Source organism: Nocardia mikamii NBRC 108933, from assembly GCF_001613505.1.
Taxonomy (GTDB): Bacteria; Actinomycetota; Actinomycetes; order Mycobacteriales; family Mycobacteriaceae; genus Nocardia; species Nocardia mikamii.
Genome location: NZ_BDCM01000011.1, coordinates 1 through 56,658 on the forward strand (window position 1 = coordinate 1; position 56,658 = coordinate 56,658).

The window sequence follows — 56,658 nt, forward strand, 5'->3', positions numbered from 1 at the left end:
GACGCCGTCTGCGCCGGCCTACTGCAAGCCGGCGAATGAACACAGAACCCCATATGCCACCGGCACTCTTAACCCATGCGCCAGCTGGGCCTGCGGTTTACGACACCCATCGGCGTGATGCATCGATGTCAGGTACGCATGGGATCGTTGAGGGTCGGAAATCCAGTGAGGAGAAACTGGAACAACGACACGGTGAAACAAGGTCAGGCCCATACGGACGAGATCGCGCCCGGCTATGAGCAACTCGCGACAACTCTCGCCAACCTGATTGCCGATCTGCCCCGGATCCCGCTCAAGGACGACGATGCGGCTGAAGTCCGATCGAATGCCGAAACCGTTCTCGCCGAAGTGGTGAACGAAGAACCTGACCGCGGAGCCATCAAGCGCTACCTGACCATGATCAAGGGATTTCTCTCACCCGCCGCCGCTGAAATCTCCAAAGCCGCGACCGCCGAGAGCGCCGAACTCGCTCGCAAGTTCATTCATTCCTAGGGGGAATCAGCCTTCTGATCTCTAGCGCCGGGCACAGCCGGTGGCCGCTGTATGAGAACCCCAGAAACGAGTGTGGGAAGCAGCAAATAGCTGCTTCCCACACTCAGGCCAGTCGGCTGCTCTACCGCTGAGCTACAGCCCCACGTGGTGGAGCTAAGAGGACTCGAACCCCTGACCCCCACACTGGGGATCCAGTCTGTTCACAGGGGCGAACCGCCGCAACTGACTGTATGCGTGCCGGTGCCCACGTCATCCAATATTTCGTCCTGGGCATTCTCGTCGAGGCAGGCTACTGGCCTATCTCAGACCGCTCCTGCACGGACAGTGTGACGCGTTTTGCGCTGCTGGTCCACTACTGCTCCTCGACACGTACACATCACGCACTCGCCACTCGCTCCGCCCGCCCACCGCCGGGGATACGCCAGAAGGCTCGGCGCTAGGACATGACAGCCGGCCGAGGAGTGATGCGGAACCGATCGATGAATGCCCCCGGACGTCACGGCCCCTAGCCCTCGATTCGCTTCGAAATCGCACGGAGATGGCCGAAATGACGCCCACCTACAGGACGTCCACAGGACGTCGCAGGTCCACAAACAGCAACAAACAGCAACCGGCAACACTCATCAACAACCACGAACCCGCAGGTCGCGCCGCTTCGCCGGACAAAACCAACCGGTCATTAGTAGCATCGGCCTATGCGGTCGATCTGGAAAGGTTCCATCGCGTTCGGGCTGGTGAATGTCCCGGTGAAGGTTTATACCGCCACCGAGGACCATGACATCAGGTTCCATCAGGTCCACGCCAAGGATGGTGGGCGGATCAAATACGACCGGGTCTGCACGGTGTGCGGGCAGTCGGTGGCGTTCGCGGATATCGACAAGGCGTACGAGTCGCCCGAGGGTGACAAGGTGATTCTCACCGACGAGGACTTCGCGAAGCTGCCGGTGGCCGAGAAGCACGAGATTCCGGTGTTGCAGTTCGTACCCTCCGAGCAGATCGACCCGATCCTGTTCGACCGCAGCTACTACCTCGAACCTGATTCCACGACACCCAAGGCGTACGTGCTGTTGGCGAAGACGCTCGATCAGGTGGATCGGGTGGCGCTGGTGCATTTCACGTTGCGGCAGAAGACGCGGCTGGCGGCGCTGCGGGTGCGCGACGGGGTGCTGGTGTTACAGACGCTGCTGTGGCCGGACGAGGTGCGCGCGGCCGAATTCGAATCACTCGACGATGCCGCCGCACCGCGATCGCAGGAGGTCGCGATGGCGCAGACTCTGGTCGACAGCATGTCGGAGGATTTCGATCCCGATCAGTACACCGACGAATATCAGATCGAACTGAAGAAGCTGCTCGACGAGGCCATCGAATCCGGATCCGACCGTGTCACCCGCCACGAAGAGGCCGAACCGGCGCAGATGGATGCCGAGGTGGTCGATCTGGTGGCCGCGTTGCAGCGCAGCCTCGAAGCCACCGGCCGCGGTGGGGAATCGGGCAAGTCGAGCCGGGGTCGCGCCTCGAAATCCGCCGGCAAGTCGACCGCGAAGGCGACCACCAAGCGGGCCGCGTCGAAATCCACCGGTACCAAATCGGCGAGCAAGTCGACGGCGAAGAAGGCGGCACCCAAGGCCACCAAGCAGACCCGCAAGGGAGCCTAGGCCGCGATTCCGGCGTCGTCGCCGAATCAGGCAATCGTGAGATATCCGACTGTTCGGCGCGCTCATCGCGCGCGGGTCGGCCATACTTTGGCGGGGCCTGGCGGTTACCGTACGGTGCAATCACAGTTCGACCCGGTCGGGGCCCGGATCGTCCCCGTACCACCAGCTTCCGGAGGAACCACATATGACCAACCCGTCGGACCCGAACGGCCCGTACGGCCAGCCGGGGCAACCGGGCTACGGGTATCAGCCCGCCGGCCCGCAGCCGGGCTACGGCGCACCCCCGCCGGGTTACGGCGCGCCGCCGCCCGGGTACGCCGCTCCCCCACCGGGTTACGGTACACCGGCTCCGGGATATGGTGCGGCACAACCGAATTACGGTGCGCCGGGGGCGGGCTACCCGCCGGCCGGGCCCGGATACGGCTATCAGCAACCGGGATTCGGCCCGCCCGCACCCTACGCGCACTGGTTCGCGCGCGTCGGCGGGTATCTCATCGATGCGCTGATCGTGGGCGTCCCGCTGGCCATCTTGTACGGACTCGCGTTCGGGCTCGGCAGCAAGGACGTGGACTGCTCGTTCGACGACGACACCTACGGCTCCTCGTACTCCTACTCCACCAGTACGTGCACGAGCGGCGGCCTGACCGCCGTCGGCATCATCCTGGTGCTCCTGGCGATAGTGGTGGGGCTGGGCCTCGGGCTGTGGCTCATCTACCAGGAAGGCACCACCGGTCAGACGCCCGGTAAGAAGGTCGTCGGCATCCGCGTGATCAAGGAAGCCGACGGTCAGGTGCTCGGCTTCGGTATGGCCTTCGTGCGCAAGCTCTGCCACGTTCTCGACAACGCCCTGTGCGGCCTCGGCTATCTGTGGCCGCTGTGGGACGAGAAGAACCAGACCTTCGCCGACAAGATCGTCGGCACCATCGTGGTGCAGGCTCAGAAGTAGCGTCGCTGCCCAGCGCTGTCACGGCCCCGCGGTTCCCTCGACGGACGCGGGGCCGTTTCGTGTGGTGAGCGCCGACGTCGGACGGCCTCACACACCCTTGGGCGCGTGAGAGGACATGAATCCGAACAGATAGCCCGCTACTCGCCGCATCTGAATCTCCTCCGCTCCCTCGGTGATTCGATAGCGGCGGTGGTGGCGGTAGATGTGTTCGAACGGCTGGTGGCGCGAATAGCCGAGGCCGCCGTACACCTGCATCGCGCGATCGGCCGCCTCACAACACAATCGGTTGGCCCAGTAGTTGCACATCGACACCTGCTCGGAGGCGGCGAAGGTGCCGCGGCGATCCATGGTCCACGCCGTTTTGTGGATCAGCGTGCGCAGCATCTCGCACTGGGTGTGCAATTCGACCAGCGGGAACTGGATCGCCTGATTGTCGGCGAGCGCTTTTCCGAAGGGCTTGCGCTCCTTGGCATACGCCACGGCTCGGTCGATGCAGTATTGCGCCGCTCCGAGACTCGACGCCGCCTGGCGAATCCGGTTCTCGTTCAAGAAATGCTGGACGACCGCCAGCCCGCGGCCCTCGGGACCGAAGACGGCGTCGGCGCCGACGCGCACGTCGCGCAGGGTGACGCGCCCGTGATCGGTGGGCATGTTGAAGGTCCACAGATATTCCTCGACCGTGAATCCGCGGGTATCGGGCGGGACCAGGAATGCGGTGATGCCGTTGCCGTCGCCCGCTTCGCCCGCGGTGCGCGCGAAGATCAGATCGGCGTCGGCGGTGTGAATGCCGGTATTCCAGGTCTTCTCGCCGTTGATCACCCAGCCGTCGCCGTCACGCACCGCGCGAGTGTCCATATGGGTGGCGTCGGAACCGTGTTCGGGTTCGGTGATGCCGAAGGCGAAGAATTTCGTGCCCGCCGCCAGGCCCTCCACCCACTCCGCTTGCTGCTGCGGCGAACCGTATTCCAGCATCAGCAGCAGGCCCACATTGTTGGCGACCACGGCGTGTTCGTTCTGCAGATCGCAGTGCAGGCCCAGACCCCGGCGGGCGAGGTGTTCGCGAATGACGGCCATATCGAGATTGGTGCCGCCGCGGCCGCCGAATTCGGGCGGGAACGCGTAGCGGTAGTGCCCGGCGGCGTCGGCGCGGCGGCGGGTCTCGGCGAGCAGATTCTCCCAGTCGGCAGTAGGCAGCCCGCCGCGGTCCCAGTCGGTGCGTGCGTCTTCACGGCGGTGGTCGAAGAAGCGGATGTTGTCGTTCTCGCGTTCGAGCGGCACGATCTCGCGGTCGATGAAGCCATCCAGTTCGGCCAGATAGTCGCTGAGCTCGGAGGGTATGTCGAAATCCACTGCTGCTCCTACCGTTTCGGCCGGTCCGGCGATTCGGCCCTCACGATATCGCGCAGCATGTCTCCTCGGAGCGGGACGGACCCCGACATCGGTGATCGAGCGCGAAACAGCGGGAAAGACGACGGCGGCCGACCTGCCGTGCAGGTCGGCCGCCGTCGGTTCGAAACGGTCAGTGCGCGTTCGCGGTGCAACTGGTCAGGGCGATGGTCGCCGGGCGCGGGCTCGCACTCCCCAGGTCGGGGAACGGCGGCGCGCTCGGCCCCAGGAAATCCCTCGCCTGCTTCTCCGCCTCGATCTGAGTCGGACCCCAGCCCACCGCGATCCGGCCGTCCGCTCCCTGGGCGACAGCACCGCAGCCGTTGCTGAAATCCAAGATGACGCGGCAGTCACCGCGACCGCAGTGCGCCCGAGCCGCGGCATCCGCGCTGGGCGCGTCGGCGAAGTTGGTGGCCGCGGCCACCACGCCGCTGCTGTCGGAGTAGGCGATCGCACCGTGCAGGTCACCGTCGGCCTGAGCCGAACCGGCGGCGCCGGCCACCGCGAAACCCGCACCGGCCACCGCCGCGACGGCCGCCGAGCGGACACGCCGGGAAAACATAAGGGACATCCGTGAATCCACCCCGTTCAAGTCTGCGTACTGGACGCAGGCGATCCTGCTCCACAGCGACCCCGGATGTCCACTTCGCCCCCTACCCGGTGGCGAGAATCAGACCGTGAAGCCCAGGGCGCGCAGCTGCTCGCGGCCGTCGTCGGTGATCTTGTCCGGGCCCCACGGCGGCATCCAGACCCAGTTGATCTTCAGATCCTCCACCAAACCACTGCGCACCAGCGCGTTGCGCGACTGGTCCTCGATCACGTCGGTGAGCGGGCAGGCCGCGGAGGTGAGGGTCATGTCGAGAACGGCCACCTCCTCCTCGAGCCGCATCCCGTAGACCAGTCCCAGGTCGACGACGTTGATGCCGAGTTCGGGGTCGACGACGTCACGCATCGCCTCCTCCATGTCCTCGAGCAACGCCACCTGCTCCTGGGAGAGTTCGGCCTCGGTGTTCGGCTGTTCGGTTGCCGGCGTCTCAGTCATGACCTTCCCCATTTCCGGCGGACCCGTTGCCCATGGTCCGCTTGGTCTCTTCGGCCGAGGTTATCCGCACCACGGCATCCTTGAACGCCATCCAGCCCAGCAGGGCACATTTCACCCGGGCCGGATATTTCGACACACCGGCCAGCGCGATGCCGTCGCCGATCACGTCCTCGTCGCCTTCGACCGTGCCGCGGCTGGAGATCATCTCGCTGTAGGAGTCGACCACCTTCAGCGCCTGCTGCACGGGCTGGCCGATGACCTGATCGGTGAGGATCGAGGTGGCGGCCTGGCTGATCGAGCAGCCCTGCCCGTCGTAGGACACGTCGGCGACGTCGCCGTTGTCGTCGATGTGCACCCGCAGGGTCACCTCGTCACCGCAGGTGGGGTTGACGTGATGCACCTCGGCACCGAACGGCTCCCGCAGTCCGCGGTGGTGCGGATGCTTGTAGTGGTCCAGGATCACTTCCTGGTACATCTGTTCCATACGCATTGCGAAATCTCACGCCCCGTTCACTGGTCGCTCGCGCTCGCCGGATTCAACGGTCGGCCACCCCGAAGAATTTCTGTGCCTTACGGACCGCGGCCACCAGCGTCTCCACCTCGTCCAGCGTGTTGTAGACGGCGAAGGAAGCCCGGGCGGTGGCGGGTACACCGAGCCGGCGCATCAGCGGCCAGGCGCAATGGTGCCCGACGCGGATGGCGACACCCTCGTCGTCCAGGATCTGGCCCACGTCGTGCGGGTGGATCCCGTCGACCACGAACGACACCGCGCCACCACGGTCCACGTTCTCGGTCGGCCCCACGATGTGCACGCCGTCGATCGCGCCGAGCCCTTCCAGGGCGGCGCCGACCAGCGTATGTTCGTGCGCGGCAACGGCGTCCATCCCGATCGCGTCGAGATATCGCACGGCCGCGCCCAATCCGACCACCTGTGAGGTCATCGGCACCCCGGCCTCGAACCGCTGCGGCGGCGCCGCGTAGGTAGTCGCCTCCATGGTCACCGTCTCGATCATCGACCCACCGGTGATGAACGGCGGGGTCTCCTCGAGCAGGGCGTAGCGGCCGTAGAGCACACCGACACCGGACGGACCCAGCATCTTGTGCCCGGAGAACGCGGCGAAGTCGACGCCGAGCTCACGGAAGTTCACCGGCATGTGCGGGACGGACTGGCAGGCGTCGAGGACCACCAGCGCGCCGACCGCCTTGGCGCGGCGCACCATCTCGTGCACGTCGGCGACCGCCCCGGTCACATTCGACTGATGGGTGAACGCGACGACCTTGGTCGCGGGCGTCAGCTCCAGCGAATCCAGGTCGATGCGCCCGTCGTCGGTGATGCCGTACCACTTCAGGGTGGCGCCGGTGCGACGCGCGAGTTCCTGCCACGGAACGAGATTCGCGTGATGCTCCAGTTCGGTGATCACGATCTCGTCGCCCGGTCCCACGTGGTACGGGAAGCGTTCGTCGGAGAACGAATACGTCACCAGGTTCAGTGATTCGGTCGCGTTCTTGGTGAACACGATCTCGTTCGCCTCCACACCCACGAAGCGCGCGATATCGGCCCGAGCGCCCTCGTAGGCGTCGGTCGCCTCCTCGGCGAGCTGATGCGCGCCGCGGTGGACGGCGGCATTGGTGTGGGTGAGGAATTCGCGTTCGGCGTCCAGGACGGCCAGCGGTCGCTGCGAGGTGGCCCCGGAATCCAGGTACACCAACGGTTTTCCGTCACGCACCGTCCGGTTCAGGATCGGGAAATCGGCCCGGATCCTGGCGACGTCGAGTGTGCGTGTCACAGCGGTCATATCAGGCTCCCGCGGTCGCGGTCTGTGTGAAGCGGACGTAGCCGTTGGCGTCGAGCTCGTCGGCCAGCTCGGAGCCACCCTCGGCCACGATGCGGCCGCCCACGAACACGTGCACGAACTGCGGCTGGATGTAGCGCAGGATCCGGGTGTAGTGGGTGATCAGCAGGACGCCGCCGTTCTCGCGCTCCTTGTAGCGGTTGACGCCCTCGGAGACGATGCGCAGCGCGTCGACGTCCAGACCCGAGTCGGTCTCGTCGAGGATGGCGATCTTCGGCTTGAGCAGGCCCAGCTGCAGGATTTCGTGGCGCTTCTTCTCACCGCCGGAGAAACCTTCGTTGACGCTGCGGTCGGCGAAGGCGGCGTCGATCTCCAACTCGCCCATCGACTCCTTGACTTCCTTGACCCAGTGGCGCAGCTTCGGGGCCTCGCCGCGCACGGCGGTCGCGGCGGTGCGCAGGAAGTTCGACATGGACACACCCGGCACCTCGACCGGGTACTGCATGGCCAGGAACAGGCCGGCGCGGGCGCGCTCGTCGACGGACATGGCCAACACGTCCTCGCCGTCGAGGGTGATCGAGCCCTGGGTCACGGTGTACTTCGGGTGACCGGCGATGGCGTAGGACAGGGTGGACTTGCCGGAACCGTTCGGGCCCATGATGGCGTGGGTCTCGCCCGACTTCACGGTGAGGTTCACGCCCTTGAGGATCTTGATGGGTTCGCCGCTGTCGTCCGGATTGGCGACTTCGGCGTGCAGGTCCTTGATTTCGAGGGTGGTCATTGCATTCCTTCTGGGCTGGTGGAGGTTTCGGGCTGCCGGGACGCGACGGTGCTAGGCACCGATGGCGGCGAGTTCGGCCTCGATGGCCGACTCCAGCCGCTCCCGGATCTCGGCGACCGCGATCTTCTGGATGATCTCGTGGAAGAAACCACGCACCACCAGACGGCGGGCGGCATCCTCCGGAATTCCGCGAGCACGCAGATAGAACAGCTGCTCGTCGTCGAAACGCCCCGTGGCCGACGCGTGTCCGGCGCCGATGATCTCGCCGGTCTCGATCTCGAGGTTGGGCACCGAGTCGGCGCGCGCGCCGTCGGTGAGCACCAGATTGCGGTTGGCCTCGTAGGTGTCGGTGCCCTCGGCCTCGGCGCGGATCAGCACGTCGCCGACCCAGACGGTGCGCGCGTCGGGCTTGGCCGAGCTCGGATCGCCCTGCAGCGCACCCTTGTACAGCACATTGGACTTGCAGTGCGGCTGTGCGTGGTCGACCAGCAGGCGCTGTTCGAAATGCTGCCCGTCGTCGGCGAAGTACAGGCCGAGCAGCTCGGCGTCGCCGCCGGGAGCGTCGTAGCGCACGGTCGCGGACAGCCGGACCAGATCGCCGCCGAGGGTCACATCGGTGTGCCGCAGAACGGCATCGCGACCCAGCTTGGCGTGATGCGCGGTGACGTGCACGGCGTCGTCGGCCCAGTCCTGAACCGCGACCACGGTGAGCTTCGCGCTGTCGCCGAGGACGAATTCCACGTTCTCCGCGTAGGTTCCGCTGCCGCGCTGGTCGATGACCACCGTCGCGACGGCGAAATTGCCGAGCCGGATCTGCAGGTGACCGAAGGCGGTACTGCCCTCACCCGGGCCGGTGACCCGGACGACGACCGGACGCGCGACCTCGGTCTCGGCGCCGACCGATACGACGGTCGCCTCCTCGAAGCCCGAATAGGCCTGGGCGGCAACACGATCGGTAGGCACCCCGCCCTCGCCGAGGCGGGCGTCGTCGCGACCGACGGTCTCGACGGTCACCCCGTCGATCACCGAGCCGTCGACGGCAGCGACCTCGATACCCGCCCGGCCGTCACGCACCGCGGTGCCGTCGTGCAGGCCACGCAGCCGGCGCAGCGGGGTGAACCGCCAGGCCTCGTCGTGTGCGGAGGGCACCTCGAAGGCGGCCACATCGAACGAGGCGAACAGCTCACCCTTGTTGACGGCCGGGATGCGGGCCTCGCCCGCGACAGCCACATTCTCGACCGGCATCAGCCGACCGCTCCTTCCATCTGCAGCTCGATGAGCCGGTTCAGCTCCAACGCGTATTCCATCGGCAGTTCCTTGGCGATGGGCTCGACGAAGCCGCGCACCACCATCGCCATCGCCTCGTCCTCGGTCATCCCGCGGCTCATCAGGTAGAACAGCTGATCGTCGGACACCTTGGAGACGGTGGCCTCGTGGCCCATCGTCACGTCGTCCTCGCGGATGTCGACGTAGGGGTAGGTGTCGGAGCGGCTGATCGTATCCACCAGCAGCGCATCACATTTCACGGTCGACTTGGATCCGTGCGCACCCTTGTTGACCTGGACCAGGCCGCGGTAGGACGCCCGGCCGCCACCGCGCGCCACCGACTTCGACACGATGGTCGAGGAGGTGTGCGGCGCCAGATGCAGCATCTTCGAGCCGGTGTCCTGGTGCTGGCCCTCGCCCGCGAACGCCACCGACAGCACCTCGCCCTTGGCGTACTCGCCGGTCATCCAGACCGCCGGGTACTTCATGGTGACCTTGGAGCCGATGTTGCCGTCGATCCACTCCATGGTCGCGCCCGCCTCCGCCTTGGCCCGCTTGGTGACCAGGTTGTAGACGTTGTTCGACCAGTTCTGGATGGTGGTGTAGCGGCAGCGGCCGCCCTTCTTCACGATGATCTCCACGACCGCCGAGTGCAGCGAGTCGGACTTGTAGATCGGCGCGGTGCAACCCTCGACGTAGTGCACGTAGGCGCCCTCGTCGACGATGATCAGGGTGCGCTCGAACTGGCCCATGTTCTCGGTGTTGATCCGGAAGTAGGCCTGCAGCGGGATGTCGACGTGCACGCCCGGCGGCACGTAGATGAAGGAGCCACCCGACCACACGGCGGTGTTCAGCGCGGAGAACTTGTTGTCGCCGGCCGGAATCACCGAGCCGAAGTACCGCTGGAAGATCTCCGGGTGCTCGCGCAGGCCGGTGTCGGTGTCGAGGAAGATGACGCCCTGGGCCTCGAGATCCTCGCGGATCTGGTGATAGACCACCTCGGACTCGTACTGGGCGGCCACACCGGCGACCAGACGCTGCTTCTCGGCCTCCGGGATACCCAGCTTGTCGTAGGTGTTCTTGATGTCCTCGGGCAGATCTTCCCAGCTCTCGGCCTGCTTCTCGGTCGAGCGCACGAAGTATTTGATGTTGTCGAAGTCGATGCCCTCGAGGTTGGAGCCCCAGCTCGGCATCGGCTTGCGATCGAAGATCCGCAGCGCCTTGAGGCGGGCGTCGAGCATCCACTCGGGCTCGTTCTTCTTCGCCGAGATGTCGCGCACGACGTCCTCGGACAGGCCGCGCTTGGCGCTGGCGCCGGCGATATCCGAATCCGCCCAGCCGTAGCCGTAGGTACCCAGCGAGGCGATGGTCTCCTCTTGGGTCAGGGGCTGGTTCTGGGGCGCATCGGATTCACGGCTCACCGCGGTGGTCGACGTCATTCGGCACTCCTTCCGGAGTCGTTTCGAGCTGCCGCTGCGGGCTGTGCAACGGCGCGGGTGGCGGGCTGAGCATTGCTCGTCGGGGGATTGCTCGTCGGGGGAACGGACAGGGGTACGTGGGTGGTGCAGGCGCAGTCACCGTTGGCGATGGTCGCGAGCCGCTGCACGTGGGTTCCGAGCAGCTCGCGAAATGCCTCGAGTTCCGCGGCGCACAGCTCCGGGAACTCCTCGGCCACATGCGAGACCGGGCAGTGATGCTGGCATATCTGGACACCGGAGCCGACCTTGCGGGTGGTGGCGGCGAATCCGGCGTCGCTGAACGCCTCGGCGATCTCCTCCGCCTTCTCCGAGGTGGCGGCCGGGGTGTGCTGAGCCAGGCGATCGATACCGGCGACGATGACACCGACACGGCGACGAGCGAAATCCATGATCGCGTTCTCGCCGCCGATCTCGCGCAGCTGCCGCATCGCGGCTCCCGCCAGATCGTCGTAGGCGTGGCCGAGCCGGCCGCGACCGGCGGCGGTCAGCTGGAACTGCTTGGCGGGACGACCGCGGCCCTGCTGTTGCCACGGTGCCGAGCGCATGGCTCGGGCCTCGCCGGATTCGATCAGCGCGTCGAGATGACGACGCACACCGGCCGGGCTCAGTCCCAGCCGCTGCCCGATGGCCGTCGCGGTGATCGGCCCCTCCTCCAGCAGCAGCTGGACGACGGCCGCGCGAGTATGCCCCTCACCGGCGGCCGCGGGCGCGGCGGAAGGCCGGGCGCCCTGCTGACGCTCGGTATTCACCTCGTTCTCCCGCAAACCCACGGTTTTCACAACATCAGTGTGACGGAATTATTTCCCGCATTCTAGTAAGGGTGCCCTGAATCTCTCCCGGATGCGGCTCCGACCTGGGCATCGCTCCCCCGTGCAATATGTCACGGTCCACCTCGCGACGTTGCGATCGGCCCGGCGTCCACCCCGGCTACGCTTGACCTCCGTGGCGGTTGTGGAAGGCGCATGGCGTAGGAGCATCGAGATCGGACGCCGGGCCCTGGGCCTGGACGTGCCGCCCGCCGATCACACCATCGCGGTGCTACACACCGTCGAAGCCGACGCACCGGGGCTCGACAGCCGGGAAACCGCGCAGTTCAAGCGAATTCGACTACTCGGCGCCACCGGCTCGGTCCTCATGGCGATCAGCGCGCTGGGCGTCGCCGCCCAGCCGGTATTGCAGAACCCGGTCTCCGGAGTCCGGGTGATCGGCGTCTTCGCGCGCTGGCAGACCTCGTCGCTGGCGCTGTGCATGATCGGCACGGTCTTCGTGGTGATGGCGTGGCTTCTGCTGGGCCGCTTCGCGGTCGGCGGTTTCGGCGGCTCGCCGGTGCACCGGCTCAGCCGCTCCCAGCTCGATCGCACCCTGCTGCTGTGGATCATCCCGCTGTCGGTGGCGCCGCCGCTGTTCTCCAACGACGTCTATTCCTATCTGGCACAGGGCGAGATCGCGGCCCGCGGCCTCGATCCGTATGCGGTCGGCCCGGCCACCGGCCTGGGCCTGCACAACGTGCTGACCTACAACGTGCCCAACATCTGGCGCGACACTCCCGCCCCGTACGGACCGCTGTTCGTCTGGATGGGCCGCGGCATCGCCCACGTGACCGGCGACAACATCATCGTCGGCGTCTGGGCGCATCGGCTGCTGGCACTGGCCGGGGTGGCGCTCATCGTCTGGGCGCTGCCGCGGCTGTCGCGGCGCTGCGGCGTCGCGCCGGTCAGCGCGCTGTGGCTGGGCGCGGCCAACCCCCTGGTGCTGTTCCACCTGGTCGGCGGCGTGCACAACGACGCGCTGATGCTCGGCCTGATGCTGGCCGGAGTCGAGTTCTGCCTGCGCGCGCTGGCCACCGACCACGCCCCGGGTCTCGGCGGATTCGATCAGCGCGGCTGGCTGCTGCTGACCTTCGGAACCGTGATCATCACACTGTCGTCGGCGGTCAAGATCACCTCGATCATCGCGCTCGGATTCGTCGGCATGGCCCTGGCCCGCCGCTGGGGCCGCGGATGGCGGCCGCTGCTGGCCGCCGCGGCGGTCCTCGGCGCGATCACCCTGGTCACCACACTGTTCGTCAGCTACACCTCCGGACTCGGCTTCGGCTGGACACACACCCTCAACGCCGCCAGCACGGTGCGCAGCTGGATGTCGCTGCCCACGGCGATCGGCATCATCACCGGATTCGGCGGCGTGCTGCTGGGCCTGGGCGATCACACCACCGCCCTGCTGAGCATCACTCGCCCGATCGCCGGTGTGGTGGCGGCGCTGATCACCGTGCGCATGCTGATCGCCACCTGGACCGGGCGATTGCAGCCGGTCGGTGCGATGGGCGTGTCGCTGGCGGCGATCGTGCTGCTGTTCCCCGTGGTCCAGCCGTGGTATCTGCTGTGGGCGATCGTGCCGCTCGCGGCGTGGGCCACCACGCCCGCGTTCCGGGTCCCGGCCGTGGCGTTCTCCGCGGTCGTGAGCGTGATGCTGATGCCGCGCGGCGCCGATTTCGGGGTCTTCCAGATCATCGAGGCGGCGGTCGCGGTGGTCATCGTCGCGCTCGGATTCATCGCGGTGACCAGGAACCTGCTGCCGTGGCGCAATCGGACAGGGGTGTCTGCTCCGTCACAGCCGGGCCCGGCATACGGTGTCTCATCGTGAGCGCAGCCTCGGAACCCGCTGTCTGTATCGACGGTGTCGTGAAACGCTACGGCGACCTCACCGCCGTGGACGGGGTCGCTTTCGAGGTCGGACGCGCGGAGGTGCTGGCGCTGCTGGGCCCCAATGGCGCCGGCAAGACCACCACCGTCGAAATGTGTGAGGGGTTCCTGTCTCCCGACGCCGGTTCGGTGCGGGTACTCGGGCTCGATCCGGTCGCCGATTCCGATCGCCTGCGCCCGCGCATCGGTGTGATGCTGCAGGGCGGCGGGGCCTATCCGGGTTCGCGCGCCGGCGAGATGCTCGATCTGGTCGCCTCCTACGCCGCCGATCCGCTCGATCCGCAGTGGCTGCTCGACACCCTGGGCCTGCACGACGCTCGCCGCACCCCGTATCGGCGCCTGTCCGGCGGTCAGCAGCAGCGCCTCGCGCTCGCGTGCGCGCTGGTGGGACGTCCCGAACTGGTCTTCCTCGACGAGCCCACGGCCGGAATGGACGCCCAGGCCCGGCACCTGGTGTGGGAGCTGATCGACGCGCTGCGCCGCGACGGCGTCGGCATTCTGCTCACCACGCACATGATGGACGAGGCCGAACAGCTCGCCGATCGGCTGGTGATCATCGATCACGGCCGCATCGTCGCCGCCGGCACCCCGGCCGAGGTGACCTCCGCCGGCGCCGAGGGGCAGCTGCGTTTCAGTGCGCCGCCGAAACTCGATCTGTCCCTGCTGGAAAGCGCACTGCCGGAGGGGTTCGCACCCAGCGAGACCGCGCCCGGCTCCTATCTGCTGTGCGGCGACATCACCCCGCAAGTGCTGGCGACCGTGACCGCCTGGTGCGCGCGAATCGACGTGCTGCCCACCGATATTCGCATCGACCAGCGCCGCCTGGAGGATGTGTTCCTCGAATTGACCGGACGGGAGCTGCGCGGATGACCCGGACCGCCCCTCGTTTCACCCCCGGCACCTTCAGCCCCGCGCCGCGACCTGCTCCACGCCTGACCATGCTGGCCGCGCAGACCCGCATGGAGCTGATCCTGTTGCTGCGCAACGGCGAACAACTCCTGCTGACCATGTTCATTCCGATCACGCTGCTGATCGGGCTGACCCTGCTGCCGCTGGGCTCGAGCCTCGGCGAACACCACAAGGTCGACCGGATCGTGCCGGCGGTGATGATGGTGGCGATCATGTCCACCGCGTTCACCGGCCAGGCCATCGCCGTCGGTTTCGACCGCCGTTACGGTGCGCTGAAGCGCTTGGGCGCCACGGCATTACCACGCTGGGGCATCGTCGGCGGCAAATGCGCGGCGGTGCTGATCGTGGTGGTGCTGCAATCGGTTCTGCTCGGCCTGATCGGCGTCGCGCTGGGCTGGCGGCCCGCCATCGGCGGGCTGGCGCTGGGCGCGCTCGTCATCGCCCTCGGCACGGCCACCTTCGTCGCGATGGGACTGCTGCTGGGCGGCACCCTCAAGGCCGAGATCGTGCTCGCGCTGGCGAACATCCTGTGGTTCGTGATGCTGGGGGTGGCGAGTCTGGTCTTCGCCTCGGACAACCTTCCGCACGCGGTGACGTTGATCGCGCGATTGATCCCTTCGGGAGCGCTGGCCGAGGCATTGGATCAGGCGCTGCACACCAGTGTGGACTGGTACGGCATCGCGGTGCTCGTGGTGTGGGGCCTGGTGACGGGCTGGCTGGCGACGCGCTGGTTCCGCTTCGACTGAATTGCCGCGGGACCGACCCCGACGTGACGGCAACGACACAACGTAGTAGCCCCCGTGCGGGCGCGGATCCGGCTGCGTCTACCATCGTTTCGTGCTGTCACGCGCGTTTGTGCGACTCGTCGACTTTCTGCCGCTGCCCTCCCTGCGGGTGCAGCGCATCATCGCGTTGGCGGTGATCCTGTCCCAGGCGGGCATCTCGGTGACCGGCGCGATCGTGCGCGTCACCTCCTCCGGCCTCGGCTGCCCGACCTGGCCACAATGCTTCCCCGGCAGCTTCACCCCCACCGCACACGCCGAAGTTCCCGCGATCCACCAGGCGGTGGAATTCTCCAACCGCATGCTCACCTTCGCGGTGACGCTGTGCGCGGCACTGATCGTGCTCGCCGTGATCCGGGCGCGGCGACGGCGCGAGGTCGTGATCTACGCCTGGCTGATGCCCGGCGGCACCGTCCTGCAGGCCGTGATCGGCGGGATCACCGTGCGCAGCGGGCTGCTGTGGTGGACGGTGTCGGTCCATCTGCTGGCCTCGATGCTGATGGTGTGGCTGGCGACGCTGCTGTTCGCCAAGGTCGGCGAACCCGACGACGGAGTCGACGTCGTCCAGGTCCCGGCGCCGTTGCGCTGGCTCACCGCACTGAGCGCGGTCGCGATGACCGGCACCCTCATCGCGGGCACCCTGGTGACCGGCGCGGGACCCCACGCCGGGGACAAGAGCACCGAGCGGCCGGTGGCGCGCCTGCAGATCGAGATCGTCACCCTGGTGCACGCCCACGCCGAATTGCTCGTGGCGTATCTGGCGCTGCTGGTCGGCCTCGGCTTCGGGCTGGCCGCGGTGGGTATGACCCGCGCGATCCGGGTGCGTCTGATCGTCGTGATCGCCACGGTCTGCGCCCAGGCTCTGCTCGGCATCGTCCAATACTTCACGCACGTTCCCGCGGCGCTGGTGGTCTTCCACGTCGGCGGAGCCACCGCGTGCATCGTCGCGACGGCCGCGTTGTGGGCCTCGATGCACACCCGCGAACAGGTCACCGCGCCCACCCCCGAAGCAGCCGCGCGCGCCGTGTGAACCGGATGGGACACGGCCCGGTGGCGGCGATTCCGTCGCGCGCGGACTCGCGGTCGAGTTACGCCGATGAGCGCTCGCGCTAGGCCGGTGTCCGGCCGAGTGCCTCCCACTCACGAATAGCGGCGCAGCTGCGGCGCACCATCGCGGCGAACATCTCGTCCCCGCGCGGCGTCGGCGTGCCGTAGGCGGCGCCGAACACCGCCACCAGCGGCCCCTGCACGAGGGCGAAACCGTAGTCGCGGCGGCACTGATCCAGTGTGTAATCGCCGACACCGTAGGAACACAATGCGCGCCAATAGGTTTCGATAATAGAGCCCTCGTGCGCACGCCGGATATCCGGATCGAGACCGGTGGCGACGAAATAGGCCAGGTCACGCGCCGGTAATCCGAGGCCGAGGGTCTGCCAGTCGAGCGCCCACACCTCGACGTCGCCGCTGTCACCGGAGAACATCAGATTGTCCAGGCGGTAATCGCCGTGGACCGGCGCGAAACGATCGGGCGCGGCGAGCAGCCAGTCGGCGATACCGGGAACGCAGGCGCGCAAGGTGTCGTGGTCGGCCGGAGACAGCCGTTCCCCCAGGCGCTCGAGGAAGATCTCCGTTGCCGGACCGTACAGCTCCGACAGGGCCTGCGCCTCGGCCGCACCGCTGACGTTCAGTCCCTCGATGGCGGGCAGGGCGGGATCGCACCAGCGGGGGCCGTGCAGTCCCGCCAGATTCCGGACCGCCGCCTCCGCCTGCGCCACCGTGCATCCCGCGATCTGATCGCCTTGGCGCGCCGGTGCGAGATCGTCGAGCAGCAGTGTGAATTCCGCTCCGTCACCGGCGAATTCGGCGAAATGACAGGTGGGCGCCCTTACCGCGACGGTGGGCGCGATCTCGCGGTAGAAGCGGATCTCCTGCCGATAGGCGCCCGCGACCATGGCACGCGCCGCGGGGTCGGCGACAGGCAATTTCGCCATCAACCGTGCGGGCGTCGATTCGCCGTCGATCTCGAGCCGGAACACCGAACCCATCTGACCGGTGCCGACCGGAGTCGCGGTCACCGCGCGCACCGGCGCCGACAGCACCCGGCTCAACCACTGCGCGGTGATCTGCTCGGCGCCCACCACCACCTCTGCCATTGGCGTCATCCGCGGACTCCCTTCGCCCGGACACCATGCCGGACATGTGTCCGGGACAGTAACACGGCCGAGCGGCTCGGATGCCGGAATCAGAGAGGTAGGTGACGCCGTCACGATTCGCCCGGGACGTCTTCGCGCCCACCGACGATCGCGGCCGGAGGTCGAGCGAACCGGCCCGGGCCCTGGCGATCCGGTCCGCCGCAGACGCGACATAATCTCCCCATGCCGACCTACGCCTACCGCTGCCGTGAGTGCACGGAATCGTTCGAATTGACCCGGCCGATGAGCGAATCCGGCGACCCGGCGGTCTGCCCGGGTGGCCACCGCGACACCGTCAAACTGCTCACCACGGTCGCCTCACCGGCAAGGCCGCGGGATCGGGCGCACCGTCCGGCGGCGGTTGCTGCGGCGGCGGCTGCTGCGGCTGATCGCGATCAGACGCGGTCGGCGACCAGGGCGCGCCCCAGTCCGTAGGCGCGGGACTGCCGGGCCGGCACATCGAGCCGGCGCGCCACCTCGATCAGCTCCACATCCGCGGTGACCGTGAGCCCGTAACGCGTTGTCAGCGCGGCCATCTCAGCGGGCGACCACGCCGACACGTGCGGCTCGTCGGCGAGCGGGTCCCGGGCGCCGGCCAGTTTGCTGTAGAGACGCATACCGGCACGACCGAGTGCGGCGAAGCGGTTCGGGGTGGGATAGGTCGCGATCAATCGGCTGCCGTGCGCGCTGCGCGCCGCGACGACGGCCAGCGTCGATTCGACCTGCGGCTGGGTGAGATACGGCAGCACACCCTCCCACACCCAGGTGGTCGTCACGTCCGCGCGATGGCCCGCCTCGGCCAGGCGCGCCCCCAGGTCGTCGCGGCCGAATTCCACCGGCACATAGGTCAGCGACTTCGCGACCGGAACCAGCGCACCTACCCGTTCGCGCTTGTCCCGTTGCGAGGCAGGATGATCCACTTCGAAGACATCGGCGGCGGGTTCGCCGGTCCGCCAGGCCCGTCCGTCGAGCCCGGCGCCGAGCAGTACCAGCTGCGCGGCCGACGCCTCACGGATCGCCTCGTCGATGACGACGGTGCGGGTGGCCAGCACGGCGGCCGTGGCCGTGAGCATCTCGAATTCGAGCCGCTCCCGCCAGCCGCCGGGTGGCTGCGGTGCTCGCGCGCGCCGCACCGCCGCGCGTTCGTCGTCGTGAAGCAGTTGTGCCGCAATGGGATCCGAGAATCGTCCGGCCGCCAGTCGCCCGTCGGCCACGGCCCGGCCCTGACAGACCAGGACCGCGGTCCGGCTCGCCGCTTTATCCGTCACCCGGTCGATTATGGTCGCGCGTCGCTCAGGCGGTGGCGTGCGGTCCGATCCATTCCGCGACACGCCGGTCGATTCCCCCGGTGGCGAGCTGACTCGCCAGCCAGGAGTCGATCGTCACCGCGGCCGGGACGTCGTTCTTCGGCAGCAGGAACACCTTGCCGAAGGAGTCGAAGGGCGTCTCCGGGTGCAGTACCCGCAGCTCGGGATGCTGCCGCACGCGATAGCGGCCCTCCACCGAATCGGTGACGAAGACATCTGCGCGACCGGCGACGATCTGGTCGAAGATGGTGACGTTGTCCGGCCATACGGTCAGCTGCGCATGCGGGAAGTGCGTGCGGGCGAATTGCTCGTTGGTGCCGCCGCGGTTGACGATCACCCGTACCTGTGGCTGATCGATCTGCTCGATCGTCGCGTACTTTCCGGCATCGTCGGCACGCACGATCGGGGTCTTGCCGTCGGTGCCGTAGCTCAGCGAGAAGTCGGCATACGCGCGCCGGGCAGCGGCGTCGGAAATTCCGCCGACCGCGAGATCACAAGCGCGCGCGGCGAAATCGCCGCCCATCGACGCCCAGGTGGTCGGCACGAACCGCACCTGGCGCCCCAGCAACTGTGCCATGTCGCGGACCAGGTCGATATCGATGCCGCGGTAACCGCCGTGGCCGTCGGTCACCGAATAGGGCGGATAGTCGCCGGTGGTGCACACCCGCACGGTCGCCGGGTCCTCGGCTCGCGCGGGTACGACCATCGTCAGGACCGCGGCCGCACCGGCCGTCGCGGCGGCGATCACCCGATGCCGCAGAGCCATCTCAGTTCTCGTTGCGCGCCTTCGGGAACCGGGTCTGACGGGCGACCCAGCCGGCCATCCGCGCCCAGTGCCCCTTCGCGGGCGTGGCGACCGAGCTCAGGTCGCGATCCCAGTGCTCGGTTTCGGCGAGGCCGTCGACGGCCTCGACCACGGCCTTGGCGGTGGCCAGATCCGCGACGACTCGATCGCCGAGCACACCGTCGGCGCCGACGAGGGTGATGCGGACCCCGATGCGACCGATCGGCTGCAGCACGGCCGTACCCGAACCACCGTGGGCGGCGACGAACTTCTTGACCGACTCGATGACGGTGGACGACGGCGCGACCGGGGCCGCGGTGGCGGTTTCGCTCATGGCGTGGAGTTTACCGTCCGGTAGGGCCCGCCCGACCGCCCTACCGGTGTCCGCAGCACTCGGGGGTGTAGAACTGAAAGCCATGCGCGCCATTCAGGTCAGCGAACACGGTGGTCCCGAAGTGCTCGTCGCGACCGAGGTCGACGACCCTGTCATCGGGCCGAATCAGCTGCTCGTCGATACCGAGGCGGCCGGTGTCAATTTCATCGACACCTACATCCGCACCGGCACCTATCCGCAGGCGGTTCCCTACATTCCGGGTTCCGAGGGCACGGGCGTGGTCGCCGAGGCCGGTTCCGAGGTGACCGAATTCACCGTCGGCGATCGGGTCGCGTGGGCGGCGGCGCCGGGTAGCTACGCGGAGAAGGTCGCCGTGGACGCCGCGGTGGCGGTGGCCGTCCCCGACGGGGTTCCGGCTGCGGTGGCGGCCTCGGCACTGCTGCAGGGAATGACCGCGCACTACCTGATCGAATCGGTGTACAAGCCGCAGCCCGGGGAGACAATCCTGGTCCACGCGGGCGCCGGCGGCGTCGGACTCCTGCTGACCCAGCTGGCCGCGGCCCGCGATATCCGCGTGATCACCACGGTGTCCACCGATGCGAAAGAAGAATTGTCCCGTGAGGCCGGCGCCACGCATGTGCTGCGCTACGGCGACGACCTCGCCCAGCGCGTGCGCGACCTCACCGACGGGATCGGCGTGGCGGCGGTCTACGACGGGGTGGGCGCGGCGACGTTCGAGGCCAGCCTGGCGGCCTTGCGCATCCGCGGCATGCTGGCGCTGTTCGGCGCCGCCAGCGGTCAGGTGCCGCCGTTCGATCTGCAGCGGCTCAATCCGGCCGGTTCGCTGTTCGTCACCCGTCCGACGCTCGCCCACTACACGCGGGATCGTGACGAATTGACCTGGCGCGCAGGCGATGTGCTGAACGCTGTCGCCGACGGGACCCTGCGGGTGCGGATCGGCGCGGAATACCCGCTGACCGAGGCCGCGCAGGCGCATCGCGATCTGCAGGCCCGCAAGACCACCGGGTCGATCGTGCTGGTGCCGTGAGCGGTCAGTAGTCGCGGCCGGTGAGCCCCCGGTAGACGAACCGGGTCAGCCCGGCCACCGCCTGCTCGTCGTCGAGGGCGAGTACGCCCTCCTCCACCGCCTCCAACAGCGCCCGCACCAGCAGGAACATCATCGCCACGCTGGCCTCGGCCGTGCTGGGCAGGCGGAGTCCGGCGGCCTCGAAGCCGTCGACGTGGTCGACCACCTCGTCGAGTTGACCGGCGGTGAACCGACTGGTCAGCCGCGCGAAATCCTCGTCGACGAGCGCCGCCTGCGTCACCGCCCGAAGCACCGGCCAATGCCGGCGCGCGTAGTGCCAGTACTGCTCGATATGGAATTCGACGGCCTGCGGCTTGGTGAAATCGGGATCGTGCGCGCCCGCCCCGGCGGAGCTGTCCCCTTCGGCCGCGAAGTCCTCCAGCAGCGCCTGGAGCAGCTGTTCTTTGCCGGCGAAGTGGTTGTAGAACGATCCCGCCGACCGACCGGCCGCCGCGGTGATGTCGGTGATCTTGGTGTTCAGGTAGCCGCGCTCGGCGAACAGCCGCCGGGCGGCATCCTTGAGCGCCTGCTCGGTCTCCGCGGACCGCTGCTTGCGACTGCCGACCTGCTCATGTCCGGTCGCCATCACCACCTCCTTGACTCGGGACATTAGCAACCCGATACTGAATTCAAATTCAGTGAACTCGGATTCAGTTAGAGGTTGTCATGACCCGCACCGTTCTCATCGCCGGAGCCGGCCCGACCGGACTCACGCTCGCCATCGACCTGGCCCGCCGCGGGGTCGATGTACGCATCGTGGACAAGGCCACAACTCCGTTCACCGGGTCCCGTGGCGACGGTATCCAGCCCCGCACGCTGGAGGTGTTCGACGATCTCGGCGTGCTCGACGCCGTGCTCGCCGCGGGAACCCCCACTCCCGTCATGCGCGCCTACCTCGACGGCACGCTGGTGGCCGAACGCCGGATGAGCGAATCCCGCGCGGCGAGCCCGGCCGTGCCGTATCCGAATCCGTGGGTGCTGGGCCAATCCGACACCGAGCGGCTCCTGCGCGAGCGCCTCGCCGAATTCGGTGTGCGCGTCGAATTCGGTACCGCCCTGGCCGGTTTCACCCAGGACACCGACGAGGCGCGGGCCACGCTGACCGGACCGGACGGCACCGAAAACGTCGCGGCGCGGTATCTGGTCGGCGCGGACGGGGGCGCCGGAATCGTGCGGCGCACGCTGGGAATCCCGTTCGAGGGGACCACCGACGAGTCGATTCGCATGCTGCTCGGCGACGTCCCGGTCGACGCGCTCGATCACGACTTCGGATACTGGTTCGCCGCCGCCGCGACACCCACCGCGGGTGTCGCGCTGACACCGCTGCCCGGCGGCCGGCTGTTCCAGTTCGCGGCCCCGCTCGGAGACGATCCGCGGCCGACCCGCGCGGTACTGCAGGAACGGCTGGATCGAGTGAGCGGGCGCACCGACCTCACCGTCGGGGAACCGGTGTGGTCCACGGTGTGGCGGCCCAATATCCGGCTGGCGCAACGGTTCCGGTCCGGGCGCGCGTTCCTGGCCGGCGATGCGGCCCACGTGCACCCGCCCACCGGCGGGCAGGGAATGAACACCGGCATTCAGGACGCCTACAACCTGGGCTGGAAACTGGCCGCGGCGTTGAGCGGCGATCCCAGCCCGCTCGAGACCTACGAGCCCGAACGCCGCGCGGTCGCTCGGCGAGTACTCGGCCTGAGTACGGAACTGCTCGACAAACACCTCCAGGGGCACGAGGACGCGATGCACCGCGGCAGCGAGACCCATCAACTCGACATCAGCTATCGCGACGCGGCCGACGCCGCCGGGCTGACCGCGGGCGACCGGGCGCCGGACGCCCCGCTGCGGCGCGGTGACGGTAGTGCGCTGCGCCTGTTCGACCTGTTCCGAGGCCCACACGCGACCCGCCTGACGTTCGGAGCACCGGCCGAGGGCGCGGAAGTCGCCGGGGTGCGGGCGTATTCGATCGTCGCGCCCGGCCATCAGCCCGAACCCGGGCAGTTGATCGCGGTCGACGGCCACGCCTTCACCGATTACTCGGCCACCACGGGCACGCAGGTGCTGGTGCGGCCGGACGGGTACCTCGCCTGGCATCGGCAGAGGTGACCCGCCGACGGCCCGGGCGCACCGATGGTGGATGATCTGTGCTGCCGCCCAAGCCGATTCGCCCGCTTCGCCGTACCGTCGTACGGTGGTCGGGCGGTCGCTCGGGGCGGCCGGCAGAACAGGCATCGGTCAGGGGTTGATCCAGATGTTGGTGAAGGTTCGCAACGACGACCCGTCGCGGCTGTCCAATTCCGAACGGACGGTGGCGAACTGGCTGAAGACCTGGACCGGCGCACACGCGTTACCCGGTATCGCCGTGGTCGCGGCCGGTGCCGCCGACGCGATCGTGTGGACGCCCAAGACCTGCGTGGTCGTCGTGATCAAGGACTTCACCGAACGGGCGAGCGGCACCCTCACCGTCTCCGGGTACCGGCCCTGGACCATCGGTGACCGCATCGCGCCGCTGGCGGGAACCGAGGCCGGAACCGAACCGATGACCGAGATCCGGGCCCGCACCGGCGAGATCGCCGAACTGTTGCGCGGCGCGCCCGGCCGCGAGCGGGTCGGGGTGACCGGCATGGTGCTGGTGATGCCGCAATTGAGCAGCCGGGTCTCCCTGGAGCAGGGGGACCTGCCCGACGGGATCGATGTGGTGCTCGGCGACGGCCCCGCGGCCTTGCGCAACTACTTCACCCGGATCACCGCGGACGCACCCGACACCTGGAATGCGGCGCAGGTCGGCCAGGCCCTGGCCGCACTCGGATTCGCCGCGGCGGCAAGCCATTCCGATCTCACCGCGGAGGGCTTTCCCGCCCGGCTGGAGCACACTCCCCCGCCGCCGAACCCCGTCCCGTCCCGCGGCCCCAAACCGCCGGCGGGGGCACCGCTACCCGGAGCCGGTCCGGCCGGGGCCCCGCTCGCCGCCTCCGCGGCGCCGATGTCGCCGGGCGGTGCCCCGGTATCGATGGCTCGCCCGAGTCCGGCGGCGCAACCCGCGCCCGGCACCGTTCCCCAACCGGTCGCCGCCTCCGGTTACGGTCCGGGCGGGCCCGCGCAGCCGGGCCCCGCGCCGGCCTACGGCCAGAATCAGCAACCGTATTCGGTGCCCTTCGATCCGCGCCCGCCCGCGGCGCCGCCGCGACGCAACCGTAACCGCGGCCTGGTGCCGCTGGTCCTGCTGGGCGTTCTGGTCGTGGTGCTGGCGTTGGCCGCCATGTGCACCGCGGGCGGCGGTTCCGGCTCGCGCCCCGGCCACGCCCCTGCCTCCGGTCGCACCACCACCACCACCACGACGACGACCTCGCCCTACACTCCCGCACCGGAGCGCACCGTGCCGCCCTCGACGCCCGGACACGCGTGCTATCCGTTCCAGCCCGGTTGCCCCTGAGCCGAGCACGGACGATTGCCTGCCGCTACGGCGACGGGAGGCCACAGGCGACGGAATGACAGTTCGGCCCCAGCCGTACCCGCCGGGGCCGTGACCGCGTACAGCGCGAACTTCGGCGCCGAGGCGAGAGATGGACTCTCACGGGCGCGGGCCGGCGCCCGGGGCGATCTCAGCCGAACAGCGTCGAGCCGATGGTGTGCCAGCCGAGGACCGAGTCCACGGCCAGACCGCAGAACACCACGGCGAGGTAGTTGTTGGACTGCAGGAACAGCCGCAGCGGCTTGACCGACGCGCCGCGCCGCACGCCGGAGTACAGCTGATGCGCCATCAGCAGGAACCAGGCACCCGCGACGATCGCGACCGCCGCGTACACGACACCCGTCGCCGGAATCAGCGCCAGGGTCGCGAGCACGGTCAGCCAGGTGTAGATGACGATCTGCTTGGTGACCACGCGCTCGGTCGCCACCACCGGCAGCATCGGCACACCGGCCGCGCGGTAGTCGTCCTTGTAGCGCATCGCCAGCGCCCAGGTGTGCGGCGGCGTCCAGAAGAAGATGACGGCGAACAGCGCGATCGCGGGCCAGCCGATGGTGCCGGTGACCGCCGACCAGCCGACCAGTGCGGGCATACAGCCCGCGGCGCCGCCCCACACCACGTTCTGCGAGGTCCGGCGCTTGAGGCCGAGGGTGTAGACGAAGACGTAGAACAGGATCGTCGCGACCACGAGCAGGCCGGAGAGCAGATTGGCCTGCCACCACAGCCAGGCGAACGAGCCCGCGCCGAGAGCGACACCGAAGACGAACGCGTTGCGGGTCGGCACCGCCTCGCGCGCCAGCGGACGCTTCGACGTGCGCTTCATGACCTTGTCGATATCGGCGTCGGCGACGCAGTTCAGGGTGTTGGCACTGGCCGCGCCCATCCAGCCGCCGAACAGGGTGGCCACGATCAACCGGATGTCGACATGGCCGCGGTCGGCCAGCAGCATCGTCGGGATGGTGGCCACCAGCAGCAGCTCGATGACCCGCGGCTTGGTCAGCGCGATGTAGGCGAGCACCCGGCGGGTCAGCTTCGACAGCGGGCCGCTGCCCTGGACACGGTCGGCGAGCGCCGTCGCGGAGGAGCCATGCGCATCACCCGGCTGTTGCCCAATCCGCACTGTCTCTCCTCGCAGGTGGTGCATCGATCCGGTAGGGAAGCAACGGTTTCGGCGGCATGGCGGGCCTCCCGCGCGCAGCCGTTTCCGCTGTCACCGCAGAGCGCGGCGCGGGCGGCGCAGCCTCTACTACAGACGATGGTAGACCCCCGCGTGTTGTGCTCCGGCACCCACCCGCCGCGAAACCGCCCGTGCCGCAGGCGATCGGCCCCGGCCGGTCCGGACGCGAGGGCCACGTCACATATCCGCCGTCGGCCGCTGTGCGGAATCGCGTCGGCCCGGTACGGCGGCGGCTGTCATCATTCACCGTAACCCCGCGCACCTGCACGGGGTGCGGGCGAAGGGTTCCCCACTCACGGCGATCAGGCGACCTCTAGGGTGGTGGGTACAGCCCGCAAGCCGCCGTTGTACACACACGAGAAGGTCAGGAGAACCTCGGTCGTGTCAGTCACAGACGACATCCGCGCACTCACCCAGCCCGCACATCCGGCCGACTGGACCGAACTGGACACCAGAGCAGTCGACACCGTCCGTGTCCTGGCCGCCGACGCGGTGCAGGCCGCCGGCAACGGCCACCCCGGCACCGCGATGAGCCTGGCGCCGCTGGCCTACACCCTCTACCAGCGGGTCCTGCGCTACGACCCGAGCGATCCGGACTGGACCGGCCGCGACCGGTTCATCCTCTCGTGCGGGCATTCCAGCCTGACCCAGTACATCCAGCTGTATCTGTCGGGCCTGGGCCTGGAACTCGACGACCTGAAGCACCTGCGCAAGTGGGGTTCGCTGACCCCGGGCCACCCGGAGTTCCGCCACACCAGGGGCGTGGAGATCACCACCGGCCCCCTCGGCCAGGGCCTGGCCTCGGCGGTCGGCATGGCGATGGCCGCCCGGCGCGAGCGCGGTCTCTACGACCCGTCCGCCGCGACCGGCGCCAGCCCGTTCGACCACTTCGTCTACGTCATCGCCTCCGACGGCGATATCGAAGAGGGCGTCACCTCGGAGGCCTCCTCGCTGGCCGGCACCCAGCAGCTGGGCAATCTGATCGTCTTCTACGACGACAACCGGATCTCGATCGAGGACGACACCTCCATCGCGCTGACCGAGGACACCGCCGAGCGCTACCGCGCCTACGGCTGGCACGTGCAGGTCGTCGAGGGCGGTGAGAACGTCACCGGCATCCTGGAGGCGATCGAGGCCGCCAAGGCCGTCACCGACAAGCCGTCGTTCATCCTGCTGCGCACGATCATCGGCTATCCGGCGCCGAACAAGATGAACACCGGCGCCGCGCACGGTGCCGCGCTGGGCGCCGACGAGGTCGCCGCCACCAAGGAGATCCTCGGCTTCGATCCGGGCCAGAGCTTCGTCGTCGACGACGAGGTCATCGCCCACACCCGCGGCAACGCCGCCGACCGCGCCAAGGCCGCCCGCGCCGTCTGGCAGGAGCAGTTCGACGCGTGGGCGCAGGCCAACCCGGATAACAAGGAGCTGTTCGACCGGCTCCGCGAACGCCGGCTGCCGAAGGGCTGGACCGAGGGGCTGCCCTCGTTCGAGCCCGACGCCAAGGGTATGGCCACCCGCAAGGCCTCGGGCAAGGTGCTGGCCGCGCTGGCGCCGGTGCTGCCGGAGCTGTGGGGCGGTTCGGCCGACCTCGCCGAATCGAACAACACCACCATGCCGGACGTGCCGAGTTTCGGCCCGGCGTCGATCTCCACCGGTATGTGGAAGGCCGAGCCCTACGGCCGGACGCTGCACTTCGGTGTGCGCGAGCACGCGATGGGTTCGATCCTCAACGGCATCGCCCTGCACGGCCCGACCCGGCCCTACGGCGGCACCTTCCTGGTGTTCTCCGACTACATGCGCCCGGCGGTCCGCCTGGCCGCGCTCATGCGGGTGCCGGCCATCTACGTCTGGACCCACGACTCCATCGGCCTGGGCGAGGACGGCCCCACCCACCAGCCGATCGAGCACCTCGCCGCACTGCGTGCCATCCCCGGCCTGAACGTGGTCCGTCCCGGCGACGCCAACGAGACCGTGTACGCGTGGCGCACCGTCCTGGAGCTCGAAAGTGCCGAGCAGCATTCGCATTTCGTGCCCGCCGACCACCCGCACACCGACGGCCCGTCGGCGCTGGCGCTGACCCGCCAGGACGTGCCCACCCTGGAGGGCACCAGCTACGAGGGCGTCTCCCGCGGCGGATACATCCTGGCCGAATCCTCCACCGGGACACCGCAGGTGATCCTGATCGCCACCGGTTCCGAACTTCAGCTCGCCGTCGCCGCGCGCACTACGCTGGAGGAGCAGGGCATCGGCACCCGGGTGGTGTCCATGCCGTGCGTGGAATGGTTCGACGCGCAGGAACAGTCCTACCGCGACGAGGTGCTGCCCCCGCAGATCACCGCCCGCGTCACGGTCGAGGCCGGTATCGCGATGCCGTGGCACCGCTTCACCGGCAGCGACGGTGAGAACGTCTCGATCGAGCACTTCGGTGCCTCGGCCGACTTCAAGACCCTGTTCCGCGAATTCGGCATCACCGCCGAAGCCGTCGTCGATGCCGCCAAGCGCTCACTCGACAAGGTGAAGGGATAACCAATGGCACAGAACGAGAATCTCGCCGCACTGTCTCGAGCAGGCGTGTCGGTGTGGCTCGACGATCTGTCACGCAACCGGATCCGCTCGGGCAATCTCGCCGACCTCGTCGCCACCCGCAGCATCGTCGGCGTGACCACCAACCCGACCATCTTCCAGGCCGCGCTGAGCGAGGGCCACGCCTACGACGACCAGGTCAAGGACCTGGCCGCCCAGGGCGCCGATGCCGACGCGGCCATCCGCACGATCACCACCGACGACGTTCGCTCGGCCTGCGACGTGCTGGCCGAGGTCTTCGAATCGACCGGCGGCGTGGACGGCCGGATCTCCATCGAGGTGGACCCCCGGCTGGCCTTCGACACCGACAAGACCGTCGCCCAGGCGGTCGAGCTGTGGAAGATCGTCGACCGGCCGAATCTGTTCATCAAGATCCCGGCCACCGAGGAGGGCCTGCCCGCGATCACGCGCGTGATCGCCGAAGGGATCAGTGTCAACGTCACGCTGATCTTCTCGGTGCAGCGCTACCTCAGCGTGATGGGCGCCTACCTGGACGGCCTGCGCAAGGCGCGCATCGCCGGCCACGACCTGGCCCGCATCCATTCGGTCGCGTCGTTCTTCGTCTCCCGCGTGGACACCGAGATCGACAAGCGGCTCGAGCAGATCGGTTCCGACGAGGCGCTCGCGTTGCGCGGTAAGGCCGGAATCGCCAACGCGCGCTTGGCCTATGCCGCCTACCAGGACGTGTTCGACGGGGGCAACCACACCTCGACGTACTCGAATCTGGCCTCCTCCGGCGGTAACCGGCAGCGGCCGCTGTGGGCGTCCACGGGTGTGAAGAACCCGGACTACCCCGACACCATGTACATCACCGAACTGGTGGCGCCGAATACGGTCAACACGCTGCCGGAGAAGACCCTCGAGGCGTTCGCCGACCACGGCGAGCTGCGCGGGGACACGGTATCGGGCACGGCGGCCGACGCGCAGGGCGTGTTCGACGCGCTGACCAACGTGGGAATCGACCTCGACGACGTGTTCGCCGTCCTCGAGCGCGAGGGTGTCGAGAAGTTCGAGAAGTCGTGGGACGAACTGCTCACCGCGACCACCGCCGAGTTGAAGAGCACCGGAAGCAACTGACCGCGATGGCCGGCCAGAAGAAGACGGCCGCCCCGGGGAATCCGCTGCGCGAAGAGCGCGACAAGCGGCTTCCCCGGATCGCCGGCCCGTGCAGCATGGTGATCTTCGGGGTGACAGGTGATCTGTCACGTAAGAAACTCATGCCGGCCATCTACGACCTCGCGAACCGGGGGCTGCTGCCGCCCGGTTTCGCGCTGGTCGGGTTCGCCCGGCGCGATTACGCCGACGAGGATTTCGCTCAGGTTGTCCTCCAGGCGGTCAAGGAACATGCGCGCACCCCGTTTCGGCAAGAGGTCTGGGAGCAGCTGTCGGAAGGTATCCGCTTCGTGCAGGGCACCTTCGACGACGACGCCGCCTTCGGCACGCTCGCGCAGACGCTGAAGAAGCTGGACGCCGAACGCGGCACCGGCGGCAACCACGCCTTCTACCTGTCGATTCCGCCGAACGCATTTCCGGTTGTGCTGGAACAGCTTTCACGCACCGGGCTGGCGAAGCCGCCGGACCCGGGGCCGGGCAAACCGCAGCCGTGGCGGCGAGTGGTGATCGAGAAGCCCTTCGGTCACGACCTGCACAGCGCCCAGGAACTCAACGCCCTGGTCAACCGGGTGTTCCCCGAGGAGACGGTCTTCCGTATCGACCACTACCTCGGCAAGGAGACGGTGCAGAATCTGCTGGCGTTGCGGTTCGCGAACGAACTGTTCGAACCGATCTGGAACGCCAACTTCGTCGACCACGTGCAGATCACGATGGCCGAGGACATCGGATTGGGCGGGCGCGCAGGCTATTACGACGGCATCGGCGCCGCCCGTGACGTGATTCAGAACCATCTGCTGCAATTGCTGGCGTTGACGGCGATGGAGGATCCGGTCAACTTCCAGCCGCGGCAGCTGCAGATCGAGAAGATCAAGGTGCTCTCGGCGACGAAACTGGTCGAACCGCTGGAGGAGACCACCGCCCGCGGCCAGTACGCGGCCGGCTGGCAGGGCAGCGAACGCGTGGTGGGCCTGCTCGAGGAGGAGGGTTTCGATCCGCATTCGCGCACCGAGACCTACGCCGCGATCACCCTCAACGTCGACACCCGCCGCTGGGCGGGGGTGCCGTTCTATCTGCGCACCGGAAAACGCCTGGGGCGCAGGGTCACCGAGATCGCGGTCATGTTCAAGAGGGCCCCGCATCTGCCCTTCGATCAGACCATGACCGAGGAGCTGGGCCAGAACGCGCTCGTCATCCGGGTGCAGCCGGACGAGGGCATCACCATGCGGTTCGGGTCGAAGGTGCCCGGATCCAGTATGGAAGTCCGCGACGTCAACATGGATTTCAGCTACGGCGAATCGTTCACCGAATCCTCGCCCGAGGCCTACGAGCGGCTCATCCTGGATGTGCTGCTGGGCGAGCCGTCGCTGTTCCCGGTCAACGAGGAGGTCGAATTGGCATGGCGCATCCTCGATCCCGTGCTCGATCACTGGGCCGAGGGCGGTAAGCCCGAGTCCTACGAGTCCGGCACATGGGGTCCGACCTCGGCCGACGAGATGCTCGCCCGCACCGGGCGCGAATGGCGGCGGCCATGATCGTGGACATGCCCGACACCAGTACCCGCGACGTGACCAAACGCCTGGTCAGCCTGCGGGAGTCCAACGGCGTGATCGCCATGGGCCGGGTGCTGACGCTGGTGGTGTGCACGCTGGATTCCTCGGAGGCCGAGGACGCCATCGACGCCGCCAACGACGCCAGCCGCGAACATCCCTGTCGTGTGATCGTGCTCGCCCGCGGCGACCGGTTCTCCGACACCAAACTCGACGCCCAGATCCGGGTCGGCGGCGATGCCGGGGCGGCCGAGGTGATAGTGCTGCGGCTGCAGGGCGAGCTGGTCAACAACGAGAGCAGCGTCGTCATCCCGTTCCTGCTGCCGGATACTCCGGTGGTGGCGTGGTGGCCGCGCGGAGCTCCGGAGTTCCCGTCGCGGGATTCGGTGGGCCGCTTGGCCATTCGCCGCATCACCGATTCCACCTACGCGCCCGACCCACGTGCGGCGATCACCCGGCGGCTGGATTCCTACGCGCCGGGCGACACCGATCTGGCGTGGAGCCGGATCACGTTCTGGCGGGCGCTGCTGGCCTCCGCGCTCGACGTGCCGCCGTACGAGCCGATCGAATCGGTGACCGTCTCGGGCCTGGCGGAGGAACCCGCGCTCGACATTCTGGCGGGATGGCTGGCGGCCAAACTGGACTGCCCGATCCGCCGGCAGACCGGGGAGTTGAAGGTCGTGCTGCACCGGGCATCGGTCTCGGTCGGGATCGAACGCCCGCAGACGGGCCGCACCGCGACCCTGACGCGCACCGGTGAGCCGGATCAGCGGTTCGCGCTCGCCCGTCGCGAGACCAAGGACTGCCTGGCTGAGGAACTGCGGCGACTGGACGCCGACGAGGTCTACGCCGAGGCGCTGGCCGGAATCGGGAAGGTGATCTATGAGTAAGCCGGAGATCGAGGTCTTCGCCGGGAACGACGAACTGGTGACGGCGGCAGCCGTGCGGTTCGTGCAGGTGGTCACCAGGGCTCAGGCCGAACGAGGTTCGGCGTCGGTGGTTCTCACCGGCGGCGGCACCGGCATCGACCTGTTGAAGAAGGTCCGCCAGGCGCCCGGAAGCATCGATTTCGCGCGCCTGGACGTGTTCTGGGGCGACGAGCGGTTCGTCCCCGCGGGCGACGCCGAGCGCAACGAGTTGCAGGCGCGCGAGGCGTTGCTGGATCACGTGCCGGTCGATCCGGCGCGGGTGCATCCGGTAGCGACCTCCGACGGGGAGTATCCGGATCCGGTCGAGGCCGCCGCGGAGTACTCGGCGGCGGTGCACGCGCATCTGGCCGAGCACGGCGCATTCGACCTGCATCTGCTCGGTATGGGTGGCGACGCGCATGTGAACTCGCTGTTCCCGCATTCCGCGGCCGTGGCGGAGGAGCACGAACTCGTTCTCGCCGTGACCGATTCGCCGAAGCCGCCGCCGGTGCGCGTCACCCTGACCCTGCCCGCGGTCGCGCGCGCCCGGCACGTGGTTCTGGTGGTCGGCGGCGAGGCCAAGGCCGATGCGGTGGCCCAGGCGGTGGGCGGCGCGTCCGCGCTCGAGATTCCGGCGGCCGGGGCGCACGGCAGCGAAACCACCACCTGGATGCTGGACGAAGCCGCGGCGGCGAAGCTGCCCTGAGATAGTGCGGGCGAAGCTGCCCTGAGATAGTGCGGGCGAAACTGCCCTGAGCCGGGGCGGCAATCCCGGCTAGTCGTCCTCCGTCTGCGCCCACGCGGCGACAGGCAGGCTGAGATACACACCGACGAGGTGGCCCGCGGGCAGGATGCGGGCCACCTCGTCGTGAATGTGGGTGGCCCGGCGGTCCCGATCGGCGGCGCGGTCTTCGAACCACTTCGACTTCACTTCGATCAGCACGTCGATGTCGAACCGGTCGCCCGGTTCGGCGGATCGGCAGCGCACGACGATGTCGCCGGGTTGCAGGCAGCCGTCGTATGGTTCCGCCGCACACGCGACCGCCACCGAGACGATATGTGGTAACTCCGCGACCAGCCGGCGCTTCGAATCGTCGGAGACGTGGGATGAGCACGTGACGTCGATGAGGGGCACGTGGCCAGCATGTCAGACCGCACATCGCTGCCCCGCACATCGCCGCCCTGTGCGTAGACGCTCCGGCCGCACACGGCGCGGGACCGGGCGTCCCTACCGCAGCGCCGAATTTCGCGACGCATCCTCGGCGACGAGTTCGGCGAGGTGACGCAGGAGGAAGTCGTTCACCGCGCCGGTCCGCTCGAGCTGTACGAGATGTCCTGCGCCCGGGACTTTTTCGACCGCGCGCAGATCCGGTACGTGCGCGCGCAGCACCGCCAGCGGGTCACGACCGCTGAAACCTTCCATATCCGGGTCGTTCTCGCCGTAGAGGAAACAGGTCGGCACCGTGACCGTCGTGGGCAGGCCCTCGGTCAGCTCCCAGTTGCGGTCCAGCGCCCGGTACCAGGTCAGACCGCCGGTGAAACCGGTCTGTTCGAATTCGTCTGCGAGAGTGTCGAATTCGGATTCCGGCAGCCACGACCAGGGCAGTGCGGGCGCCTGTGGCAGTGCGTCGAGGTAACCGATGCCGGGCGGATTCTTCCACGTGTCGAGATAGTGGAACTCGCCACTGAGCGCGTAGTACACGCGGGCCAGGAATTCGCGTGGGCGCGCGGCCAGTTCGGCGTCGGCGACACCGGGCTCCTGGAAATACGACAGGTGCAGGAAATGACGCTGCGCGGCGCGCGTCCAGAACTCCGAGGGGGCCTTCGGGGGGCGGGGCGCGTACGGATTGTTCAGCACCATGATCGCCGCGACCCGCTCCGGCGCACGCAATGCCAACTCCCACACCAGCTGGGCGCCGAAGTCCAAGCCGACGAAAACCGCTCGCTCGGCGCCGATCTCGTCGAGCAGTCCGAGCAGATCGCCGATCACCGCCCGATTGGTGGTCGCCTCCACCCCACCGGGCGCCTCGGTGCGGCCGTACCCACGCAGATCGGGGGCGATGGCGTGATATCCGGCCGCGGCCAGCGCCGGCAGTTGCCGATGCCACACGTACCAGCCGTGCGGAAATCCGTGGCAGAAGATCACCGGATACCCGCGGCCCTCTTCGGCGATATGCAGCCGAATCCCGTTGGTCTCCACGAACCGATGTGTCGGCCCCACTGCGCCTCCCAGGTACTAGAACACGTTCTCGTTTCACGGTAGTGTCCCGGAGTCGTGAACGGAATACTGACCGATCGAGTCGCCGTCGTCACCGGCGCGAGCCGGGGCATCGGCAAGGGCATCGCGCTGGAGCTGGGCGCGGCCGGCGCCACGGTCTACGTGACCGGGCGCTCCGAGCGCGCCGGGCAGCTGCCGGGCACCGTGGCCGCGACCGCGCGCGAGATCGACGAGCTCGGCGGGCGCGGGGTGCCGTTCGTCTGCGACCACCGCGACGATGAGGCGGTCGCGCGGCTGTTCGAGACCGTGCGCGCCGACCACGGCCGGCTGGATGTGCTGGTCAACAATGTCTACAACTCCCCGGCCTCCGCGCGCTGGCTCGGCAAACCGTTCTGGGAGGTGCCGCCGAAGGCGTGGGACGACGGCTTCGACATCGGCGTGCGCTCCCATTACGCTGCCGCCCATTTCGCGGCGCCGCTGCTCATCGAATCGGGCGGACTGATCGTCGACATCTCCTCACCGGGCGCCGAACATTTCACGCACAACGTCGTCTACGGCGTGGGCAAGGCCGCCGTCGACCGGCTGACCGCGGATATGGCGCACGATCTGGCCACTACCGAGGTCACGGTGGTGTCGCTGTGGCCGGGAATCGTGAATACCGAACTGCTGCAGCTGGTTCCGGCCGATGCGCGGGGACGGCGGCTGATCACGCTGCCCGGGGAGGGCACCTTCGATCTGAACGAGGCCGAGACTCCGCGTTTCGCCGGGCGCGCGGTGGTCGCGCTCGCGGCGGATCCGCGACGGCGTTCACGCACCGGCCGGGCGTGGCGGGTGGCCGATCTGGCCGAAGCCTACGGGTTCACCGATATCGACGGTCGCGTGCCGCGCACGTGAGGGCCATCGGTGTCCTAGCCTGAGGCGGCGGGCCGCATCGCGCGGCGCCGGCGGTGAAGGAGGGTGGATGGACGCGATCGCGAATTTCGACGCGTTGGTAGCGGCGGCGGACGCTCCGATCTATGTGGTGACGGTGGCGACCGAGTCCGAACGCGCCGGGTGCGTGGTCGGCTTCGCGTCTCAGGTCGGCATCGAACCACGCCGATTCCTGGTGTGCGTTTCCGAACTCAATCACACCTACCGGGTGGTGGCCGGCGCCACCCATGTCGCGGTTCATCTCGTCGATTCCGGGTCGCGGGCCCTGGCCCAGCTCTTCGGCGCGGAGACCGGCGACGATATCGACAAGTTCGCGTGGTGCCGGTGGCATCACGGCCCCGACGGCGTGGTGGTGCTCGACGAGGCCGCGGCCTGGTTCTCCGGCCGGATCCTCGAGCGCCACGATTTCGGCGACCACGTGGGTCTGCTGCTGGAACCGCTCGGCGGCCCGAAGCCGCCGGAGGGCACCACCGGACTGCGCTACAGCGACCTCGCCGACCTCACCCCCGGGCACCCCGCCTGAGGCTGCCCGCTAACCGCTCACGGCCCCCTGTCCACTCGCGGCGATATCGAGGAAACTCCGCACCGACCTGCCCGGCGCGGGCCGCGTTCGCCAGGCGAGCCGCAGGGTCGAGGGCGGGGCGTCCGAGATATCGAGGTAGGCCACGCCGGGGTGCGGCGCTCGGCTGCGCGCGAGTTCCGGAACGGCCCCGATGCCCCGGTCCGCGGCGATCAGTTCGATCCATTCGTCGAAATTCGTGCAGGTGACAATCTCGCGCCCGGATTCGGCTGCGGGCCAGCTGGTTTCGTCGGTGGTGCCGGAGACGGTGTTGACCACCAGCGGATGGGCGGCCAGATCCTGCCATCGCAGCGCCGACGTGTTCGCCAGCGGCGAGCGGGTGGAGACCGCCGCCACCCGCCGCTCGGTGCCGATGATCCGCCCGGTCATGGCGGCCGGCAGCCGAACCTCCTTGCGGTACAGGGCGATATCGATACGTCCCGCCGCGACGGCGGCCACCGGATCATCGATCCGATGGATGCCGACCCGTCCGCCGCGCGCCTCGAAGCGGGTGCGGACCTCGGTGAACCAGTCGTCGGGCAGCAGCCAGGAGAAACCGACCGACACCCGGGCCCGCAGCCGCAGATCGGCGGTCACGGCGTCGACGTCGGCGACGATCCGGGTCGCGGCCGCGAGCAGATACTCCCCCTCCGCGGTGAGGGCGAAGCGCCGCGCGCTGCGCTCGACCAGCCGGCAGTCCAGAATCCGTTCGGCCTGCTGCACCGTGCGGGTCAGTGATGGCTGCGTGGTGTGCAGCCGGGCGGCGGCGCGGGTGTAGTTGGCTTCCTCGCACAGCACCAGGAACGCGCGCAGATGCCGCAATTCCAGTTCCATACGCTCAGCGTATACATCGTGCACAGGAAGCATTTCACCGGACCGCGCCGGATCCGTAGCGTGGATCGACGTGACCATCACGCTTCCTCGTCAGGCATCGCTCGCGCCGGCCCTGCGCGCCTCGGCCGGCTTGGCCGCCGCCATGGGTATCGGGCGCTTCGTCTACACCCCACTGCTCCCGGTGATGATCGACGCCGGGCGCTTCGGCGCACACACCGGCGCGATCGTGGCGGCCGCGAACTACGCCGGCTACCTACTGGGCGCGGTCGCCCTGGCACGCTTTCCGGAATACAACGGCGGCAGGGCTTTCCGGATCTCGGCTGCCGCGCTGGTGACGAGTGAAGCGGCCATGGCGATTCCGGCGCCCGCGATACTGCCGATCATCTTGCGGATGGTCGCGGGCGTCGGCAGCGCGGTGCTGTTCATCGGCTGTGCGCAGATCGCCGCCCGACACGAAAACCGCAGGCGCGCAGCCGGTATCGCCTTCGCCGGCGTGGGTGCGGGAATCGCGGCAACCGGTGCGTTGGTGCTGATCGCGCAATCGGTGCTGTCGTGGCAGGCGCTGTGGCTCGCCGCCGCCGGACTGACCGCAGTCCTGCTCTGGCCTGCCCTGCGGTTGGAGGTCGTCGCAGGCAGCCGTACCGGCGCGGCCACGGTGCGGTCGAAACGCTCCTGGCGGCTGCTGCAGACGACCTATTTCCTGGAGGGGCTGGGTTATATAGTCCTGGGCACGTTCCTGGTCGCCGCGGTCGGCGCCACCGGACATCGGACGGCCGGCACCGCGATCTGGATCGTGGTGGGAGTGGCGGCCGCCCCGGCGACGGTGGTCTGGGGTCTGATCGCCCGGCGGGTGACTCCGGTGACCGCGCTGGTGGCCGCACTCGTGCTGCAATGTCTGTCCGCGCTGTTGCCGACGCTGTCGGGGGGCGTCTGGCCGGCGGTGGTGTCGGCCGCGCTGTTCGGCGCGACCTTCATGGGGATCACCCTGCTCGCCCTCGAGATCGGCGACGATCTGGCCGGACCGGGAGCGGCGGCGACCTTGACCGCCGGCTACGGACTCGGCCAGATGCTCGGTCCGCTGGTGGTGGCGCCGGTGCTCGGCGACAGCTACGGCGCCGCGTTCACGATCGCGACGCTGATCCTGGCGGTGGCAGCCGTGACAGCGATCGCGATCGGATCGGGCCGGCGCCGCGGCCCTGCGACCGCGGCGCCCACGCCGATCAGGCGAACTTGATCTCGAAGCCGATGCCGAGAATGGCGATGAACCAGATCAGGCCCACGAAGATGGTGATGCGGTCGAGGTTCTTCTCGACGACCGTGGATCCGGACAGGCTCGACTGCACACCACCACCGAACAGGCTGGACAAGCCTCCACCCTTCGCGCGGTGCAGCAACACCAGCAACACCAGCAACACGCTGGTGATGACCAGGAGGATATCCAGGAACATTTGCATGCCGACAGTTTATGCGGATGCTCAGCCCACCACCGAACCGGCCGTCATCCCGCCGTCGACGACGAATTCCGCACCGGTGCAATAGCTGGATTCGGTGCTCGCCAGAAAAACCACCAGATCCGACACCTCGGCGGGCAGGCCGAGCCGCGCCCGCACATTCTCGCCGCGATCGACGGCGATTTCCTCGGTGACTCCGATCATCGGCGTGAGGATGCCGCCGGGATGCACCGAGTTGACCCGCACGCCCTCGGGCGCGAGTTCCAGCGCGGCCGACTTGGTCAGTCCCCGCACCCCGAACTTCGAGGCCGTATAGGCGTGCATACCGCCCACGCCCTGGATACCGGCTGCGGAGGAAATATTGATCACCGCGGCCGGCCGGGCGGCCACCAGGGCGTCGCGCGCGGCGCTCAAACCCAGGAAGGGACCGGTCAGATTGATATCGATGACCCGTTGCCACTGCTTCTCGGTGTAAGTGCCCAGCGGCCCGCCGTCGAGGACGCCCGCGTTGTTCACCAGCACGTTCAACAATCCGAATCGTTCGACGGTGGCGGCGACGGCGGCCTGCCAGTCGGCGGCCTCGGTGACGTCGAGATGCACGTAGCCGGCCTGCCCACCCAGTTCCGCGGCCAGCGCCCGCCCCGCGTCGTCGGCGATATCGCCGAGCATCACCCGCGCCCCCTCGGCGACGAAGGCCCGCGCGTGCGAGGCGCCCATGCCGGAGGCGCTGCCGCTGATGAGGGCGACTCGGCCCGTCAAACGTCCACTCATGAATTCGTCTCTCTCTTTTCTCTCTCGTCGATCCGGGTCAGTGGCTGGGAATGGGTGGGCCGTCCAGCCGCAGCACGCATCGGGTGCCGGTGTAGATGCTGGGCATGCATTCGTTGCAGTGGATGCAGGCCGAGCGGGTGTCGGCGTCGGAGCGGATGCGCTGCAGCAGATCCGGCTCGCGCAGCAGGGCGCGGCCCATCGCCAGGAATTCGAAGCCTTCGCGCCGCGCCCGCCGCATATCGTCGATATCGGTGATTCCGCCCAGCAGCACCAGTGGCATCGACAGCTCGCGGCGGAATTGGCGGGCCCGTTCGAGCAGATACGTACCGTGATACGGGTATTCGCGCAGGAAGGCCTTGCCGACGAGCTTGAACCCCAGCCGGGTCGGACCCGGCAGCGTCTTGGCGAACGCCTGCCGTGGCGCATCGCCGTGGAACAGCAGCATGGGGTTGAGCAGCGAACTGCCCGCGGTCAGTTCGAGGGCGTCGAGTCCGCCGTCGGCTTCCAGCCAGGACGCCACCCGGAGCGATTCGGCCAGCGAGAAGCCGCCGCGCACACCGTCTTCCATATTCAGCTTGGCCAGGATCGCCAGCCGGTTGCCGACGGCTTCGCGCACCGCGAGGGCGATCTCACGGGCCATCCGGGCCCGATGCTCCAAGGGGCCACCGTAGGCGTCCTTGCGGCGGTTCAGCAGGGGGCTCAGGAACGAGCTGACCAGATAGTTGTGGCCGAAATGCAGTTCCACGGCATCGAATCCGGCTTCCTCGGCCAGCAATACGGCCCGTACGTGCGCGGTGACGAGATCCTGGATGTCGGCCACCGACGGCGACTGCATCATCTTCATGCTCAGCGGCGACCACAGCCGCGTCGGCGCCAGCGCGGGGGCACGGTTGGAGGCGGCATTGGCCACCGGTCCCGCGTGACCGATCTGCGCGCTGACCTTGGCGCCTTCGGCATGGATGGCGTCGGTGAGCCGCCGCAGGCCGGGTAGCGCCTCGGGGCGCATCCAGATCTGGTGCCGATCGGTGCGCCCGCCCGGCGCGACAGCACAGTAGGCGATGGTGCTCATCCCGACGCCGCCGGCCGCGATCTCCCGATGGAACTCGATCAGTTCGTCGGTGACCAGCGCATCGGGTGTGCGGCCCTCGAAGGTGGCGGCCTTGATCACCCGGTTGCGCAGGGTGATCGGGCCCAGATCGACGGGTTCGAAAATATCGTTCACTACTACTCCTGTACGGCGGATTGTGAAGCGGTGGGGGCGGGCACGGGTGGCGGCGCGCTCAACCCGGCGATGACGAATTCGCGTAGCGTCGCCACCGAGGACGGCGCGATGTCGTAGTCCTCGGTGCTGCCGAAACGCATGATGATCAGGTCGAAGGCCAGCTGCCAGCGCCGGCGTGCCTCGCCGGAGGTCAGCTCGGGCAGCAGTTGCGACCACGACTCCATCCGGAACCACTGGTGCTGCCAGGACATCGGCCGCCGGCGCAGGATCAATCCGGCCAGCAGCCGCAGATGCAACCGGCCCATCGGGTCGGCGGCGAGGTCGACGAACGGCGCGAGCACCGCATCGACCACCGCCGGGACCGAGCTGGGCGCGGTGGCGGTGGCCGCCGCCAGCCCCTCGGCCCACAGCGGTCCGAGCCGATCCTCGATCAGCGCGGCGATCAGCGCTTCCTTGGAGCCGAAGTGGTAGTGCACGGCGGCCGGGTTGGCCCCCGCGGCCACGCAGATCGCCCGCACCGAGACGTCCTCGTAGCGTTCGGTCAGCAGTAACCGCTCCGCGGCCGCCAGCAGTTTGGCCCGGGTACCCGCCATCACCTTCTCGCCCATGCGGTTAGTGAACCACGACACAGAACAGGTTTCAATCATTGATTGAATCAGTGAGACAAGGCGCTGCACAGCGGCGGTTTTTCCGATAGTGGACATGTCAAGGAATAGCGCGGCACCTGCGCTCGTTCAGGTGATTGAACTTTTGATCAGACCTCAGGAGGCGGCCATGCAGTTCGGCATCTTCACCGTCGGCGACGTCACCGTCGATCCGACCACCGCAATCGCGCCCACCGAGGGCGAGCGCATCGACGCGATGATGCGCCTGGCCCTCAAGGCCGAGGAGGTCGGGCTGGACGTGTTCGCCACCGGCGAGCACCACAATCCCCCGTTCGTGCCGTCCTCGCCGACGACCATGCTCGGCTGGGTCGCGGCGCGCACCGAGAAACTGCGGTTGTCGACCTCGACCACCCTCATCACCACCAACGACCCGGTGAAGATCGCCGAGGACTACGCGATGCTGCAGCATCTGTCCGGCGGCCGGGTCGATCTGATGATGGGCCGCGGCAACACCGGCCCGGTCTACCCGTGGTTCGGCAAGGACATCCGCAAGGGCGTCGAGCTCGCGATCGAGAACTATCACCTGCTGCGCCGGCTGTGGCGCGAACCGGTGGTCGACTGGCAGGGTCAGTTCCGCACGCCGCTGCAGGGATTCACCGCCACTCCCGCACCGCTGGACGGCACGCCGCCGTTCGTGTGGCACGGCTCGATCCGGTCGCCGGAGATCGCCGAGCAGGCCGCCTATTACGGCGACGGCTTCTTCCACAACAACATCTTCTGGAACAAGGAGCACACCGAGGAGATGGTGCGGCTGTACCGGCAGCGGTTCGAGCACTACGGTCACGGCTCGGCCGACCAGGCGATCGTCGGCCTGGGCGGGCAGGTCTTCATGGCCGAGACCGAGGCGGCGGCCAAGAAGTTCTTCCGGCCGTACTTCGACAACGCGCCCGTCTACGGGCACGGTCCGTCGCTGGAGGACTTCACCGAGATGACGCCCCTGACCGTCGGTACTCCCGAGCAGGTCATCGAGCGCACCCTCGGCTTCGCCGATTACGCCGGCGACTACCAGCGCCAGCTGTTCCTGATCGACCACGCCGGCCTGCCGATCGACGTCGCCCTGGAACAGGTCGAGATCCTCGGCCGCGAGGTGGTGCCCGTGCTGCGCAAGGAATTCGAATTGCGCCGTCCCGCACACGTTCCCAGCGATCCGCCGACCCACGCGTCGCTGGTGGCCGCCGGTCCCGAGGCGCCGCACCATCTGGTCGAGCCGGCGCGCGAGCGGCTGCTGGCCGCCGCCGAGCAGGCCTGATTCAACCCGCGGTATTCATCCGACCGCCCGTACTCATCCACCGCATCGAACGAGGGACGAAAACCCATGTCGCACACCGTTGTCGTACTCACCGCCGGGTTGTCGCAGCCGTCGAGCACCCGTCTGCTCGCCGATCAGCTCGCCGATGCGGTGGCCTCGGCCGTCGGCGCCCGCGGTGAGGCCGTCGACCTCGAGGTCATCGAATTGCGAGATCTGGCAAGCGATCTCGCCGCCACGATGGTGTCCGGTGGTCTGCCGACCCCCGCGGTGGCGGCGGCGCGGGAGAAGGTCTCCGCGGCGGACGGTCTCATCGCCGTCACCCCGGTGTTCGCCGCGAGCTACTCCGGATTGTTCAAGATGTTCATCGACGTGCTCGACACCGAAGCGCTCAACGCCATGCCGGTGCTCGTCGCCGCCACGGCCGGAACCGCCCGGCACGCGCTGGTGCTCGAGCACGCGATGCGGCCGCTGTTCACCTATCTGCGCGCCGTCGTCGTTCCGACCGGCGTGTTCGCCGCGACCGAGGATTTCGGATCGGCCGGACTCGGCGAGCGGATCCACCGCGCCGCGGCCGAATTCGCCACCCTGGTGGTCGCGGTACCGACCGGCGTGGACGGCTTCCTCCCGGAACCGACCCGGGCTCGGCAGTCGGGCAACCACGTCGGCGAGGTGACGCCGTTCGCGAAGCTGCTCGCAGGCCACACGGGACATACCGAACATCCGGTGCGCGGGCGGTCGCAGGCGACATGATGGAGAGGTGACAGCGGGCCCGGAAGAGCTTCTCGACGAATGGTTGCGTGCGTCCCTTCGAGAGGTGCGGCCGGGACCGCGCCGCGCCGCCACCGATCCGATCGGCAGCGGCAGTCCGATCACCGTCGGGACATGTCTGGAGTTGTTCGACGCCCAGGCCACGAGCCGGCATCTGGATCTCGCGGCGCGGCGGCTCGGCCTGGCGAAGCGCGGGTACTACAGCATCGGTTCCAGCGGCCACGAGGGCAACGTGGTGCTGGCCCAGGCGTTGCGCAGCACCGATCCGGCGCTGCTGCACTACCGGTCGGGCGCGTTGTTCGTGCATCGCTGCCGTCAGGTCCCGGGGCTGGATCCGATTCGTGACGTGCTGCTGGGTGTCGTCGCGGCGGTCGCGGATCCGATCTCGGGCGGGCGGCACAAGGTGTTCGGCAGCGCGCCCGCGTCGGTGATACCGCAGACCTCCACCATCGCCTCCCATCTCCCCCGCGCGATGGGGCTGGCGTTCGCTCTCGATCGGGCGCGCCGGCTGGGCCGGGAGACACCGTGGCCGCGAGATGCGGTGGTGCTGTGCACGTTCGGGGACGCCTCGGCCAACCACTCGACCGCGACCGGTGCGATCAACGCCGCGATCCATACCGCTCACCTCGGTATTCCGATGCCGCTGCTGTTCGTCTGCGAGGACAACGGGCTCGGCATCAGCGTGCCCACTCCCCCGGACTGGGTCGAATCGGCCTTCGCGTCACGACCGGGTCTGCGGTATTTCGACGCCGACGGCTCCGATCTGCGACAGGCCCTGTCGGTGGCCTCCGCCGCGGCGGAATCCGTGCGCGCGCGGCGGCGGCCCGCCCTGTTGCGGCTGCGCACGGTGCGACTGCTCGGACACGCCGGATCCGACGTGGAGTCGGCGTATCGGCGCCCGGAGGATATCGAGGCCGACCGCCGCCGCGACCCCGTGGCCGCCACGGCCCGGCTCCTCGTCGAGATCGGCGCGGCGACCGCCGAGGAGATTCTCGCCCACTACGACGCGATCGGCGCCCGAGTGGCGGCGACGGCGGCCCGGGTGGCCGAGGAACCCCATCTGGCCTCGGCCGAGGCGATCCTGGCGCCCCTGGTATTCGGAGGTGAACGACAGCCGCTCGGCCCTCGAGCCGGCGATCCCACGCCCCCCGCTGCGGCCGCGTCTCAGCCGCAGACCGAGAGTGCGCTTCGCACAAGCGCTTTCGATACGCACACGCCCGCCGGAGCCGCGCCCACCTCCGAAGCGCGACCTCGCACCACACCCGGCGACTCCGGCTCCCGGGCTTCGACGCCGGCGGCTTCCATGCGCTGCTCGACCGACGGTCGGTCCGGTTCGGCGGGGCGCTCGCAGACAGCATCGGGACAGACAGCCGAGCCACCCGGGCCGATGACGCTCGCACAGTCGATCAATCACACTCTTGCGTCGCTGCTCGCCGACCAGCCCGATGTGCTGGTCTTCGGCGAGGACGTCGGTCGCAAGGGTGGTGTCTACGGCGTGACCAAGGGGCTGCAGCGCGAGTTCGGCGCGCGGCGAGTGTTCGACACCCTGCTCGACGAGCAGAGCGTGCTCGGCACCGCGCTGGGCGCCGGACTCGCCGGATTCGTGCCGATTCCGGAGATCCAATATCTGGCCTACGTGCACAATGCGCTGGATCAGATCCGGGGTGAGGCGGCGACCCTGTCGTACTTCTCCGCGGGCCAGTACCACAATCCGATGGTGGTGCGGATCGCCTCGTTCGCCTATCAGCGTGGCTTCGGCGGACATTTCCACAACGACAATTCCGTTGCGGCACTGCGTGATATCCCCGGAGTGGTCGTCGCCGCGCCGGCCCGGGCCGACGACGCGGCCGCGATGCTGCGGCGGTGCGTCGAGGTCGCTCGCGGCGAGGGCCGGGTATGTCTCTACCTCGAACCGATCGCCCTGTACCACACCCGCGACCTGCACCGCGCCGGTGACGGGGGCTGGCTCGCCACCCCCGCCGACGATCCGGCATCGCTCGCTCGCGCCCGAATCCACGGCGACGGTACCGATCTCACGATCGTCACCTTCGCCAACGGCGTGCCGATGAGCCTGCGGGTGGCACGACGCTTGGCGGACAACGGCATTCACGCGCGCGTGCTCGACCTGCGCTGGCTCACGCCGCTTCCCGTCGACGATCTGCTGCACCATGCCCGCGCCACCGGCGCCGTTCTCGTCGCCGACGAGACCCGTCGCAGCGGCGGGGTATCGGAATCGGTGTGCACCGCGCTGCTCGACGGCGGTTTCGACGGGCGTCTCGCCCGCGTCACCAGCGCCGACAGCTTCGTCCCGCTCGGCCCGGCCGCCGAACTGGTGCTGCTGAGCGAAGCGGCGATCGAGGACGCGGCGCATCGGTTGCTGCGACCGGGCCCACGCTCCCAGGTCTGACGCATGCGGGGCGGGTGCGCCGAAGACCGGCCGCCCCGCCCCGCACTCCAAGGCTCAGCGCAAGGTGACCGTTGTCGGCAGCGCCGCGAAACCGCGATTGTTCGAGGAGTGGATGCGCCGCAGCCCGGCCGGGTCGACGTCGTAATCGGCGATGCGGGAGGTGATCTCCCCGAGCGCGGTCCGCAACTCGAGCAGGCCCAGATTCGAGCCGAGGCAGTGATGGCGGCCGCTGCCGAAGACCAGGGCATCGGAGGTGTCGCGATCGAGATCGAAGACGTCGGGCCGGTCGAACACCTCGGGATCACGGTTCGCCGAACCGGTCAGCAACAGCATCCGCGCCCCCGCCGGAATCGTGACGCCGTGCAGTTCGACGGCTTCGGTGGTGGTGCGCAACTGCGACTGGGTCGCCGGGTCGTAACGCATCCCCTCCGCGATCCAGTCGTCGACGCGCCCCAGCGCCGCGGGCCGCTGGTCCGGATGCGCCCACCCGGCGTACCAGAGATTGCCCAGGGTGAGCATGCTCGTCTCGATGCCCGCGCCGACCAGCAGGATCAGCACACCCACGATTTCCTCGGGGGTGAGCCGGTCGTCGCCGTCGGCAGCGTCGAGCAGACCGGACAGCAGGTCGTCGGTGCGGTGCTTGCTCCGTTCGATGGTCAACTCGGTGTAGTAGCCGACCAGGGCGCCGATCGCCTGCATCGCCTCCGGCCGCAGATCGGTCGACTCCTCCTCGGTGTACATGATCTCCATGCCGAGTTTGCGCACCAGATCGCGGTCCGCGCGCGGCACGCCGACCAGTTCGGAAATCACCTCGGTCGGGTACGGGCCGGCGAAGTCGGTCATCAGGTCGAAACTGCCGCGTTCGAGCAGCGGCTCCAGCAGGTCGGTGGCGATCTCACGCAGCCGCGGCGCCAGCGCCTGCACCCGGCGCGCGGTGAACGCGCGCGTGACCAAACCGCGCAGGCGCGTGTGTTTCGGCGGATCCATCGCCACGAAGGAGAAGAACTGCTCGGCCTGCGGCCCCCAGAAGGCCGGTTCCATCCGCAGCCCGTTGGCGCTCGAGAAGCGATCCGAATCACGCAGTGCGGCAAGGACATCGGCGTAGCGCGACAGCGCCCAGAAGTCGTCTTCGCCGTTGCGGAACACCGGCGCCTGCTCGCGCAATTCCGCGTAGACCGGATACGGATCGTCGTGAATTCCGAAATCGTACGGACTGAATCGCGCTGACATCTTCGACCTCCCCAGCCGCACGGCCGGGGCCGCGCCGGTTCGCCATCCGAGCTGACAGGATGACAGTAGTCGATAATGGTTCGTCGCCGTCGACGGAAGGAAGAGGTGTCATGGAACCAGTGACCGGATCACACCGCCCGCATGCGGATCCGGTGGCGCCGCCCGGTGTCGATGTCACCACCCCGCATCCGGCCCGGCGCTACGACTACTGGCTCGGCGGCAAGGACAACTTCGAGGCCGACCGCGCCTCCGCCGAAGCGGTGGCCGAGGCCTTCCCCAGCGTGCAGATCTCCGCGCTGGAGAATCGGGCATTCCTGCACCGAGTGGTCGGTTATCTGTCGGCCGAGGTGGGCATCAGGCAATTTCTGGACCTCGGCGCGGGCCTGCCGACCGCCGGAAACGTGCACGAGATCGCGCAGGCCGCCGCGCCCGAATCCCGCATCGTCTACGTCGACAACGATCCGGTCGTCGCCCTGCACGCCCGTAGCCTGCTCGACAGCGCGCCCGAGGGGGCGACCGCGTATCTCGAAGCCGACGCGCGCGATCGCGAGCGCATCCTCACCCACCCGGACCTGCTCGCCACCTTGGATCTGTCACAACCGGTGGCTCTGATGATGCTCGCGGTGGTGCATTTCTTCACCGACGAGGATCGTCCCTACGACATGGTGCGGCAGTGGATCGACGCACTGGCGCCCGGCAGCTATCTGGTGATGTCGCACGCCACCAGCGATCACCTGTCCGAGGAGGACCTCGCCGACAGTGAACAGGCGAACAAGCGCAGCGGTATCCCGTTCCGGCTGCGCTCGACCGCCGAGTTCCGCCGATTCTTCACGGGGCTCGAACTCGTCGAACCCGGGATCGGATCGATCATCAACTGGCCCACCGAATCCCATCGTGCCCACCCGCGGCCGGAGGCGGTATCGATGCTCGGCGCGGTGGCGCGCAAACCCTGACCCGGTTCCTCCACGACGTCGGCCCCGGTTCCGCGGAGTGCGGAACCGGGGCCGAATCGTCATGTGCCGCAGGCGGTTACCCACCCGCCGCGATCAGGGCAGCGGACCGCCCGCGGCGATCGCCGACAAGGTCGCGAACTCGTCGCCCTTCAGCGAGGCACCGCCGACGAGCGCGCCGTCGATATCGGCGGCCGCGATGAGCTCGCCGACGTTCTTGGCGTTCACCGACCCGCCGTAGAGGATGCGCACACCCGCCGCGACCTCCTGGCCGGCCAGCTCCGCCAGTTCGGCGCGCAGCGCACCGCACACCTCCTGCGCGTCGGCCGGGGTGGCGACGCGACCGGTGCCGATCGCCCAGACCGGCTCGTATGCGATGACGACCTTCGCGATCTGCTCCGGCGTCAGCCCCTTGAGCGAACCCCGCAGCTGCTCCAGGTTGTACTGCACGTGGGTCTGCGCCTCGCGCACGCCCAGCCCCTCGCCGATGCAGACGATCGGGGTCATGTCGTACTGCAGCACCTTCTTGGCCTTCGCCAGCACCGTGGCGTCGTCCTCGTTGTGGTACTGCCGCCGCTCCGAGTGACCGACCACGACGTAGCTGCACGACAGCTTCGCCAGCATGGCCGCACTGATCTCACCGGTGTAGGCGCCGGATTCGTGCACCGATACGTCCTGGGCACCGAAGGTGATCCGCAGCCGGTCGCCCTCGATGAGGGTCTGGATGCTGCGGATGTCGGTGAACGGCGGGAGGACCGTGACGTCGACCTTGTCGAAGTACTTGTCCGGCAGGGCGAACGCGATCTTCTGCACCAGGGCGATGGCCTCGAGGTGGTTGAGGTTCATCTTCCAGTTGCCGGCGATCAACGGTTTGCGTGCCATGATCAGCCCTCCCCGTCCTCGAGCACGCTGATACCCGGAAGCTGTTTGCCCTCCAGGTATTCCAGCGAGGCGCCACCACCGGTGGAGATGTGGGAGAACCCGTCTTCCGGCAGGCCGAGCGTGCGCACGGCAGCGGCCGAATCGCCGCCGCCGACCACGGTGAACGCACCCTTACCGGTCGCGCTCACCAGCGCCTCGGCCACCGCGCGCGTCCCCGCGGCGAAGGCCTCGAACTCGAACACGCCCATCGGGCCGTTCCAGAACACCGTCCGAGCCTCGGTCAGCAGCGCGGCGAACCGCTTGGCCGACTCGGGCCCGATGTCCAGGCCCATCCAGCCTTCGGGAATCTCGTTGGCGGCCACCGTCTTCGACTCCGCGTCCGCGGCGAACTTGTCCGCGGCCACGATGTCCACCGGCAGGTGGATGACGTCGGCGAAACGCTCCAGCAGATCCTTGCAGGTATCGATCATCTCCTCCTGCAGCAGCGAGGAGCCGACCGAAAGACCTTGGGCGGCAAGGAAGGTGAAGCACATCCCGCCACCGATGACGAGGGTGTCGACCTTGGGGGCCAGCGCCTCGATCACGGCGAGCTTGTCCGACACCTTGGAACCGCCGAGCACGACCGCGTACGGGCGCTCGGTGTCGGTGGTGAGCTTGCGCAGGACGTCGACCTCCGCGGCGACCAGCGTGCCCGCGTAGTGCGGCAGTAGTTCGGCCACGTCGTAGACCGAGGCCTGCTTGCGATGCACCACCCCGAAGCCGTCGGAGACGAACGCGCCGTCGTCGCCGACCAGCTCCACCAGCGCCCGGGCCAGCTTCCGGCGCTGGGTGTCGTCCTTGCTGGTCTCGCGCGGATCGAAGCGGATGTTCTCCAGCAGCAGCACATCGCCGTCGGTGAGGCCCTCGGACCGCGCGAGCGCGTCCTGGCCCACCACATCACCGGCGAGCTGAACGTTGCGGCCCAGCTCCTCGCTCAGCTTCGCGGCCACCGGGGCCAGCGAGAGCTTCGGGTCGGGTTCGCCCTCGGGGCGGCCCAGGTGGGCGGTGACGACGACCTTGGCGCCGGCCTCGGCCAGCGTCTTGATCGTGGGCACCGAGGCGATGATCCGGCCCGGATCGGTGATCACGCCGTTGTCGAGAGGAACGTTGAGGTCGGAGCGCACGAGCACGCCCCGCCCCTCCACGCCCTCGGCAAGGAGATCCTGAAGGGTCTTGACTGCCATGGGTTTACAGCGACTTGCCGACGAGGCCGATCAGGTCGGCGAGGCGGTTGGAGTATCCCCACTCGTTGTCGTACCACGACACGACCTTGACCTGGTCGTCGATGACCTTGGTCAGCGGCGCGTCGTAGATCGAGGAGTGCGGGTCGGTCACGATGTCGCTGGAGACGATCGGGTCGACGTTGTACTTCAGGATGCCCTTCAGCGGGCCCTCGGCGGCGGCCTTGTAGGCGGCGTTGATCTCGTCGACACTCGCCGACTTGCGCAGCGTCGCGGTCAGGTCGGTGACCGAACCGGTCGGCACCGGCACGCGCAGCGCGTAGCCGTCCAGCTTGCCCTGCAGTTCCGGGAGCACCAGGCCGATGGCCTTGGCGGCGCCGGTGCCGGTGGGCACGATGTTCAGGGCGGCGGCGCGGGCGCGACGCAGGTCGCTGTGCGGGCCGTCCTGCAGGTTCTGGTCCTGCGTGTAGGCGTGGATCGTGGTCATCAGGCCACGCTCGATGCCGAATTCGTCGTTGAGGACCTTGGCCAGCGGGCCGAGGCAGTTGGTGGTGCACGACGCGTTGGAGATGATGTTCTGGCTGCCGTCGTACTGGCTGTCGTTGACACCCATGACCACGGTCAGATCCTCACCCTTGGCGGGCGCGGAGATGATGACCTTCTTGGCGCCGGCGGCCAGGTGTCCCTTGGCCTTGGTGGCGTCGGTGAAGATGCCGGTCGACTCGACGACCACGTCGACACCCAGATCGCCCCACGGCAGCGCGGACGGGCCCTCCTTGATGGCCAGTGCCTTGATCCGCTGGTCGCCGACCACGATGGTGTCGTCGCCGTCGAGCGAGACGTCCTGCGGCAGCCGGCCCAGGATCGAGTCGTACTTCAGCAGCGTGGCCAGGGTCGCGTTGTCGGTGAGGTCGTTGACCGCGACGATCTCGATATCGGTGGTGCCGAGCGCTTTCTGCGCCTCCACCGCCCGGAAGAAGTTACGTCCGATACGACCGAAGCCGTTGATGCCTACCCGGACAGTCACGTTATCGCTCCTCAGCTTTCAAGCGGATTCATTCCGATGCCAGACCACCCTAATGCCCGGCCATAACATCACGGACACGCCCCTGCCGCGACCTCACCGACCCGACGCTGCGCCGGTGAGCGTGTATTCGCGCCTCTCGCACCGAACCGTCGCGGCCGCGGCCGCCGGCCCAGCCCACTCGCGGCGGGGATACCCATCTGCCAGGCTTTTCCCCTGCCCCGGATCACCTGATTCGACGCCGGCGGGTTCGGTAGCGAAAGCCTATCGCACCGCGCTCACTCCCGGCGGCGTCACGATCGCGGGCTGTGGACAACCACGAACCGGTGGACGAACCATCGCTCGTGCGGCACAAGGAGTTTCGCGGAAACGGTCCCGGGCCGACATCCGCGGCCGGGGACCGTCGCCGCTCACGCGTCTTCGAGAAGTTCGGCCGTGACGGCCGATTCGGTATCGGGAATGCCCAAGTCCTTGGCGCGGCGGTCGGCCATGGACAACAGCCGGCGAATACGCCCGGCGACGGCGTCCTTGGTCATCGGCGGATCGGCCAGCTGGCCGAGTTCCTCCAGAGAGGCCTGACGGTGCTGCACGCGCAGCCGTCCCGCGGCGGCCAGATGATCGGGCACGTCCTCGCCGAGGATCTCGAGGGCACGCTCCACACGAGCCGCGGCGGCGACCGCGGCCCGCGCCGAGCGGCGCAGGTTGGCGTCGTCGAAGTTGGCGAGACGGTTCGCCGTCGCGCGGACCTCCCGTCGCATCCGGCGTTCCTCCCAGGTCAGGCGCGTGTCCTGGGCGCCCATCCGGGTCAGCAGCGCGCCGATGGCCTCCCCGTCGCGCACCACGACCCGGTCGGTGCCGCGCACCTCGCGGGCCTTGGCCGAAATACCCATCCGGCGGGCCGCGCCGACCAGGGCCAGTGCCGCCTCGGGCCCGGGGCAGCTCACCTCGAGCGCCGAGGAACGCCCAGGCTCGGTCAGCGAACCGTGAGCCAGGAAGGCGCCGCGCCAGGCCGCCTCCGAATCGCCGATGCTGCCGCCGACGACCTGGGCGGGCAGACCACGCACCGGACGGCCGCGCACATCGAGCAATCCGGTCTGGCGGGCCAGCGCCTCGCCCTCCTTGGACACGCGCACGACATATCGGGAGGTCTTGCGCAGACCACCCGCGCCCAGCACGTGCACATCCGATCCGTAGCCGTAGAGCTCGAAGATCTCGCGCCGTAGTCGCCGCGCGATCGAGCCCATATCGACCTCGGCCTCGACGATCACCCGACCGCCGACGATGTGCAGGCCACCGGCGAACCGGAGTAGGGCCGACAGTTCCGCCTTGCGTGCACTCACCTGCGAGACGGACAGACGGCTCAACTCGTCTTTCACCTCGGCTGTCATCGCCACGAGACCCGCTCCTTTCCACCCAACACGGACCGCACCTGCTGGACCGGATGCCGTCCTTCGACTCGAAGCCCTGCCAATTCCGGCCGAGGTTGGCGGATCACCTGATCCAGTGCGGCGGCTAGCTTTCCAGGGTGGTGCCGGTCCGTCCCCGCCTCGGCGACATCAGCGAAGGTTACTCGTGCACGCAGCTGTTCGGCAGCTCTTGCCACATGTTCGCGCTCCCTACCCTCGGGTACGGAGCCGGAGTCCACCACCACATGATCGACGGCGAAATCCGGTGCGTGCTGGGACAATACATGCAGATGCCGTTCGGCGGAGAATCCCGCGGTCTCTCCGGGCTCCGCCGCCAGGTTCAGGACCAGCACTTTTACCGCGCCCGTATGCATCAGCGCCTCCCGCAGATCCGGCACGAGCATGTGCGGAATGACGCTGGTGAACCAGGATCCGGGGCCCAGCACCACCACATCGGCGTGCTCGATCGCCGAGGTGGCCTCCGGGCTGGCCGGCGGGTCGGACGGGATCAGCCGGACCCTGCGCACCTTGCCCGGCGTGGTGGCCACCGCGACCTGGCCACGGATACACCGGCTCACGCGCGGGTCGGCTTCCAGCCCGGATACGTCGGCCTCGATGGTCAGCGCGGTCGGCGACATCGGCAGCACGCGACCGGTACAGCGCAGGATCGCGGCCATCTCGTCGAGCGCCGCGACCGGGTCGCCGAGCACCTCGGCCAGCCCGGCCAGCACGAGGTTGCCGACCGAATGCCCGGCCAGCGCTCCCGTGCCGCCGAAGCGATGCTGCGCCGTGCGCGCCCAGATCCCGTCGGGGTCCTCGGCCAGGGCGGCCAGCGCCATCCGCAGGTCGCCCGGCGGCAGCATGCCCAGTTCGGAACGCAGGCGGCCGGACGATCCGCCGTCGTCTGCGACGGTGACGACCGCGGTGATGCGCTCGGTGATCCGGCGGGCGGCGGTCAGCGTGGCGTAGAGACCGTGGCCGCCGCCCAGGGCGACCAGCGTGGGCTCGGTCGAATCGCCGGATTTTTCCGAAGGGGAGGTGTCATCACGATGGTCCGCGTCGGTCATTCGCGCCCCAGATCCCGGTGGACCACGCGCACGACATCGGTCGAGGCACTGTCGGGCCGGCCCAGCAGTTCACCCAGCTCCTCGGCGATCGCCACGCTGCGGTGTTTACCACCGGTACACCCCACTGCCACGGTCATATATCGCTTACCCTCCTGGCGGTAGCCGCTGGTGGTCAGGTCGACCAGATGGCGGCACGTATTCACATAGTCGTCGGCGCCGGGCCGTGACAATACGTACTCGCTGACCACGGCGTCCTGCCCGGTATGTTCCCGCAATTCCGGAATCCAATGCGGATTCGGCAGAAATCGCACGTCGAAAACCATGTCCGCATCCAGCGGCACGCCGTATTTGAATCCGAACGATTGGATCGTCACCTGCAGGGCCGCGGGCGCGCCGCCGCCGTAGGCCTCCTCCAATTTGCGGTGCAGCTGGTGGACCGACAGCGCGGTCGTGTCGATCACCAGATCGGCGGCGGTCTTGACCTTCGACAGAGCCCGGCGTTCCGCGGCGATCCCGGCGGACAGGGTGCCGTCGGCGCTCTCGCTCTGCAGCGGGTGGCGGCGGCGGGCGAAACCGAAGCGCCGGATCAGCACATCGTCGGAGGCCTCGAGGAACAACAGGCGGGTGCCGACGCCGTTGGCTCGCAGCTGATCGGTCACCCCGGACAGATCACCGGTGAAGAAGCGGCTGCGCACATCCATGACCAGCGCCAGTTTGGTGATCGGCGGATCGGCGGCGGCGCCGAGCTCGATGAGCCGGCCGATCAGTTCCGGCGGCAGATTGTCCGCGACGTACCAGCCGAGATCCTCGAGGACTCGGGCCGCGGTACCGCGCCCGGCACCGGACAGGCCGGTGACGATGACCACCTCGACCGGATGCGCATCGGGCCGCGGGCGGATGCCGGTACTCGCGTTGGGGTTCGATTCGACGCTCGTCATGTCCTATCGGGTTCCGTCCGTGGCTGCCATTCGATCATCCTGCCCGCCCCCACCGGCCGCGACCGTGCGCGCAGCGCCGGCGACACCGAGCCGTGACCGAGACGTCATTCGGAGTTGAGTGCCGCGAGCACGGCCTTGGCCGTCGCCACCCCGATACCGGGCACCTCCGTGATTTCCTCCACCGTAGCCTGCTTGAGTTTGGCCACCGAGCCGAAGTGGGTCACCAGTGCGGTGCGCCGCGCCTCACCCAGCCCCCGCACCGAATCCAGGGCCGAGGCGGTCATCCGGCGCGAACGCTTACTGCGATGGAAGGTGATGGCGAACCGGTGCGCCTCGTCGCGCACGCGCTGCAGCAGGAACAGCGATTCGCTGGTGCGCGGCATGATCACCGGGTCGGGCTCGCCCGGCACCCACACCTCCTCCAGGCGCTTGGCGAGCCCGATCACCGCGACGTCGGTGATGCCGAGTTCGTCGAGCACCTCGGCCGCCGCCGCCACCTGCGGGGCGCCGCCGTCGACGACGTACAGGTTGGGCGGATAGGAGAATTTGCGCGGGCGTCCGGTGGCCGGGTCGATTCCGGGCGGCAGATCCGCGGGCTCCGCCTCGGCGGTGGCGATCGCCGCGGCGCCGGCCCGGTGCCGCGAAGCATCGGTTCCGTCCTCGTGATGCGCCGCACCGGCCTCCGCCGTCGCCGCCGCACTCATCTCGTCCAGTTCCTTGCGCAATCGATAGAACCGGCGCCGGGTGACCTCGGCGATGCTGGCCACGTCGTCGGAGCGGCCCTCCCCCGCGGCCTCCTTGATCGTGTAGTGCCGGTATTCCGATTTGCGCGGCAACCCATCCTCGAACACCACCAGCGAGGCGACGACATCGGTGCCCTGCACGTGGCTGATGTCGACACATTCGATGCGCAGCGGCGCGCTGTCGAGATCGAGCGCGTCCTGAATGCCTTGCAGTGCGGCCGATCTCGCGGTCAGATCGCCGGCGCGCTTGAGTTTGTGCTGGGCCAGCGCCTCCTGCGCATTGCGCTGCACGGTCTCCATCAGCGCCTTCTTGTCACCGCGCTGCGGCACCCGCAGCGCCACGGCCGACCCGCGCAGCCCGGACAGCCAGCCCTGCACCTGCTCCGGATCGCCGGGTAGTTCCGGCACCAGCACCTCGCGCGGGACCGCGGTGGCGGGGGTTTCGGTATCGGTGTGCTCGGCGAAGGCGGCCTGTTCGCCGTAGAACTGGGTGACGAACTGTTCCACCAGTGCGGCCAGTTCGCTCGGCCCCCGGTCGCCCTCGTCGATCGGGGCGGCGCCCGCGGCGTCTTCGGTACCGGCCCAGTTCAGGTCCACCGCGTCGCCCGATTTGTCGACGACCCAGCCGCGCTGCCCGCGCACCCGCCCGTCGCGCACGTGGAAGATCTGTACCGCGACCTCGAGTTCGTCGGAGGCGAAGGCGATCACATCCGCGTCGGTGCCGGTGCCCAGCACGACCGCCTGCTTCTCCAGCGCACGCTTGAGAGCGGCGACATCGTCACGCAGCCGCGCGGCGGTCTCGAAGTCCAGATCCGCTGCGGCGGACTGCATTCGGCGTTCCAGCTCCCGCACCATGCGATCGGTGCGGCCGGACAGGAAGTCGCAGAAGTCCTCGGCGATGCGGCGGTGCTCGTCGGCGTCGACCCGGCCGATGCAGGGCGCCGAACATTTGTCGATGTAACCGAGCAGGCACGGACGCCCGATCTGCCTGTGGCGCTTGAACACTCCGGCCGAACACGTCCGCACGGGGAAAACCCGCAAGAGCAGATCCACCGTCTCCCGGATGGCCCACGCGTGGGCGTACGGCCCGAAATACCGGACACCTTTCTTGCGCGCCCCCCGGTAGACGAACACCCGCGGATATTCCTCGTTCATACTCACCGCGAGCATGGGGTAGGTCTTGTCGTCGCGGTAGCGCACGTTGAAGCGCGGATCGAATTCCTTGATCCAGTTGTACTCCAGCTGCAGCGCCTCGACCTCGGTGGAAACCACCGTCCACTCGACGCTCGCGGCGGTGGTCACCATCTGCCGGGTGCGCGGATGCAGCGACGACACATCGGCGAAGTAGGAATTCAGGCGGCTGCGCAGACTCTTGGCCTTGCCGACATAGATCACCTGCCCGTAGGAATCCCGGAATTTGTAGACGCCGGGTTCGACGGGAATGGTGCCCGGTGCGGGGCGATAGGTCGCGGGATCTGCCACGCCACCAGGTTAACGACCGGCACCGACAGCGGATGACGCGCGGACCGCGGTCGTCATCGGTGCATCCGGTGGGCGCCGGCGAGGATCGCGTCGCAGAGTGCCTGCTCGGGTTCGGAGAGCCGGCTGTGCCTGCGCAGCAGCACGAACTCCAGCTCGCCCAATTCCGGCAGCTTCTCGTCCTCGACCGCGAAAAGTCCTGGCGGAAGCAGGGTTTCGGCGTGCGCCACGACTCCGAGGCCAGCCAGCACGGCGGCCCGCAGCCCCAGCTGACTGTCGCTGACGCAAGCGATCCGCCAGGTCCGGCCCTCCCGCTCGAGTGCGCGCAGTGCCACGTGCCGGGTCAGGCTCGGCGGCGGATAGGTCACGACGGGCACCGGATCGACGATGTCGCCGACGCCCGAACGCCCGGCCCACACCAGCCGGTCGCGCCACAGCAGTTCCCCGTGCCGTTCGCCGGGCAGCCGCTTGGCCACCATCAGGTCCAGCTCGCCCGCCGCCATCCTCGTCTTGAGGTTCTCGCTGAGCCCCACGATCAGTTCCAGATCCACACCCGGATGTGAACGCTGGAATTCCAGCAGGACATCGGGCAGTTCGCGGGCCACCAGGTCGTCGGAGGCGCCCAGCCGGATCAGTCCGGTGAGCCGGGAATCGGAGAAGTACCGGTCGGCCTGGGCCTGTGCGTCGAGGATGCTGCGCGCGAAGCCGACCATCGCGGCCCCGTCGGCGGTCAGCGCCAGATTGCGGGTGTCACGGCGGATCAGTTCGCGGCCCGCGGCCTGCTCGAGCCGGGCGATATGCCCGCTGACCGTGGACTGACGGAGGCCGAGGATGCGGCCGGCCGCGGTGAACCCGCCGGCGCGTTCGACCGCCAGGAAGGTGCGCAACAGTTCCGGATCGAACACATTCATCACATTACTC

Annotated in this window: 54 protein-coding genes; 23 read left to right on the top strand and 31 right to left on the bottom strand. The window is 68.6% G+C overall.

The annotated features are described in order from the left end of the window. The first annotated feature begins 75 nt into the window (after positions 1–75). From NMI01S_RS14550 to NMI01S_RS14560, 3 genes are all read left to right on the top strand, one after another. Positions 76–492, top strand: a complete 417-nt coding sequence (locus NMI01S_RS14550) for a hypothetical protein (protein ID WP_157126183.1) — start codon at positions 76–78, stop codon at positions 490–492. Between the two features lie 695 nt (positions 493–1,187). After that, positions 1,188–2,147, top strand: coding sequence for a non-homologous end joining protein Ku (gene ku, locus NMI01S_RS14555; protein ID WP_062997558.1), 960 nt, complete (start codon positions 1,188–1,190; stop codon positions 2,145–2,147). A 184-nt stretch (positions 2,148–2,331) separates the two neighbouring features. Then, a complete protein-coding gene (locus NMI01S_RS14560; RefSeq protein ID WP_062997560.1) occupies positions 2,332–3,093 on the top strand; it encodes an RDD family protein in 762 nt (253 codons plus the stop codon). Between the two features lie 87 nt (positions 3,094–3,180). On the opposite strand, the gene NMI01S_RS14565 is transcribed toward NMI01S_RS14560, so the two are convergent. The 9 genes from NMI01S_RS14565 to NMI01S_RS14605 all read right to left on the bottom strand — a co-directional run bounded on the left by NMI01S_RS14565 (position 3,181) and on the right by NMI01S_RS14605 (position 11,609). Further along, on the bottom strand, positions 3,181–4,443 hold the full coding sequence (locus tag NMI01S_RS14565) for an acyl-CoA dehydrogenase family protein (RefSeq protein WP_062997562.1): 1,263 nt from the start codon (positions 4,441–4,443) through the stop codon (positions 3,181–3,183). Positions 4,444–4,612: 169 nt separating this feature from the next. Beyond that, entirely contained in the window at positions 4,613–5,041 is a 429-nt protein-coding gene (locus NMI01S_RS14570) for a DUF4189 domain-containing protein (RefSeq protein WP_062997564.1), read from the bottom strand. A 108-nt stretch (positions 5,042–5,149) separates the two neighbouring features. Further along, positions 5,150–5,521, bottom strand: coding sequence for a metal-sulfur cluster assembly factor (locus NMI01S_RS14575; protein WP_036502473.1), 372 nt, complete (start codon positions 5,519–5,521; stop codon positions 5,150–5,152). Beyond that, complete coding sequence (gene sufU, locus NMI01S_RS14580; RefSeq protein ID WP_062997566.1) at positions 5,514–6,011, bottom strand: Fe-S cluster assembly sulfur transfer protein SufU; 498 nt, start codon at positions 6,009–6,011, stop codon at positions 5,514–5,516. Before sufU ends, NMI01S_RS14575 begins: the two co-directional genes overlap by 8 nt. A 46-nt stretch (positions 6,012–6,057) precedes the next feature. Next, a complete protein-coding gene (locus NMI01S_RS14585) occupies positions 6,058–7,317 on the bottom strand; it encodes a cysteine desulfurase (RefSeq protein ID WP_062997568.1) in 1,260 nt (419 codons plus the stop codon). Position 7,318: 1 nt separating this feature from the next. Beyond that, on the bottom strand, positions 7,319–8,095 hold the full coding sequence (sufC, locus tag NMI01S_RS14590) for a Fe-S cluster assembly ATPase SufC (protein WP_062997570.1): 777 nt from the start codon (positions 8,093–8,095) through the stop codon (positions 7,319–7,321). Between the two features lie 51 nt (positions 8,096–8,146). Then, positions 8,147–9,340, bottom strand: coding sequence for a Fe-S cluster assembly protein SufD (gene sufD / locus NMI01S_RS14595; RefSeq protein WP_062997572.1), 1,194 nt, complete (start codon positions 9,338–9,340; stop codon positions 8,147–8,149). Beyond that, positions 9,340–10,800 (bottom strand): Fe-S cluster assembly protein SufB, encoded by a 1,461-nt coding sequence (sufB, locus tag NMI01S_RS14600; protein WP_062997574.1) that lies wholly within the window; start codon positions 10,798–10,800, stop codon positions 9,340–9,342. Before sufB ends, sufD begins: the two co-directional genes overlap by 1 nt. Continuing rightward, positions 10,797–11,609, bottom strand: a complete 813-nt coding sequence (locus NMI01S_RS14605; protein ID WP_062997645.1) for a helix-turn-helix transcriptional regulator — start codon at positions 11,607–11,609, stop codon at positions 10,797–10,799. Before NMI01S_RS14605 ends, sufB begins: the two co-directional genes overlap by 4 nt. 172 nt (positions 11,610–11,781) lie before the next feature. Between NMI01S_RS14605 and mptB the strand changes: the two genes are divergently transcribed. The 4 genes from mptB (at position 11,782) to NMI01S_RS14625 (ending at position 16,259) form a co-directional block, all read left to right on the top strand. Next, positions 11,782–13,479 carry a polyprenol phosphomannose-dependent alpha 1,6 mannosyltransferase MptB gene (gene mptB, locus NMI01S_RS14610; protein ID WP_062997576.1) on the top strand — a complete coding sequence of 566 codons (1,698 nt, stop codon included), beginning with the start codon at positions 11,782–11,784 and terminating at the stop codon, positions 13,477–13,479. Continuing rightward, on the top strand, positions 13,476–14,408 hold the full coding sequence (locus NMI01S_RS14615) for an ABC transporter ATP-binding protein (RefSeq protein WP_062997578.1): 933 nt from the start codon (positions 13,476–13,478) through the stop codon (positions 14,406–14,408). Before mptB ends, NMI01S_RS14615 begins: the two co-directional genes overlap by 4 nt. Next, complete coding sequence (locus NMI01S_RS14620; protein ID WP_062997580.1) at positions 14,405–15,193, top strand: ABC transporter permease; 789 nt, start codon at positions 14,405–14,407, stop codon at positions 15,191–15,193. The genes NMI01S_RS14615 and NMI01S_RS14620 overlap by 4 nt, the downstream gene beginning before the upstream one ends. Before the next feature lie 91 nt (positions 15,194–15,284). Continuing rightward, a complete protein-coding gene (locus NMI01S_RS14625; RefSeq protein WP_062997587.1) occupies positions 15,285–16,259 on the top strand; it encodes a COX15/CtaA family protein in 975 nt (324 codons plus the stop codon). A gap of 79 nt (positions 16,260–16,338) precedes the next feature. Here NMI01S_RS14625 and NMI01S_RS14630 read toward each other — a convergent pair whose 3' ends face one another. Next, positions 16,339–17,391, bottom strand: a complete 1,053-nt coding sequence (locus NMI01S_RS14630) for a phosphotransferase (protein WP_245716868.1) — start codon at positions 17,389–17,391, stop codon at positions 16,339–16,341. 213 nt (positions 17,392–17,604) lie between these two features. Between NMI01S_RS14630 and NMI01S_RS14635 the strand changes: the two genes are divergently transcribed. Further along, the gene (locus NMI01S_RS14635) at positions 17,605–17,856 is read left to right on the top strand and encodes an FmdB family zinc ribbon protein (protein WP_062997590.1); all 252 of its coding nucleotides are present in this window, start codon (positions 17,605–17,607) and stop codon (positions 17,854–17,856) included. Here NMI01S_RS14635 and NMI01S_RS14640 read toward each other — a convergent pair. The 3 genes from NMI01S_RS14640 to NMI01S_RS14650 are packed head-to-tail and all read right to left on the bottom strand — an operon-like array spanning position 17,817 to position 19,846. Further along, positions 17,817–18,689: a class I SAM-dependent methyltransferase gene (locus tag NMI01S_RS14640; RefSeq protein ID WP_218021022.1), complete on the bottom strand. Its 873-nt coding sequence runs from the start codon at positions 18,687–18,689 to the stop codon at positions 17,817–17,819. The genes NMI01S_RS14635 and NMI01S_RS14640 overlap by 40 nt on opposite strands. Before the next feature lie 25 nt (positions 18,690–18,714). Beyond that, entirely contained in the window at positions 18,715–19,494 is a 780-nt protein-coding gene (locus NMI01S_RS14645; protein ID WP_062997592.1) for a transporter substrate-binding domain-containing protein, read from the bottom strand. Position 19,495: 1 nt separating this feature from the next. Beyond that, a complete protein-coding gene (locus NMI01S_RS14650) occupies positions 19,496–19,846 on the bottom strand; it encodes a hypothetical protein (RefSeq protein ID WP_062997594.1) in 351 nt (116 codons plus the stop codon). Positions 19,847–19,928: 82 nt separating this feature from the next. On the opposite strand from NMI01S_RS14650, the gene NMI01S_RS14655 reads away from it, so the two are divergent. Beyond that, a complete protein-coding gene (locus tag NMI01S_RS14655) occupies positions 19,929–20,894 on the top strand; it encodes a quinone oxidoreductase family protein (protein WP_062997596.1) in 966 nt (321 codons plus the stop codon). 4 nt (positions 20,895–20,898) lie between these two features. Here NMI01S_RS14655 and NMI01S_RS14660 read toward each other — a convergent pair whose 3' ends face one another. Next, complete coding sequence (locus NMI01S_RS14660) at positions 20,899–21,519, bottom strand: TetR/AcrR family transcriptional regulator (protein WP_062997649.1); 621 nt, start codon at positions 21,517–21,519, stop codon at positions 20,899–20,901. 80 nt (positions 21,520–21,599) lie between these two features. Between NMI01S_RS14660 and NMI01S_RS14665 the strand changes: the two genes are divergently transcribed. Together NMI01S_RS14665 and NMI01S_RS14670 are read left to right on the top strand one after the other, a co-directional pair. After that, positions 21,600–23,033: an FAD-dependent monooxygenase gene (locus NMI01S_RS14665; protein WP_062997598.1), complete on the top strand. Its 1,434-nt coding sequence runs from the start codon at positions 21,600–21,602 to the stop codon at positions 23,031–23,033. Between the two features lie 145 nt (positions 23,034–23,178). Further along, the gene (locus NMI01S_RS14670; protein WP_062997600.1) at positions 23,179–24,360 is read left to right on the top strand and encodes a hypothetical protein; all 1,182 of its coding nucleotides are present in this window, start codon (positions 23,179–23,181) and stop codon (positions 24,358–24,360) included. Positions 24,361–24,529: 169 nt separating this feature from the next. Here NMI01S_RS14670 and NMI01S_RS14675 read toward each other — a convergent pair whose 3' ends face one another. Continuing rightward, on the bottom strand, positions 24,530–25,516 hold the full coding sequence (locus NMI01S_RS14675) for a heme o synthase (RefSeq protein ID WP_039778891.1): 987 nt from the start codon (positions 25,514–25,516) through the stop codon (positions 24,530–24,532). A 438-nt stretch (positions 25,517–25,954) separates the two neighbouring features. On the opposite strand from NMI01S_RS14675, the gene tkt reads away from it, so the two are divergent. From tkt to pgl, 5 genes are read left to right on the top strand one after another with little or no spacing between them, the layout of a single operon-like run. After that, positions 25,955–28,099, top strand: a complete 2,145-nt coding sequence (tkt, locus tag NMI01S_RS14680) for a transketolase (RefSeq protein ID WP_062997602.1) — start codon at positions 25,955–25,957, stop codon at positions 28,097–28,099. 3 nt (positions 28,100–28,102) lie between these two features. Continuing rightward, positions 28,103–29,233, top strand: a complete 1,131-nt coding sequence (gene tal / locus NMI01S_RS14685) for a transaldolase (protein WP_062997604.1) — start codon at positions 28,103–28,105, stop codon at positions 29,231–29,233. Positions 29,234–29,238: 5 nt separating this feature from the next. Next, positions 29,239–30,801, top strand: coding sequence for a glucose-6-phosphate dehydrogenase (gene zwf / locus NMI01S_RS14690; RefSeq protein ID WP_062997606.1), 1,563 nt, complete (start codon positions 29,239–29,241; stop codon positions 30,799–30,801). Continuing rightward, the gene (opcA, locus tag NMI01S_RS14695) at positions 30,798–31,706 is read left to right on the top strand and encodes a glucose-6-phosphate dehydrogenase assembly protein OpcA (RefSeq protein WP_174554526.1); all 909 of its coding nucleotides are present in this window, start codon (positions 30,798–30,800) and stop codon (positions 31,704–31,706) included. The genes zwf and opcA overlap by 4 nt, the downstream gene beginning before the upstream one ends. Continuing rightward, positions 31,699–32,430, top strand: coding sequence for a 6-phosphogluconolactonase (pgl, locus tag NMI01S_RS14700; RefSeq protein WP_062997610.1), 732 nt, complete (start codon positions 31,699–31,701; stop codon positions 32,428–32,430). Before opcA ends, pgl begins: the two co-directional genes overlap by 8 nt. 69 nt (positions 32,431–32,499) lie before the next feature. On the opposite strand, the gene NMI01S_RS14705 is transcribed toward pgl, so the two are convergent. Together NMI01S_RS14705 and NMI01S_RS14710 are read right to left on the bottom strand one after the other, a co-directional pair. Then, entirely contained in the window at positions 32,500–32,859 is a 360-nt protein-coding gene (locus NMI01S_RS14705) for a hypothetical protein (RefSeq protein ID WP_062997612.1), read from the bottom strand. Positions 32,860–32,952: 93 nt separating this feature from the next. Further along, positions 32,953–33,945 (bottom strand): alpha/beta fold hydrolase, encoded by a 993-nt coding sequence (locus NMI01S_RS14710; RefSeq protein ID WP_062997614.1) that lies wholly within the window; start codon positions 33,943–33,945, stop codon positions 32,953–32,955. A gap of 54 nt (positions 33,946–33,999) precedes the next feature. On the opposite strand from NMI01S_RS14710, the gene NMI01S_RS14715 reads away from it, so the two are divergent. Both NMI01S_RS14715 and NMI01S_RS14720 read left to right on the top strand, forming a co-directional pair. Beyond that, on the top strand, positions 34,000–34,836 hold the full coding sequence (locus NMI01S_RS14715) for an SDR family NAD(P)-dependent oxidoreductase (protein ID WP_062997616.1): 837 nt from the start codon (positions 34,000–34,002) through the stop codon (positions 34,834–34,836). Between the two features lie 67 nt (positions 34,837–34,903). Beyond that, complete coding sequence (locus tag NMI01S_RS14720) at positions 34,904–35,395, top strand: flavin reductase family protein (protein ID WP_062997618.1); 492 nt, start codon at positions 34,904–34,906, stop codon at positions 35,393–35,395. Positions 35,396–35,404: 9 nt separating this feature from the next. On the opposite strand, the gene NMI01S_RS14725 is transcribed toward NMI01S_RS14720, so the two are convergent. Beyond that, positions 35,405–36,265: a LysR family transcriptional regulator gene (locus tag NMI01S_RS14725; RefSeq protein ID WP_062997620.1), complete on the bottom strand. Its 861-nt coding sequence runs from the start codon at positions 36,263–36,265 to the stop codon at positions 35,405–35,407. 70 nt (positions 36,266–36,335) lie between these two features. Here NMI01S_RS14725 and NMI01S_RS14730 point away from each other — a divergent pair, with 70 nt between their 5' ends. Beyond that, positions 36,336–37,499, top strand: coding sequence for a YbfB/YjiJ family MFS transporter (locus tag NMI01S_RS14730; RefSeq protein ID WP_245716869.1), 1,164 nt, complete (start codon positions 36,336–36,338; stop codon positions 37,497–37,499). On the opposite strand, the gene secG is transcribed toward NMI01S_RS14730, so the two are convergent. From secG to NMI01S_RS14750, 4 genes are read right to left on the bottom strand one after another with little or no spacing between them, the layout of a single operon-like run. After that, the gene (secG, locus tag NMI01S_RS14735; RefSeq protein ID WP_030518417.1) at positions 37,486–37,719 is read right to left on the bottom strand and encodes a preprotein translocase subunit SecG; all 234 of its coding nucleotides are present in this window, start codon (positions 37,717–37,719) and stop codon (positions 37,486–37,488) included. The genes NMI01S_RS14730 and secG overlap by 14 nt on opposite strands. A gap of 21 nt (positions 37,720–37,740) precedes the next feature. Next, a complete protein-coding gene (locus NMI01S_RS14740) occupies positions 37,741–38,487 on the bottom strand; it encodes an SDR family oxidoreductase (RefSeq protein WP_062997622.1) in 747 nt (248 codons plus the stop codon). Between the two features lie 37 nt (positions 38,488–38,524). Further along, the gene (locus NMI01S_RS14745) at positions 38,525–39,709 is read right to left on the bottom strand and encodes an NADH:flavin oxidoreductase (protein WP_062997623.1); all 1,185 of its coding nucleotides are present in this window, start codon (positions 39,707–39,709) and stop codon (positions 38,525–38,527) included. Between the two features lie 2 nt (positions 39,710–39,711). Continuing rightward, on the bottom strand, positions 39,712–40,317 hold the full coding sequence (locus NMI01S_RS14750) for a TetR/AcrR family transcriptional regulator (protein WP_062997625.1): 606 nt from the start codon (positions 40,315–40,317) through the stop codon (positions 39,712–39,714). 166 nt (positions 40,318–40,483) lie between these two features. Here NMI01S_RS14750 and NMI01S_RS14755 point away from each other — a divergent pair, with 166 nt between their 5' ends. From NMI01S_RS14755 to NMI01S_RS34135, 3 genes are all read left to right on the top strand, one after another. Beyond that, the gene (locus NMI01S_RS14755) at positions 40,484–41,623 is read left to right on the top strand and encodes an LLM class flavin-dependent oxidoreductase (protein ID WP_062997627.1); all 1,140 of its coding nucleotides are present in this window, start codon (positions 40,484–40,486) and stop codon (positions 41,621–41,623) included. A gap of 66 nt (positions 41,624–41,689) precedes the next feature. Beyond that, positions 41,690–42,373, top strand: coding sequence for an FMN reductase (locus tag NMI01S_RS14760; RefSeq protein ID WP_062997629.1), 684 nt, complete (start codon positions 41,690–41,692; stop codon positions 42,371–42,373). A gap of 7 nt (positions 42,374–42,380) precedes the next feature. After that, on the top strand, positions 42,381–44,798 hold the full coding sequence (locus NMI01S_RS34135) for a thiamine pyrophosphate-dependent enzyme (RefSeq protein WP_084512978.1): 2,418 nt from the start codon (positions 42,381–42,383) through the stop codon (positions 44,796–44,798). A gap of 54 nt (positions 44,799–44,852) precedes the next feature. On the opposite strand, the gene NMI01S_RS14770 is transcribed toward NMI01S_RS34135, so the two are convergent. Continuing rightward, entirely contained in the window at positions 44,853–46,028 is a 1,176-nt protein-coding gene (locus NMI01S_RS14770) for a cytochrome P450 (RefSeq protein WP_062997631.1), read from the bottom strand. A 110-nt stretch (positions 46,029–46,138) separates the two neighbouring features. Here NMI01S_RS14770 and NMI01S_RS14775 point away from each other — a divergent pair, with 110 nt between their 5' ends. Next, entirely contained in the window at positions 46,139–46,981 is an 843-nt protein-coding gene (locus tag NMI01S_RS14775) for an SAM-dependent methyltransferase (RefSeq protein WP_062997633.1), read from the top strand. A gap of 93 nt (positions 46,982–47,074) precedes the next feature. Here NMI01S_RS14775 and tpiA read toward each other — a convergent pair whose 3' ends face one another. The 8 genes from tpiA to NMI01S_RS14815 all read right to left on the bottom strand — a co-directional run bounded on the left by tpiA (position 47,075) and on the right by NMI01S_RS14815 (position 56,648). Then, complete coding sequence (gene tpiA / locus NMI01S_RS14780) at positions 47,075–47,860, bottom strand: triose-phosphate isomerase (protein ID WP_062997635.1); 786 nt, start codon at positions 47,858–47,860, stop codon at positions 47,075–47,077. A gap of 2 nt (positions 47,861–47,862) precedes the next feature. Then, positions 47,863–49,083: a phosphoglycerate kinase gene (locus tag NMI01S_RS14785; RefSeq protein ID WP_062997637.1), complete on the bottom strand. Its 1,221-nt coding sequence runs from the start codon at positions 49,081–49,083 to the stop codon at positions 47,863–47,865. 4 nt (positions 49,084–49,087) lie between these two features. Then, positions 49,088–50,107 (bottom strand): type I glyceraldehyde-3-phosphate dehydrogenase, encoded by a 1,020-nt coding sequence (gene gap / locus NMI01S_RS14790; protein WP_039778925.1) that lies wholly within the window; start codon positions 50,105–50,107, stop codon positions 49,088–49,090. Positions 50,108–50,514: 407 nt separating this feature from the next. Next, complete coding sequence (gene whiA / locus NMI01S_RS14795) at positions 50,515–51,498, bottom strand: DNA-binding protein WhiA (protein ID WP_036502574.1); 984 nt, start codon at positions 51,496–51,498, stop codon at positions 50,515–50,517. Beyond that, positions 51,489–52,577 (bottom strand): gluconeogenesis factor YvcK family protein, encoded by a 1,089-nt coding sequence (locus tag NMI01S_RS14800; protein WP_062997639.1) that lies wholly within the window; start codon positions 52,575–52,577, stop codon positions 51,489–51,491. Before NMI01S_RS14800 ends, whiA begins: the two co-directional genes overlap by 10 nt. After that, the gene (gene rapZ, locus NMI01S_RS14805) at positions 52,574–53,515 is read right to left on the bottom strand and encodes an RNase adapter RapZ (protein WP_030514029.1); all 942 of its coding nucleotides are present in this window, start codon (positions 53,513–53,515) and stop codon (positions 52,574–52,576) included. The genes NMI01S_RS14800 and rapZ overlap by 4 nt, the downstream gene beginning before the upstream one ends. 104 nt (positions 53,516–53,619) lie before the next feature. Continuing rightward, positions 53,620–55,740, bottom strand: a complete 2,121-nt coding sequence (gene uvrC, locus NMI01S_RS14810; RefSeq protein ID WP_062997641.1) for an excinuclease ABC subunit UvrC — start codon at positions 55,738–55,740, stop codon at positions 53,620–53,622. A gap of 53 nt (positions 55,741–55,793) precedes the next feature. Beyond that, complete coding sequence (locus tag NMI01S_RS14815; RefSeq protein WP_062997643.1) at positions 55,794–56,648, bottom strand: LysR family transcriptional regulator; 855 nt, start codon at positions 56,646–56,648, stop codon at positions 55,794–55,796. Positions 56,649–56,658 lie beyond the last annotated feature (10 nt).

Bases quoted from the DNA above. Each gene is read 5' to 3' on its own strand.
- NMI01S_RS14760 (WP_062997629.1), top strand. From the start codon at position 41,690: ATGTCGCACACCGTTGTCGTACTCACCGCCGGGTTGTCGCAGCCGTCG.
- pgl (WP_062997610.1), top strand. From the start codon at position 31,699: ATGAGTAAGCCGGAGATCGAGGTCTTCGCCGGGAACGACGAACTGGTG.
- opcA (WP_174554526.1), top strand. From the start codon at position 30,798: ATGATCGTGGACATGCCCGACACCAGTACCCGCGACGTGACCAAACGC.
- NMI01S_RS14560 (WP_062997560.1), top strand. From the start codon at position 2,332: ATGACCAACCCGTCGGACCCGAACGGCCCGTACGGCCAGCCGGGGCAA.
- NMI01S_RS14570 (WP_062997564.1), bottom strand. From the start codon at position 5,041: ATGTTTTCCCGGCGTGTCCGCTCGGCGGCCGTCGCGGCGGTGGCCGGT.
- sufB (WP_062997574.1), bottom strand. From the start codon at position 10,800: ATGACGTCGACCACCGCGGTGAGCCGTGAATCCGATGCGCCCCAGAAC.
- NMI01S_RS14720 (WP_062997618.1), top strand. From the start codon at position 34,904: ATGGACGCGATCGCGAATTTCGACGCGTTGGTAGCGGCGGCGGACGCT.
- NMI01S_RS14550 (WP_157126183.1), top strand. From the start codon at position 76: ATGCGCCAGCTGGGCCTGCGGTTTACGACACCCATCGGCGTGATGCAT.
- NMI01S_RS14750 (WP_062997625.1), bottom strand. From the start codon at position 40,317: ATGGGCGAGAAGGTGATGGCGGGTACCCGGGCCAAACTGCTGGCGGCC.
- NMI01S_RS14665 (WP_062997598.1), top strand. From the start codon at position 21,600: ATGACCCGCACCGTTCTCATCGCCGGAGCCGGCCCGACCGGACTCACG.
- NMI01S_RS14740 (WP_062997622.1), bottom strand. From the start codon at position 38,487: ATGAGTGGACGTTTGACGGGCCGAGTCGCCCTCATCAGCGGCAGCGCC.
- NMI01S_RS14770 (WP_062997631.1), bottom strand. From the start codon at position 46,028: ATGTCAGCGCGATTCAGTCCGTACGATTTCGGAATTCACGACGATCCG.
- NMI01S_RS14630 (WP_245716868.1), bottom strand. From the start codon at position 17,391: ATGACGCCAATGGCAGAGGTGGTGGTGGGCGCCGAGCAGATCACCGCG.
- tal (WP_062997604.1), top strand. From the start codon at position 28,103: ATGGCACAGAACGAGAATCTCGCCGCACTGTCTCGAGCAGGCGTGTCG.
- zwf (WP_062997606.1), top strand. From the start codon at position 29,239: ATGGCCGGCCAGAAGAAGACGGCCGCCCCGGGGAATCCGCTGCGCGAA.
- NMI01S_RS14650 (WP_062997594.1), bottom strand. From the start codon at position 19,846: ATGAGCGAAACCGCCACCGCGGCCCCGGTCGCGCCGTCGTCCACCGTC.
- sufC (WP_062997570.1), bottom strand. From the start codon at position 8,095: ATGACCACCCTCGAAATCAAGGACCTGCACGCCGAAGTCGCCAATCCG.
- NMI01S_RS14585 (WP_062997568.1), bottom strand. From the start codon at position 7,317: ATGACCGCTGTGACACGCACACTCGACGTCGCCAGGATCCGGGCCGAT.
- NMI01S_RS14575 (WP_036502473.1), bottom strand. From the start codon at position 5,521: ATGACTGAGACGCCGGCAACCGAACAGCCGAACACCGAGGCCGAACTC.
- NMI01S_RS14670 (WP_062997600.1), top strand. From the start codon at position 23,179: ATGTTGGTGAAGGTTCGCAACGACGACCCGTCGCGGCTGTCCAATTCC.
- ku (WP_062997558.1), top strand. From the start codon at position 1,188: ATGCGGTCGATCTGGAAAGGTTCCATCGCGTTCGGGCTGGTGAATGTC.
- NMI01S_RS14620 (WP_062997580.1), top strand. From the start codon at position 14,405: ATGACCCGGACCGCCCCTCGTTTCACCCCCGGCACCTTCAGCCCCGCG.
- rapZ (WP_030514029.1), bottom strand. From the start codon at position 53,515: ATGACGAGCGTCGAATCGAACCCCAACGCGAGTACCGGCATCCGCCCG.
- NMI01S_RS14660 (WP_062997649.1), bottom strand. From the start codon at position 21,519: ATGGCGACCGGACATGAGCAGGTCGGCAGTCGCAAGCAGCGGTCCGCG.
- NMI01S_RS14815 (WP_062997643.1), bottom strand. From the start codon at position 56,648: ATGAATGTGTTCGATCCGGAACTGTTGCGCACCTTCCTGGCGGTCGAA.
- secG (WP_030518417.1), bottom strand. From the start codon at position 37,719: ATGCAAATGTTCCTGGATATCCTCCTGGTCATCACCAGCGTGTTGCTG.
- NMI01S_RS14645 (WP_062997592.1), bottom strand. From the start codon at position 19,494: ATGGCTCTGCGGCATCGGGTGATCGCCGCCGCGACGGCCGGTGCGGCC.
- NMI01S_RS14785 (WP_062997637.1), bottom strand. From the start codon at position 49,083: ATGGCAGTCAAGACCCTTCAGGATCTCCTTGCCGAGGGCGTGGAGGGG.
- NMI01S_RS14775 (WP_062997633.1), top strand. From the start codon at position 46,139: ATGGAACCAGTGACCGGATCACACCGCCCGCATGCGGATCCGGTGGCG.
- NMI01S_RS14800 (WP_062997639.1), bottom strand. From the start codon at position 52,577: ATGACCGACGCGGACCATCGTGATGACACCTCCCCTTCGGAAAAATCC.
- NMI01S_RS14725 (WP_062997620.1), bottom strand. From the start codon at position 36,265: ATGGAACTGGAATTGCGGCATCTGCGCGCGTTCCTGGTGCTGTGCGAG.
- sufD (WP_062997572.1), bottom strand. From the start codon at position 9,340: ATGCCGGTCGAGAATGTGGCTGTCGCGGGCGAGGCCCGCATCCCGGCC.
- NMI01S_RS14655 (WP_062997596.1), top strand. From the start codon at position 19,929: ATGCGCGCCATTCAGGTCAGCGAACACGGTGGTCCCGAAGTGCTCGTC.
- NMI01S_RS14755 (WP_062997627.1), top strand. From the start codon at position 40,484: ATGCAGTTCGGCATCTTCACCGTCGGCGACGTCACCGTCGATCCGACC.
- NMI01S_RS14635 (WP_062997590.1), top strand. From the start codon at position 17,605: ATGCCGACCTACGCCTACCGCTGCCGTGAGTGCACGGAATCGTTCGAA.
- tpiA (WP_062997635.1), bottom strand. From the start codon at position 47,860: ATGGCACGCAAACCGTTGATCGCCGGCAACTGGAAGATGAACCTCAAC.
- sufU (WP_062997566.1), bottom strand. From the start codon at position 6,011: ATGCGTATGGAACAGATGTACCAGGAAGTGATCCTGGACCACTACAAG.